Origin of the sequence: Natronorubrum thiooxidans (genome assembly GCF_900156475.1) — an archaeon.
Lineage (GTDB): Archaea > Halobacteriota > Halobacteria > Halobacteriales > Natrialbaceae > Natronorubrum > Natronorubrum thiooxidans.
On sequence record NZ_FTNR01000010.1, the window covers coordinates 110339 to 150789 of the forward strand.

Sequence of the window (40451 nt, forward strand, 5' to 3'; positions counted from 1 at the left end):
TCGAGGCTCGCCGTGACGTGGACAAACCGGACGTCCTCGAGGGTGTCAAACTGGGTCTGCCATCGGCGCTTGTAGAAGGTGCCGTCGACGAGAGTGAGCACGTCTTCGGGATCTTCGCGCGCCCGTTCGTACAGTTGTTCGTAGGTCCGCCTCGAGAACGCGTCGGAGTGATAGAGCCGAACAAGTTCGCCACGGGCCTCGAGTCGCTCGGCGAGCGTCGTGGCGATCGTGGTCTTGCCCGCACCGGGTGGCCCGCAGATGACGAGGATCACGCGCCGATCACGACTGTCGGTAGGGGCCCGAGGCAAAACAGTCGTCGGATTCGGCGACAGGCTGGGCCGTGCCGGTTCCCGTACGGATTTGCCTGTCGGGCTCGAGGACTGGCATATGGGCTACGATACTGCAAGCAAGACCGATCCGGAGTCAGTCGTCCCCGACGAGTTCGGTGGCATGTGGTTTCTCAAAGACGAACTCGAGACCGACCACCTCGGTTTCTCGATCCTCGAACTCGAGCCCGGCGGCAAGGGCAAAGCACATGACGAGACCGAGAGCGGGCAGGAAGAGATCTACTACGTGGTCGCCGGGCTGGTCGACATCGAGGTAGGCGACAGCGACGAGACGGTGACACTCGAGGAAGACGATCTGATCCGACTGGATGCCGACGAGCGCCGACAGATAGTCAACCGTGGCGACGAGCACGCGAAACTCGTGTTGGTCGGCGCACCGCTTTAGACGGCCTCAGCCAAGGTCTTCGTCTCGTTCAGACTCGCGAAGAATAAACGGCCCCATCGCGAGGGTTCGCTTTGCGACGGTCGCGATTCGGAGGATGTACACGATGAAGACGACGAACGGCGAGAGTCCGACGACGAAGCCGGCGCTGGTTACCCAGACGAGGTTGTCGATGCCGAGTGTCGTGCCGAGAAGGCCGGTGCCGTCGATATACATGATCATGAGCCCCATTACAGTCAGCGCGGGCACCGAGATGTACAGCAGTGCCCGCGAGAGGTTGATCAGCTCCCACTGGAAGTACAGCGTCTTGAAATGCTCGCGGGCCGGTCCGAACAGCTTCAGCGTCTCGATCATGTGATCGAGCTTCTCGTTTGCCTCGTCGGAAAGCGAGCCCTCGTGGTCGGAGCGGATCCGGCGTGCGTCGTAGATCTTCCGCGAGTAATTGAAGTTGAGCGCGTTCCAGATCACCTCGAACGTTCCGAACTGTGCATCCTCGAGGTCGGCTTTGACGCTTCGGGCGTTTTCGGTCGTATCCTCGACGTAGTCGGCGATCTTCTGCCGGAGTGCTTCGTCCCGTTCGTCTTCCATGACGGCCTCGAGTTCGGTTGCACGCTCGTGGATGCCGTCGACGAGTTCATAGAGGAAGCCGGCGGGTTCGGGCGGACTCACATCCTCCTCGATCGTCGCTTCTACGTCCCGCCGGAACTCCATCGCTTTCTTCATTCGTTCGCGCTGATCGCCGACCGCGCCGAGCTCCTGTGAGAGCACCAGCTGATTGATCGTAACGACGATCGAGGTGCCGGTGATGATCGCGCCGATAAACGCCGAGAAGAGGAACCCAATACTGCCCTGATTGTCGACAATTACGCGCAACGGCGTGACGTCGATCAGACTAAACGCGACCAGGATGACGTACACGACCGCCAGGATCGCTCCCGTGAACACCCACCGGTTCAGTTGGAGGAGTATCCACAGTCGAGGACCACCGAGTCTCTCCTGACCGTCCGACTCGTCGGTTGACTCTCCATCGCTCATCGACTGTGACAGACGATGATGCCCGCGAATAAAATACCTCGGCCGGGAGACGTCGGCCGTTACCCGATCGGCGAGTCCAAGTCGGGTAATCGGGTTCTGCAGGAAACACGACGCGCACAGAACCGTCGTCGGGACGGCCGCTAATCGAGCCACCATTCGATCCGTGCATGGGACACGAGTCGATTGTGGTCGGCACCGTCGAACGGCTGCCGATCGGCCGACGGATCGGTGAAATCGAAGGCGGCAGTTTCGTCGGCGGAACCGTCGAACCGCTCGGGCGATCGCACTGCAACGACCACGGCCGCCACGACGACGGACATCAGTCCGAAGACGGCGAGTTGCAGGTCCAGTACTATAGCAGCGGGCTGTTCATACTTGTAACTTCGAAGCTTCGAAGTAACGGGTTCGAAAACGCGTCTCTCTCGAGGATTCGAGAAAACAATTTAGGGCACTCGAGCTAAAAAGATGGGTATGGACGACGATCAGCCGACTGCTCGAGACACCGAAGGGGCTCCCGAGGCGGCACGCGAACTCCGTCGCTCGCTAGACACAGCAGAGCGAGAGCGTGTCGAACGAACGGTCGCGGCGTTGCTCGATCTGCTCGGTCGAACACACACGATGGCAGTGCTTTCCGAGTTCGCGTTCGCAAGCGAGCCGTTGCGGTTCTCCGAACTCGAGGCAGCGCTCGAGGTCCCGGCGAACACGCTCTCGACGCGGTTAGGCGACCTGACCGAAGCCGGCCTGCTCGAGCGCACTGCGTACGACGAAGTCCCGCCTCGAGTCGAGTACGAGCCGACCGGTAAGGCCCGGGCGATCTTTCCGGTGTTTGGCCACCTACACAGGTGGGCAATGGAGTACGAGCTATAACTTCGATTATCGATGTAACGACATGCCCTCGAAGTTAGACGTACTTCCGTCCAGAACCCGTATCGGCTGTATGTCGAACGAACGAGCGATGACTGAGTCCGACAATCCACGCGAGCGCGCTCGAGAGACGGGGGCGGATCGAACGCCAATGTCGGAGCGACCGTCGATCGATATCGACGGCCTCGAACTGACCTACGGAGACGGGACGACGGCCGTCGACGGCGTCGATCTAACGGTCGCCGACGGCGAGTTCTTCGGGTTTCTGGGGCCAAACGGCGCGGGCAAAACGACGACGATCAAAGTCCTCGCGACGCTTTTGTCACCGACTGCCGGGTCGGTAGCAGTCAACGGGTTCGACGTTCGGACGGAGCCACGGAAGATCCGCGAATCGATCGGCTACATGGCCCAAGAGACGAGCATCGATCCCGAGTTGACCGCCGAGGAGAACATCCGATTTGCGTGTGAGGCCTACGGCGTCCCGCGTGGCGACCGCGACGAGCGAACCGCCGAACTGCTCGACCTCGTCGACCTCGTGGACGTCGCCGACAAGCGCTCAGAGGAGTTCTCCGGCGGGATGAAAAAGCGCCTCGACGCCGCAACAGCGCTCGTCCACCGGCCCGCACTGGTCTTTCTCGACGAGCCGACGACGGGACTCGATCCGAAGGCCCGAAATCGACTCTGGGAGTATTTCGAGCGGATTAACGACCGCGGGACGACGATCTTCCTGACGACGCAGTATCTCGAGGAGGCTGACAAACTCTGTGAGCGGCTGGCAGTGATCCTCGACGGTGAGATCGTCGCCGATGGCTCGCCGGCAGATCTGAAACGACAGGTCGGTGGCGACGTCCTCGACATCGAACTGGGTGGTGATGGCGAGGCCCGAACACGAGCCACAACGATCGCGCGGGAGTTCGACGCCTTCCGTGATGCGACCGTCGAGGAGACTGACACGGGGATCAGCGTCACCGCCGAATCGGCCCGCCAGTCCGGAACCGACCTGCTCGTCGCGTTGCGAGATGCAGGCCTGACCGTCACCGGATTCAACGTGCGAGCGCCGACGCTGGACGACGTGTTCCTCGCGATTACGGGCGAGCGTGTCGATACCAACGAGACGGAGGAGTCGGCGTGAGCACCCCAACCGACCAGCGGGCGACCGGCGAGGTTTCACGATCCGCGAACACGTTCGCCGGCGACGTCTGGGTCAACTTCAAGCGCTGGAATCTCAAAGCTGTCCGCAACCCCTTCGTGCTCGTCGTCTCGCTCGCACAGCCGGTGATTTTCCTCGTCCTGTTCACTGAGGTGTTTGGCAACGTCGCCGGCGGTGCCGTCAGTCAGGGACTTCCGGGCGTCGATTACACCTCGTTTCTCGTCCCGGCGATCGCGATTCAGGTCGCGCTCGCGTCGGCAGTCACTTCCGGGATCGGTCTGGTCAACGACATCGAGAACGGCATGTTCGAGAAGGTGCTCGTCTCGCCGATGAACCGGACCGCCGTCTTCGTCGGCAAAACCGCCGCCGAAGTGTTCCGGATTGCACTCCAGATCACGGTTATTCTCGGTCTCGGCGTCCTCCTCGGGGCGGAGATTGAAACCGGCATCGTCGGTGCCGCCGGGATCGTCGCCGTCGGGATCGTGTTCTCGCTGTGGTTTATCGCCTTCTCGAACACCCTCGCAGTGTTGACCCGCGATCAGGAGTCGACGATCATCGGCGCGAACCTGCTGCAGTTTCCACTCCTGTTCCTCTCGAGTGCCTTTCTCCCACTCGAGGTGCTGCCGACCTGGATCCAGACGTTCGCCCGGATCAACCCCGTTACCTACGGCGTCGACGCGGCACGGGCGATCATGCTCGACGAAAACGTGATGACCGTCCTGGAGGTGACGGCGTTCGACGGGGCGCTCAACACGATCGTTCCCGCCGTTGCCGTACTCGTCGGGCTGGGACTCGCCTTCGGTTCCGGTGCCGTCTACCTGCTCTCGCGGGCCTCGAGTTCGGACGTTCGGTGATCGACGCGTCCCGATTCAGCCCTCGCGTCAGGGCCCGTGCGGTCGAGACGCTGCTCGCCGCCGAGAGACGACTGAACTCACGCTGAAAACTCGTCGGCCTCGAGGTCGAGTGGCGTCGTCGCTGCCCAGTAGTCGTCGATCGTCTCCTGTGCCCACGCGCGGATGGCCGCATCGTCGGTGTCGATCGACGCTCGCAAGACGCCGTGTTCGTCCCGCAAGAGCAGGTAGACGACGTCGTCGAGGATCATGACCGCGAGCGGGACGTCACCATTGTGAACCCGGACGGACGCACCGTCGGTCTCGAGCAGCGTCTCGAGTCGGTCGCGAAGCGTCGTGTCGGCCGCCAGCGCCTCGATCGCACGCTGTGAGAAGACGCCGTTGAACGTCTGTGCACCCGTCGTCGTCCGTTCCTGGACGACCGTAAGCGTCTGTTCGTTGAACGCGTGTGAAACCGTCTGGACGTCTGTGGCATCCTCGAGCAACTCGAGCAGCCGGGAAAGCGGTGCGTTCGGCCGGGTCTGGCTCGGGGTCGTGATCGTCGCGTCGGCCAGTCGCTTCAGGTCGAACCCCATCGCCTCGGCGGGCAGATAGTCGACGACGTCACGGAGTCGTCGCTCGGTCTCGATGATATCCTGGAGGTCCGTAAACCCCGACGCAACGAGGTCTCCCGTCGCCGTCGCCGTATACTCGCTGCCCACCCGCCGGATCCACGAGCGGTCCTGAAAGTCACTGAGGATCCGGCCGAGCGTCGCCTGGGAAGCCCCCGTCTCGCTGGCCAGTTCGTTTCGCGTGCGTGCTCGCTCCGAAAGCAACCTGAGCACGTCGACGCGGTTCGCCGAGAGGGCAAGGAACTCGATCTCCTCAAGTGCAGACTCCATACGAGTGCTGGTCACTGTCGCATCATAGTGTTTTCGCACCATGAAATAGTTTCAACCTGTGACAGCATACGACACCGGTCAACTCTTTCCCGGCTGCAGGGGTGTTTCTCGCTGCAATACATTTTCTGAACGAAACTATAACCCCCGGACTCATAATTATTTCTAAGATGCAATACGGTTTCTCCATGCTGATCGGTCGTCGATCAGCAAAATTGTTGCACGAACGCCGAATCGAGGTGAGTCCGTGATCGACCGTCGCACGCTCGGCTTTTTCATCCTCTCGAGTTGCTTCTTCGGGGGGACGTTCGTCGCTGCGAAGGCCGGCCTCGAGTACTTCCCGCCGCTATTGTTCGTTGCGCTGCGATTCGATATCGCGGCGCTCGTCATGCTGGGATACGTCGCCGTGACCGCCTCGCGTGCGGAACTCCGCCCCGAGACGCGGGGTGACGTCGTCGGGATTCTCGCGACCGGCGTGCTCGTGATCGGACTGGCGAACGCGCTCATCTTCGTCGGCCAGCAGTACGCGACCAGCGCCGTCGGCGCGATTGTCTTCAGTCTCAATCCGATCCTGACGCCGGTGTTTGCGGCCGTCCTCCTCTCCGATGAACGCCTCTCGCCCCGTGGTGCGGTCGGGCTGGTTCTCGGCCTTCTCGGCGTCGCGCTCGTCGTCAGTCCCGACCCTGCAAATCTGCTCGGTGGTGACGCCGTCGGTCGGGCAATCTTGTTTGCCGGTGCGGTCAGTGCGGCACTCGGAGCCGTCCTCATTCGTCGAGTCAACTCGAGTGCGACGCTCTCGAGTACGGTCCGAATCGCGTGGGGATTGCCCATCGCTGCGGCGCTCTCTCACGGCTTTGCGCTGTCGGCTGGCGAGTCGATGACCGCGATCACGTGGACCTCGAGTGGACTCGTTGCACTCGCATACGTCAGTCTCGTCGCCGGCGTTCTCGCCTACATCGCCTACTTCGGACTGCTCGAGTCGACGGGCGCGATCCAGGCGAACCTGATCTTCTACGTCGTTCCGGTCGTCGCGACGCTTGGTGGCTGGGCGCTGCTCGGAGAGACCATCGCTCCGCTGGCGGTCGTCGGGTTCCTGACGATCTTCGCCGGCTTCGCCGTCCTCGGCAGCGAGTCCGTCGACGTTCGGTCGTGGCTCCCCGAGACGGTGGTCGAGACGCCGGTCACTGATGAGCCATCGTCGGTCACCGAAGAGCCTCGCGGGTTCCGGTCCGACTAGGCGGCAGGTGCAGGCACAACCGGCTTATTTTGTGAGCAGATACCGCAGTGCATGTGCGCAACGTTTTCCGAGGCGGATATCGGCAAACCCGTCGAACGGACCGACGGGAAGGTGATCGGGACCGTTGAGGAACTCGAGGCGGGGGCGGCTCGAGTCGAGCCAGCGCCCGACGTCGTCGATACGATCAAAGCCCGGTTCGGATGGGCCGAGATCGGCGGCCCGTTCTTGCTCTCGGAAGACGCAGTCCACGAAATCACCGACACCAGAGTCCACCTCAAGGAGGGGTTTTCCAGAGCCGACACGCGACTGGATACCGAAAGCGAACGCAAACGTCCACAGGCGGATCGATAACAGCGGTCTCGTTCTCTCCAGTCGTTGCCGGGACAACTATTCAGACGGTCTGCTGTCCGCCATTCCCGGCATGAGCGGGAGTCGTCCTGCGATCGCGCCGAGATATCGTTCCAGCAGAGCGTCCCAGAAAACTCGAATCGACCGGTCGACATATCAAATAGACCAAAAACCGAACGATGCCATCCATCGCACCGTCAGTTTTGTACTTGCGACCCATAGGTAGGGTATGAGCACGATCTTGCTGGCGGTCCTCGTCGGCATCCCCCTCGCGTGGCACCTCGGGCTCACGGTGGGTACGTACTACGACGCCGGAAACGTCGGCCTCGAGCCACCGAAGAAGTGGGCTGCAATCACCTTTTGCATCCCGATCTTTGGCTTCTTTATTTATCTCTTCGAGCGGAGCGAACTGTCCTACGACCCGGACACCGATCCCTACCGGGGCAACAACTTCAATATCCATCCCTCGCGGGCCGACGACACACCGCTGCCGTCTCGAGGCGACGATCGACTCCAGATCGACGACGACTGGGACGACGAGGACGACGGAAGCGAGCGGTGACCCGTTCGATAGCGACTACAGATCGTGTCGCTGCCGACAGTCATCACAGATCAGCCCCGCAAACCACTTCCGTTCGTTACAGCCATGGCAGAGTCGATACCACTCGAACTCCAGATCGATGGAGCGACGCTGTTCGGAATCGCACTGACGCTGTCGTTCGGTGGTCGATCCAGCCTGTTGTGGAATCGAATCCGGATCGACCCAGACCAGCGAACACTCCACCTCGTTCTCCTCCCCCCGCTCCCCTGACCCCGTAGCCATCTCAACCTGTCACTGTAGCTGAATCATTATAAGTATGGGAGACGTACCAAATCTGATCAGTACAGTAATCAGTCATTTACCCGGGCTATATCCGGGTACGCGTCAGGGATCGGTCGAAATCGGTACAGCAGACCGCCTCAGTCGTCTGCCGGTGTCTCAGTCGCGCCCGTCGCCTCGAGGCGCTCGGCGGGCACGGTGCCGTCGTCATCCCAGCCGCGTTCGTCGTAGTACGCCGCGAGGCCCTCCTCGAAGCCGGGGATCTCGTAGGGGAGTCGGTCGTCGGCGCGGTCGAAGCCACGCTGGTTGTTGAAGTGGCGCTCGAGCGAGACGACGGTGCCGCCGAGCTCGAGTAAGTCCTCGTAGTCGGCGTCGAGCAGCGTCTCGAGGCGCTCGGGGCTGACGAAGTCCCGCGAGAACTTACAGAGGACGCCGCTGTCTTTGATGACGTTGACGTTCTCGAGTTCGATGATTTTCGGTGGCTTGTCGTCGAGTCCCGTTTTGTCGAACGCCCGATCCGCGTCGACGAGCGGGTACTCGTAGGGGTAGAACTCGGCGTACATGTGGTCGGCTCCGCGGTTCGAGGTGGCAAAGGCGAGTCCCTGGCCGTTGAGCGTTCGGCCGTCGTGGGCGGGGAACTCCATGCCCTTTACCGTCCAGTTGTCGACGCCGAGTTCGTCGTGTGCGCGGTCGATCCCTTCTGCGAGCGTGTCGCCGACGCCCTCGCGGTAGGCGATTTTTTTGACGAGGTCGTGAATGAGTTCGACGTTGCCGAACTCGTCTTCGCTGGCGAGGTAGGCCGCGACGACGTCACCGGCCGAAATCGTGTCGATCCCGTACTCGTCACAGAGCTTGTTCGATTTCATCACGTCGACGATGTCGTCGACACCCGAGTTCGAGCCGAAGGCCATCACCGTCTCGTACTCCGGGCCTTCGGTCTCGAGGCCGGTTTCCTCGTCTCTGGTCGGCAGTTTGCAGGCAAACGCACAGGCCGAACAGGTGCCTTTCTTGTACTTTTTCTCCTCGACGCGGTCGCCGCTGATCCCCTCAGCACCCTCGAAGGAGAGTTCGGAGAAGTACCGCGTCGGCAGGGCCTCGACTTCGTTTGCGTACTCGGTCATCGAGGAGGTTCCCTGTCGTTTCATGATGTGGTCGGACTGGGCAGCCTCGCCGTGGATCTCCATCTGCAGCGGCGGGATCTCGACCTCGTGAGTCGAATCGCCGTCGAAGGTGATCGCCTTGACGTTTTTCGACCCGAGAACGGCACCGAGGCCGCCACGGCCGAACGCCCGCTCCTCGGAGGTCATGATCGAGGCGAAACGAACCTGATTCTCGCCACCCGGGCCGATGACGACGGTGTGTTCGGCCTCGAGACCGTGTTCGTCTTCGATGTACTCGCAGGTCTCGGGGACGGTTGCTTCCTCAAGCTCCGGCACGGCTTCGAACTCGACGCCGTCATCCGTGACGTGGACGATGACGAGATCGTCGCTCGCGCCGGTGATTTCGACGGCGCTGTAGCCCGTGCCAGTGAAGTTCCGCGAGAGGAAGCCGCCGGCGTTCGAGGAGAGCAAGCCGTCGGTCAGCGGCGAGACACTCGTCGCCGACATCCGGCCGGTAAAACTCATCGTCGAATGCTGGAGCGGCCCCGTCGCGAAAAACAGGCGATTTTCGGCACCCAGTGGGTCGGCGTCGAACGGCACCCGGTCGTACGCGAGTTTCGTACCGAGCGCACGCCCGCCGAGGAACGACTCGAGGACGTCGTCGATCGACTCTGTCTCGGCAGTTTGCTCGCCGACGTCGACCGTACACAGTGGTCCCTGGACGTGTTTCATATGCGATGTAGTGGCATCCGCGGCTGCAAAATGGTACCGGTTCCTGTCGTCTGAATGTCGGCTCAGCCCGACTGCCGCGGCGGTGTGGTCGATGTGTGACCCGTGGGGCCGACAATATATACGATCGGAGTGAGAGACCCGGCGTATGTCACGGTCGACCGATCCCCCCAACGAGGCGACGATGGACGACCTGTACGACCAACTCGAGACACTGGCAGAGACGGTCGACGATCCCGAGGAGCGAACGGAAGTCCGCCGAACGATGCGGCTGGCCGATCGACTCTCCCACAACGGGATGGTCAGTCGGGTGATCACCGAGTTCACGGGCAAGGACAAAGCGGAGGCGTTCGTCGGCAGCGTCGTCCTCGGACTGCCCTTACTCGTCGAAGATGGCGTCCTCGAGATCGGTGCGTTCCTCGCGGCGACTCCGGTGTTTTTCGTCGTGAATCTCGTCCTCGCCGCCACGCTCGTCGTCGGTATTCTCTACGTCGCTGACTTTCGAGACGTCCAGATCCACAACCCCTACTTCGGCGTGGTGCCCCGCCGTCCCGTCTGGGTGCTCGGAATCGCGTTCGCGACTGCAACGGTGATGATGACGCTGTGGGGACGCATCGTGTGGGACGAGCCTTGGATCAACCTCTGTCAAGTGTCAGTGGTCTTTACCGGAATGGCGATCGGTGGCTCGCTGGGCGATATCATCCCGGGCGAGGATTGATACGGTCTGCTGTACCGACGTACTGATCGGCCCGCAGAGCGGTCGCGGGTGCGCCGGTACTGACGTACAGGAGTCCGTATGACACTATGACCGTCAGTTACTCGAATCGCGATGCCATCGTCCGCCCAGAGCGCAATTCGCACGGTTGCCGTCGTCAGCGTCACCCTCATCCCGGTCGGTCACTCGTCCTCGAGCGCCGAGAGCGAGTCGACCAGTACCTGCTGGACACCCCGGCGAATCCGATCCGACATCGCCTGCTGGCTGATCTCGAGGTCGGCTGCGAGCTCGTCGAGGGTCACCTCACGAGGTGTCTCGAAGTAGCCACGATCGATCGCCAACACCAGCGCCTCCCGTTGCTCCGGCGAGCGGTCGAACACCGGCCCGCGGCGAGGGCGCTGTGTCAACGGAACCACCCGCTCGACGTGGATCCGAATCTCGTGGTCCGTACAGTAGGTATAAAACTGAGTGAGCAGCTCGTGTGCCGGAAACCGGATCCGAAAGAGCCAGCGCTCCCCGTGGTGGGCCTCGAGGAGCGTCGCGTTCGCCTCGACGAGACCATCGATCAGCTGGTTCGGCGGATCGATCGCCCACTCGATGCGATACAGCCCGTGCCGATCGATCACGCCGAACTGGTCGATCGACGCGACGGCCGACTGGGAGCGAACGCTCCGTTCGAACGTCTCGAAATCGTCGGCGATCACCCAGAGGAACGGAATGCTCTGGTCGCCAAGGGGGATGACACGCTCGAGTTCGATCAGTTCGACACCGCTTGCCTGCTCGAGTGTGCCACCAAGTAAGAACTCCGCCGCATCGACCGTAAATTCGAGGATCGCCACCATAGCTAGCGGAGGAGACGGATGGAGATATACTATTGGCGCGTCTCTCGCTGTGTCAGCTGGCGGTTGCGATCCCCGAGCGCGACCGTCGTCGTTCACGAACGCTTACCATGTCGGAGACGTATTTTGCGACAGATGGTTGGCCACGACTCCGCCGTCGACGTCTACAAGCAGGCGTTGCCGGTTATCCTCATCAGCCTCGTGGCAGGGCTGTTCGCGGGAACGTTACTCGGGACCGAAACCATGCGCGAGGGAATCGAGAGCGTCCCCGGGATCCTGTTGTTGCTTCCCGCGTTTCTCGCGACGCGCGGTGGCGTCTACGGCTCGCTGGGGGCTCGGCTTTCGAGTGGGCTCCACCAGGGGCTGATCGATCCCCACTTCGAGTGGAACGATCGCCTACGAAACGCGATCATCGCCTCGTTTCTCAACGGGATGATCGTCTCGGTGTTCATCGCGGTGCTCGCGTGGGGTGTCTTGCTCGTGCTCGGACGGGACGGCAGCCTGCTCGAGTTAGTGATCATCCTCTCGATCGCCGCGCTGTTGAGTGCGTTCGCGATGCTCGGGGTACTGCTCACGGTGATCTTCAAGGGGTATCGACGGGGGCTCGACCCGGACAACGTCATCGGCCCGGTCGTAACGACCGTCGGTGACGTCTTCGGCGTCGTGTTCTTGCTCATCGGCATCAGCGTTGCGGGGGCAGTCCTGTGAGTACCAGCAACGACGCCGGACACGACGAGGATCTGGAGGACGAACTAACGGAGTGGACCGTCCCGAACATCGTCACGACACTCGTCCCACTGCTCATTGGGCTCTCGATCCTGCAGATGGTCTCGGGTACCGTCCTCGAGACGTTCGAAGAACAGTTGCTCGAACACCCCGCACTGTTGATCATCGTTCCAGTGATGATCGGGACCGCCGGCAACCTTGGCTCAATCATGTGTTCGCGGCTCTCGACCCAGCTCCATCTGGGGACCCTCGAGTTCTCGCCGACGAACGCCAACATCCAGGCTAACGTCGCCGCGATCATGGGACTTGCAGCCACCGTGTTCGTCCTGCTTGGTTTCGCCTCGTGGGCCATCGGCCGTGCACTCGGCGGCACGCTGGGGCTCGCCCCACTCCTCGTTATCACGATCGTCAGCGGGATGTTGCTCGCCGTCTGGGTCGTCATCGTCAGCACCGTCTCGGTGTATGGCTCCTACCGACTCGGCTACGATCCCGACGATACGACGATCCCCGTCGTCACGAACATCTGTGACATCACGGGCGTCATCATCCTCTTTGCTGTGGTCTCGGTCGTCCTCTAAGACGGTCTGCTATCGCGGTGTCCCAGCACAGGACGGGTCGTGGGTGTGCCGGCACTGACTGATAGGCGAGCGGGAGTCCGGTCTCAGGAATCCGCGTAGATGCGATCGACGCGGTCTTCAAACGCCTCGAGGATGACGCGGCGCTTCTTTTTCATCGTCGGCGTCAGCATCTCGTTTTCTTCGGTGAACTCCCGCGGAACGAGTTCGAACCGTTTGATGGTCTCGTGTTTCTCGAAGTTCTCGTTGACGCGATCGACTTCTTGCTGGATGTACTCACGAACACGGTCGTCATCACACATCGCCTGGGGAGCATCGGGGAGGTCGATCCCCTCCGTCTCGGCCCACTCGTGGAGGTGATCCGAGTTTGGCACCAGCAACGCGCCGATGAACTTCTCGCCGTCGCCGACGACCAGACACTGCTCGATGATCTCGCTGGCCGCGAAGGCGTCCTCGATCGGGGCTGGGGCGACGTTTTTCCCCGTCGAAAGCACCATGATCTGCTTTGCGCGCTCGCGGAACTCAAGGTAGCCGTCGGGCCGCTGGTGGATGATGTCACCCGTTCGGAACCACCCATCGTCTGTGAACGCACCCGTGGTCGCACCGGGTTTATTCCAGTAGCCCTGTGTGACGTTTGGTCCCTTGACGAGGAGTTCGCCGACCTCGCCAGGATCGTCCGTAAACGCTGCTTGATCGGCAACGCTCTCGTCGATTGTCACGTCGACGCCGGGCAATGGCAGCCCGATGGTCCCGATCTTGACCGCCTCGGGTGGGTTCGTCGAAACGACCGGCGACGTCTCCGTGAGCCCATATCCTTCATAGATTGGCAGCCCCATCGCGTGATAGAGCTGGCAGAGGTCCGGCGAGAGACTGCCGCCGCCGCTGATCAGCAGTTCGATCTCCCCGCCGAGGGCCTCTCGAACGGTCGAGAAGACCAGTGTATCCGCGAGTTTCTGTTTGGCGTTCAGGACTGGGCCGGGCGAATCGGCTTGCTGGTACCTGACGCCGACGTCTGTGGCCCATTCGAAGATCCGTTTTTTGACCCCCGACTCGCTGGCCTGCTCGCGAATCGCGTCGTAGATCTTCTCGTACACTCGCGGCACGCTCGTCGCCGTCGTTGGCTGAACGGTGCCGAAATCCTCCTGCAGCGTGTCCGGGTTCTCCGCATAGGCGACGCACGCGCCGCTTGCAAACAGGACGAAGTGACCTGCCGTCCGCTCGAAGACGTGAGCCAGCGGGAGATACGACACTGCCAGCGACTCCTCGTCGAGTGACGGAACGTCGTCCGGTTTGTCCGGCCGGGGCGCGAACCGTTTTCGGATCGCGTTGACGTTCGACCGGAAGTTCCAGTGGGTGAGTTGGACGCCTTTCGGCTGGCCCGTCGTCCCACTCGTGTAGATCAGACTCGCTAGATCGTCCAGTTCCGGGGCGTCGACGCGCTCCTGGTAGGCCTCGAGGTCGAACACCGCCTCGCCGCGGTCGTAGACGTCGTCTAGCGTATAGATGTCCTCGCGGTTGTCGTACCCCGAAAGCTCGTCTATCGAGACGATGAACTCGAGGTCGAGGTCGTCTTCGACCTCGAGAACGGTCTCCAGAAGCGACTCGTTTTCGACGACGACAGCGGTTGCGTCGGGATCATCGAGCAGGTAGGCGACCTGACTGGGTGAGGAGCTGTCGTACACCGTCGTGACGACGGCCCCAGCACCGAGGAGGGCGAAATCACACTGTGCCCACTCCATCCGGGTGTTGGCGAAGATGCCGACGCGGTCACCCAGTTCGATACCGAGATCGTGAAAGCCCGCCGAGAGGTTGCGGACGATATCACGCATCTCGAGGTAGGAGATCGGTCGAAAGCTGCCGGGCGTCGCGGCCGGCAGAACCGACGGCGTCAGCGATCGATCGTAGACGCCACCCTTGTACTTCTGGGCCGGACGATTGGCGTTTCGCTCGGCCGTCTCCTCGAACAGCCGCCCGAGTGTCGTCTTCCCGATGACCTCGTCGTCGTACTCTCGTTCGGCATCCTGCCAGTCCATATATGCGTGACAGTACCTCTCGTGCGATAAATCATGATGAAACCGCAGACATCTGGGACTACGTTTATTCGCGGTGGCTCACCGGCTGCGACGACGGGATCGCACTCACTCGCGGTGGTCGAGATAGCCGAGGACGCCTCGCGTGTTCATTACGGCTTCGGCGCGTGCCTTGCGTTCGCCCCAGACGTCGGCTTTGTCAGTCGTCTCGGCGAAATACTCCATGACGGCCTCGTCGTCCTCGAGTTCGGCGCGTTTGGTTTCGACGGCCTCGACCCACTCGCTGAGGATGGCAGCGTACTCCTCGAGTGCCGCGGCGGCGTCGTCGCCCACCTCACGCGGCCCGAAGTGCGTGTACAACAATACGTCCGGATCGACCGATTTCAGCGTCTCGACGTCCTCGAGACAGCCCTCGAGGTTGAAGTCCGACGGCGGCGACGTCTCGGTGATGATCTCGGTCTCAGGGATCCAGATGCCCGCGGCGTCGCCGACGAAGACGGCGTCGTTCGCGGGGTCCTCGAAGATGACCTGATGGAACGCGTGGCCGGGAGCCCCGTGGACGCGGAGATCGTGCTCGCCGAGGCTGATCTGGTCGCCGTCTTCGATCTCGACGATTCGGTCCTCGGGAACGGGTTTTGGATCGACGTAGAACTCCCACTGGTCGCCAACGGCGTTTTTCGTGCCTTCGACCAGTCGCGTCGGATCGACGAGCAGCCCCGCGCCGGCGGCCGGGACGTAGACATCGGCGTTCGGACACGCTTCGGCAAGGAATCCAGCGCCACCGGCGTGATCGAGGTGGATGTGTGTCACGACGATCGCCGCGAGGTCGTCACGATCGATGCCGAGGTCGTCGAGTGCCTCGAGGATCAGTTCGTGATTGGTTCCGAGTCCGGTTTCGATGATCGCGGGCTGATCATCGTCGAGAATATAGACCGAACCGTACCCCTCTGTGTCGTACATATTCACGTCAAGATAATAACAGTCCGTACAGTCGCCGGCAGTGACTTCTTGCACCGCTCCGGTATCCGTCTCCATACCCGTAGGCCCGTTGGCAGATGGGATAAAATCTCCGTCACCGAACCGCACACCCGGCCCGACCCAGCCGTCGAGGCTCACTGCTCGTCCGGACACTCTTTCCACTCGCCGATCCCCGACGGATCGAGGTGGACGTGGGCGTCACCGACGTCCTCGAGGTTCCGAAGCCGGTCGACGAGTGTCGATTCGACGTCGTGGGCCTGCCGGAACGGCATGTCGCCATCGACTTCGACGTGGACTTCAACCTCGAGGACGGGTCCGTCGTAGAAGACGGTCAGATCGTGGACGCCCCGGACTTCAGGGTGGGCTCGCAACGTTTCGGTGACCTGCGTTCGCGTCTCCGGGTCGGGAGCCGCACCGATGAGGTAATCGACGTTCTCGCGGCTGATTTCGACGCCCTGGTAGACGACCAGCAGGCTGACGAGCGCACCGGCGATGGGGTCGAGCAACGGATAGCCGAGCAAGACGCCGAGGACACCGACGACGGCAGCGACGGAGGTGTAAATATCGTTCAAACAGTCCGCCGCCAGCGCTTTGAGTGCGGTCGAATCGAGTGTCTCGTTGATCCGCGTGGTGTACCAGTAGAGGAGGTACATATCGGCGATCGCAAACGCCAACGCGGCGAGCAACAGCGGACTGAAGCGGACGTCGACGCCGTAGAGCAGTCCCTGTGCGGATTCATACAGCAGGTTCAATCCGAGCAACGCGATGATACTCCCGACGAACAACGCCGTCAGTGGTTCGATCCGGTCGTGGCCGTGCGGGTGAGTGTCGTCGGGCCGATCGTACGAACTCCGCCCCCAGATCAACACGACGACGCTGGCAACGAGGTCGGCGACCGAGTGGGCTGCGTCGGCGAGCAAGGCGACGCTGCCGAAGGCAAGCCCTACCGCCCCTTCGACGACGATTTTCACCGCGTTGCCAAGGACGTTCACTCCCGCCGCTCGAGTGAACCCGCGTCGGTCGTCCTCGGCATCGGTCATGGCTTTGTTTAGAGGCAGTCTAAACTTGGGTCTTTTCCTTCTGGTTTCCCGATGTGACGCGCTGTCGTATCGCAATTCTCATGTCGATCCTGTCTCAATCACGCCCTATCCGGGCGATGGGGCCCGCCTGATCCAACTGCCTGACCACTCGTCGTCGGTGTGGGTCGTCCTCAGCGACGACCGACCGAACGCGAGGGGGGCTGACGGTCCCTGTCTGAGACCACCGCCATGACAGCCGATTCCCCCCTCGTTCGACTCGAGACACTCGTCCTGATCGGTATCGGTGCCTTCGCCGGTTCGAACCTTCGGTATTTTACGATGGGCCTGCTCTCGGACGTCCGGGCCGTCTTGCTGGTCAACGTTCTGGGCTGTTTTGCCCTCGGCTTTCTCGTCTACGAAGCCGAGTACACCGGACTCATTGGGCGGGAGTCACGGATCGTCCTGACGACTGGCTTTCTGTCGTCGCTGACGACCTACAGCACGTTCGCGGTCCAGACCGCACTGGCGACCGACCCCCTGGCACTCGTCGCCATCGTCGCCAGCAACTACGGACTCGGATTCGCGGGTGTCCTCACGAGTCGATCTCTCGCCCGTCGGCTTCGTGACTCGACGCTCACGGCCAGGGGTGAGACGGCGTGACCCTCGAGTCGATCGTGGCCAGCCACATCCTTGAGATCGTTCTCGTCGGCCTGGCGCTGGTCGGCAGCGACACTGTCGGCGTCGTCACGTTCGACCCCGAACCTGCTCATATCGTCGGCACCGGCGGTGCGATCGGTGCGATCGGCCGCCACTGGGTCTATCGTCGCTTCTCGAGCGAGCGGTTTCCGTGGCCGACACTGGCCGTCAACGTCGTCGGCAGTTTCGGCTTCGGACTCGCGGTGTTCGTGGGCATCGGCGAGTCGACGATCCAACTCGTCGGCACCGGTTTCTGTGGTTCATTGACGACGTTTTCGTCGTTTTCCGTCGAAACCGTCCAGCTGTACGAACGCGGCGATCGACTGCTCGCTGTCGCGAACGCGGGGGCCAATCTCGCGCTCTCGCTTGCAGCGATCGGCGCTGCCTGGGGGGCCGTCACACTGGGACTCGGATTGTAATCTCCAGCACGACGTTCGAACCTGCCGTCATCGCCGCGTCTGTCGGCTGTCTGACTGAGTTTCAAGTGTTGCCACGGTGGCGAACTGTATATGTCGTCTGAACCGGCCCACGACCGCAATCGACACCACCAGCCTGTGACACAAGCGAGGCGAGCGCACCCATGATCGAACTCCTTCGAACGAGACGGATCCAAGAACCCAAACACACGCTCCTGCCGCTCGCCCTCGCGATCATCGTTGTCGTCCTTGGGGCGTTCGTCTACCTCGAGCTCGTCGGTATCTTGCTCGAGTTCGCCGGCTAACCGATGCCAAGCCAAAACAGCGACCCGCGTCGGCGGCCGGTCAGGGCTGGGCTAGCTCTTCGAACGCTGCCGCAGCCGTCCGCGTCCCTTTCGAGATGAGCACGTCGCCGCCCCGAAGGTCGGCACTGGAGTCAGCAACCAGCAGCCAGCCCTCGTCGGGTCGGCGGATGGCGATCACCGACATCGTCGACTCGACGTCGGGGACACCGTTTATTATCGCAGTGCCGTCGAGTTCGCTCCCCGATTCAACCTCAACGCGCGTGATGATCTCGTCGCTTTCTTGCACCGCCAGCTGAACGACCGGGTGAACGTCGATATCCCGGAGTACACCCTCGCTGATGTCGATCGCCGCGTCGCTGATAACCTCCGTACTGGTGCCAAGCCGAATGAGTCCCCGGAGCGCCACTGGATCCTCCGCATCGGCGGCCGCTCGGAGCGTCCAGGCTTCGAAACGCGACTGCAACGCATCAACCTCGATTTCCAGATTCCGGACCTCTTCAGCCAACTTCGCGCTGTCGAACAGCACGCTGCTGTAGGCCAGATCGACCGCCAGCTCCGAGAGGTTCTTCATGTGGATGATCGTGTCCACTGCTCGCTCTAAATCCTCGATCCCGGGGTCCTCGACGGTCGGCGTCTCGTAGCTGTCGCCAGTCAGTTCCTCGAAGACCTCGCCGATTGCCATATCGGGCCCTCGGAGCAGTGCGACGTCGTCCGATTCGACAGTCGTTGTCGGACCGGGATTGAGCAGCCAGTCGTCACCACGCCGGAGTGCGATCACACGAACCCCCGTTTCGGACTCGAGGTCGATATCCGCGAGGGTTCGGTCCGCGTACGCCGAGTCCGAATCGACGACGCCCCGAACGAGCGTTTCGGCGGCTTCAGGCAGTGCCGCGCGCATAGCGTCCGGCAGCCCCATCTCCTCGAGCACGATTTTCGCGATATCGCCGGCGGCGTCGCTGATCTCGTCGGTCGCGGCGACGATCCCCAACACGGGGGCGAGTTCCTCGGCGTCGTCGGGCTTGCGAACGGCCATCATGAGGCTCATTCGCGCCCGAAGCTCGAGGACGTCCATCCGCTGTTCGAGCCGAAGCACCTCGTGTGCGAGGTCCGCGTTGCGGTGGAGCACTGCAGAATAGGAGAGGTCGATGAGCAACTCCGCCGTGTCTTTCATCTCGACGAGTACGTCCTTGACACTGACGGGCTCGTACTCGACCGATACCGACGACGCTTCGCCCTCGAGCGGGTCCATACGTCGAACACGGTTCCCTGTCGAAAAAACGTTTCCTGCGAGGGCAGGGATGAACAGCCGTTCGGGGCGTGATCGTGACCACCACAGTCGCCTCGAGGCAGCCTTCCGACACGGTTTTGGACGGGCACAAAGAAGACTTCAGCAATGCTCGACCGGACCTATCTGCGCGACAACGCCGAAACGGTGCGCGATGCACTCGACAATCGAGGTGCCGACGTTGACCTCGATGAACTCCTCGAGATCGACGACCGCTGGCGGGAGCTGAAAGCCCGCGGCGACGACCTGCGCCACGAGCGCAACCAGATCACCAAACAGATCGGCAAACTCGTCGCCGCAGGCAAAGACGAGGAACGCGAGGAGGCGATCGCCCGCTCGAAAGAGCTCAAAGCCGAGATCGACGACGTCGAGAGCGAGGCCGCCGACCTCAAAGCCGACCTCGAGCAGCGACTCCTCGAAGTGCCACAGATCCCCCACGAGAGCGTGCCGCTGGGACTCGACGAGCGCCACAACGTCGAGGACCGGCGCTGGGGGTTCGACGACTTGCGTGAGCTGCCCGCAGAGGTCACACCCCACTACGACCTCGGCGAGGAACTGGACATAATCGACGAGGAGCGCGCCGCGAAGACGACCGGCTCGGGCTATTACTTCCTCAAAGGAGCGGGCGCACAGCTGGAACACGCGCTGATCCAGTTCATGATGGACCTTCACCGCGAGCAGGGGTACGTCGACCTCTTCCCACCGATTCCCGTCAAGAGCGAGGCGATGCGCGGGACCGGACAGTTGCCGAAGTTCGCCGACGACGCCTACCGACTGGGCGGCACAAACGAAGCTGAGTACGACGACGACGACCTCTGGCTCTGTCCAACCGCGGAGGTGCCGGTCACCAACATGTACGCCGACGAGATCCTCCTGAAAGACGACCTCCCGCTCAAACACCAGGCGTACACGCCGAACTTCCGGCGTGAGGCCGGCGAGCACGGCACCGAGACGCGCGGCATCGTCCGCGTCCACCAGTTCAACAAGGTCGAACTCGTCAACTTCGTCGAACCCGAGGACAGCTACGACCGCCTCGAGAACCTGCTCTCGGAAGCCGAAGCCGTCCTCAGAGAGCTCGGCCTTCCCTACCGCATTCTCGAACTCTGTACCGGCGATCTGACCTTCGCGAGCGCAAAAACCTACGACATCGAGGTCTGGGCCCCCGGTGACGATCTCGAGGACGGCCCCGAGGAAGGCGGCCGCTGGCTCGAGGTCTCGAGCGCGTCGAACTTCGAGGACTTCCAGGCCCGCCGTGCCGGCCTGCGCTACCGACCCGAGCGCCACGAATCGGCCGAGTACCTCCACACCCTGAACGCCTCCGGGCTCGCGCTCCCGCGCGTGATGGTGGCGATCCTCGAGTACTACCAGAACGACGACGGCACGGTGACGATTCCCGAAGCCCTGCGGCCGTACATGGGCGGGAAAGAAGTCATCGAGGGCCACGAGAAAGTCGGCGAGGCGGCGCTGGGTGCCGGCGAACGAGAGTAACTCCCCCATCGACTCACCAGCTAGCGTTGGCTCCGTACGAAAGCGGTGTCCTCACAACTCTCTTCAAAATCTACAGCAACTGATCGGATTACCACCGCTCAGTGGGTGGCTGTCGTGTGTGGTCCGGTCACTGTTCTGACTATTTGAACAGGATCGCCTCCAGGACGCTGTCGCTCGCGTCTCGACGTCGAAAGAAAACGGCAACAACAGCATACTGACGGGCTCGAGCCCGTCGAATCGACTGATTAGATGTAGTCGATACTTGGCGGGAGCTCGAGCTTCATTCCCTTGCGCTCGCGGATCTCCATGATCTTATCGCGCTGGAGGGATTTGGACATGAACTCGAAGCCGGCGTTCTCAGTGTTCCAGGAGGCACGGCCCTCGGTCGCAGAGCGGATGTCGCTTGCGAACCCGATCATCTCGTCGACGGGTGCGATACCCTCGACGACCATGAGGTCACCTTCCTGGTACATGTCGTCGACGCGGCCACGTCGACCCTGAATCTCGCCGGAGGCGGCGCCCATGTGGTCGTTTGGTACGTCGATACGGACGTCCTGCATCGGCTCCATCATCTTGATCTGTCCGTCGATCAGCGACTTGTGGACGGCCTCACGCGTGGCCGGGATGACCTGTGCGGGACCACGGTGGATGGTGTCCTCGTGGAGTCGTGCGTCGTGCAGACGGACAAGTACACCCTGGACCGGCTCGTTCGCGAGCGGACCGTTGTCGAGGGCTTCCTCGAGTCCCTCGATGAACAGCTCCATCGTCTCGTTTAGGTGCTGGATACCCTTGGTCTGGTCGAGCAGGATGTTCGTCCCGTGGATGTGCTCGACGACCTGGGAGTCGTCCTTATCCATGCCGGCGTCCTGGAGCGCTTCACGGCGCTCGAGTTCGGGCATGTCCATCGATGCCTCGCCCATCCGAATCGTCTCGACGATCTCCTCGCCGAGTGGCTCGGCGGAGATGTAGAAGCGGTTGTGGCGGTTTGGCGAGATACCCTCGACCTCGTCGCTCGGACGGTCGATAGCCTCGCGGTAGACAACGATCGGCTCACCGGTGTTGACCGGGATGCCCTGGTTCTTTTCGATACGCTGGGTGATGACCTCGAGGTGAAGCTCACCCTGCCCGGAGATCAGGTGCTCACCGGTGTCCTCGTTGATCGTAATCTGGATCGTGGGGTCTTCTTTCGAGACCTGGCGCAGCGTTTCGATGAGCTTTGGCAGGTCGTCCATCGTCTGGGCCTCCACGCTCTTCGTGATGACCGGCTCCGAGATGTGTTCGATCGACTCGAACGGCGTCATCTCGACACTCGAGACGGTCGAACCGGCGATGGCGTCGCGCAGGCCGGTGACGGCTGCGATGTTCCCGGCCGGAACGTGATCGACTTCCTCGCGCTCGCCACCCATGTAGATCCCGACGGACTGGACGCGGTTTTTGCCCGCGGTGCCCGAAACGTACAGCTCCTGGCCCTTCTCGAGGGAGCCCGAGAAGACACGACCGGAGGCGACTTCGCCCGCGTGGGGGTCCATCGCGATGTCGGTGACCATGAAGACGACTTCGCCGTCTTCGTCGACGAGACGCATCTCCTCGGCGAGGTCGGACTCGGCGTCACCACGCCAGATGCGTGGCACACGACGAGGCTGTGCGTCGACAGGGTTCGGGAAGTGCTCACAGACCATGTCGAGGACGACGTCCGACAGGGGCGTCCGCTCGTGGAGTTCCTGGCGGTTGTCCGACTGCTCGAGTTCCATGATCTCACCGAAGTCCATGCCGGTGCGCTGCATCGACGGCATCGAAACACCCCACTTGTAGAGGGCAGATCCGAAGCCAACGGTTCCGTCTTCGACGGAGACCGTCCAGTCGTCGATGTCGTCCATCTCCTCGGTCATGCCACGGATCAGTTCGTTGACGTCGTGGATGACCGCAAGCAGTCGCTCCTGCATCTCTTGGGGCCCTTCCTGGAGCTCCGAGATCAGGCGGTCGACTTTGTTGATGAACAGCGTCGGCTTGACACCTTCGCGCAGTGCCTGTCGCAGCACCGTCTCGGTCTGGGGCATGGCCCCTTCGACGGCGTCGACGACGACGAGTGCGCCGTCCACAGCACGCATCGCACGCGTGACGTCGCCACCGAAGTCGACGTGGCCCGGCGTGTCGATGAGGTTGATGAGGTGGTTGGTTCCCTCGTACTCGTGGGTCATCGACACGTTTGCCGCGTCGATGGTGATCCCACGTTCCTGCTCGTCTTCTTCCGTGTCCATCGCAAGCTGTTCACCGGCAGTATCATCCGAGATCATGCCAGCACCAGCGAGGAGGTTGTCAGAAAGGGTTGTTTTACCGTGGTCGACGTGAGCGGCGATGGCGATGTTCCGGATGTTCTCCGGTTCGCCCATCAGCCGTTCACACTCTTGGACGATCTTCTTGCGTCGGCCCATATACTCCCTGTTACCGGTAGCGGGGTCAAAAGGGTAGTGTTTCGTCCTCGAGCGAATCCGTCGAATTTCCCGGTTTTCACGCCGGAATTTCCAACTTGCGTGAGTGAATGCCTCGCAATAGACCTCGGTGAACGACGACGCGAGTCGTGGCCACCGAACGCGGGCGTAACAGCCATACACTCACAGGACTTGGTATTGATACGCATGGATCTCCGAATACAGGGCCCCGGCCCCACGTCTCCGTTTCTCAGCGCACGAGATCTCTTCGAAACCGAACACGACCTGTCGCTGCCCGTCTACGTCCAGCTTCGGGACGACCCGGACGAACGGACCTGGGCCGGCCACCACGACGACCGCCACGTCCTCAACATCTCCCAGCAGGCCGCCTCGAGCGCGATGGCTCGCGAGCTCGCCCTCCACGAGTTCGCCCATATGGCCAGACACGAGCAAGAACACCCCTCACACATCCAGTCGACGGAAGAAGTCCTCTATCTCGCGCTGGCCGGCAAGCGCGTCGAACGGCGTAAGCTCTCACACTGCTACCAGATCGCCAATCACATGAAAGACATCTACGCCGACGACATCACGCTCGCCGTCGGCCCCGGTCAGAAACTCCTCTCCTTTCTCGAGTCCAGCCTCGCGATGGCGCTTGCCGACCGCCCAAATACACCCTCCCGATCAGGCCTCGAGCGTCTCTCCGCGAGTGCTGATCCCGAGATTACGGCGGTCAACGCAGCGTTCGCGCTGGCGCTGGCCGAACGCCACGATCTCGTCGAGGAGGATCATCGGCTCTACGACCTCGCACACGCGGCCGCGATGGACGCTCCCGACGTCGATTTCGAGGGATTCAAACGACGGTTCCGAGAACTCGCTTGTGACCCCGACTCGAGTACCTATCGACAGATCCTGGTCGATGCGACCCGCGCGTACGTCGGTGGCGAGGGTCCTGCGGCAGACTGACGATCAGCGAACTCCGTCTGAACACCTCGCTCCCGTTCGGCCCGAACATTTAATGTTTGACCCCTCTGTGTCAATAACATATAGTAATGCTTTCGCGAAAGGATCTGGGGGGCGAGTCGGACGAGGAGCGGTTCACCGAGGCACTCTCCCGACTGAAACAACAGGGAGCCAGCGTCCTCATCACCGGGTCTGTTCGGGCCGCTCAGCGTCGGGACATCTCCCGTCGACTGCTGGGACAGACAACCGCCCAGTCACGACGGCGTGTGCTGGTCTCGACGACCGGCAACGGCCACGACGTTTCCGATCTCCTCGGATCTGATTCCGGTCCCTCGGAGACACTGACACACGTTCGCTACGCGACGCAGGCTCGCAGTGTTGCCACGAGCGATGCCGACTCGAGCGCGATGGAGCCCATCACACCGTCGATCGACGAGTCGCCGATCACGACGACCACGCTCTCCGACCTCGGGATCGCTATCTCGCGTGCGATCGAGGAGTTCGAAGTGCAGGCAAACGGGCTTGCACCCGCAGAGCTCCGTATCGGTGTCGATTCGTTGGTCCCGTTACTCGAGGAGTACGGCACTGAACGCGTCTTCAAATTTCTCCACCTGACCAACGGTCGGGTCCACGATACTGGGGGGATGATCCACTACCATCTCCCCATGGACCGCGACTCGGACGTTGCCTCGATACTGGCACCACTGTTCGATATCGTCATCGAACTTCGAGAGCAAAACGATGTCTGTCAGGAACGGTGGTCGATCAACGACGGCGAACTCCGATCCGGGTGGGTTTCCGTCGACCGATTATAACGTCGCGTAGCTGCTCGAGTTACGACTGGCCCGTTCCCTGACGACCGCCTGCAACTGTCCCCAACCCTCCCCCCGACCCCATGAAACCAACGTTCGAGCCGACTCAGAACGGTCTAGAAATCGTCGACCCGATCGAGCGCCACCGGTATCACCTCACAACGTATGGGCCGGTCTCGCTCGAGCCAGCCGAAACAGATCGAATTCCGTATCCAGTGGATGCTGCCGTCGACCTCTCGGCAGAGATGCTTACGCTACCGACGAGCAACACCATCTACGTCCGCGAACACGACGGCTCGATGGTCGAAGAAGTACGCCCCAGCGAGCAGGCGTCATTTCCACGGGAGCAGTACGTACTCGACTTATCCGGCCCGCTCAAGGTGTATGCTCGCCTCGAAAGCTCGGTGCAAATCTACTCCGACGCTGACCGGACCTACGTCTCCCTCGATGGATCGACGGCCGTGCAACTCGGGGCCAGATCCTACCATCGGCGTCCAGCAGGGACGATCACGACGACAGCGGACCCGACCGACATGATGCAGGCGATCTCGGCGTTCGGGTCGGCGCTGAAGACCACGACTCCCGAACGGTCGTATCCGACACTTCGTGGCCACCCTCCCCAACTCGAGCTCGGTGATGCGTTGACGATTCCGTCGCGGTTCAATGCCCCAGCAACCGGGATTCGGATCGAAATCCCACAAACACTCCGCCACGTGTTCGTCGTCGCACCGCTTGCATACTATCTCGGTGCCGACGTCGTGCCCGGTTCGACGCCACGACTCGTTACTGAGACCGGCTTTACGTATCCGCTCGGCGAAAAGCCGTGTTTCGAGGACACCGTCGAGCGAGTGCTCAAACACATCTTCTTTCTCGATTGTATCGTCCGCACCGAAGGGACGACACCCCTGCCCTTACACGAGCGAGAAGCGATCGAACCGGCCCTCGAGTTCGATCTCGGGCGCGTGTACGAACTCTCCCTCCCCGACCAACTCGAGACGTATCTCCGCGACGTTCCGTTTCAAACCGTCAACCAGCATTTTCCAGACTGGAGTCTCGAAACGCGAGTACAACCGGATCCGAACGGCGTCGAGTTTCTCCCCTTCGTCGCCAACAGCCTCTCGAGCATCCGCATACAGGACACGGAGACCCAGTCTGCGGTGTCGACACGAGAACAGACACAGGCAATCGAGGAGTTTGTCCGAGGGGATTTCGTCCGAAATGCTAGTTCCGTCCGTGGCATGGAGACGACATCGAATCCGAACGAGCGGGCGTCGATACCAACGATAGAACAGTGCTGGGAGAGTAGTGAGTCAGCACAAATCACGAGTAAAACGCCGCTGTCAGCGTTTCACAATAACATCGGCCGCCAGCCCAGAGCAGACCCGATCGAAATCGAGGTCGTCTGTAATGACTCGGAGATGTGGGATGAACTCGAGGCGATAGACGGCGTCTATGGAACTCGCGAGGAACTCCCGTTCGACGTGTCGGTCCATTACGAACTGTCGACGGACGAACTCGAGGACGTGTTAGCGTCCGAAACCGACTTTCTCCACTTTATCGGACATATCGATGACGACGGACTGCAGTGTTCGGATGGAACGGTAGATGCATCGCTGCTCGAGACGTCCGGTGCGAAGGCGTTTCTACTCAACGGCTGTCAATCACACGATCAGGGTCTCCACCTCATCGAAGCCGGTAGCATTGGCGGGATCGTGACACTCGACGATGTCGTCAATAGCGGAGCAGTACGTGTTGGTGGCACGGTCGCACGGTTGTTGAATCGAGGGTATCCACTGTATGCAGCGGTGGAACTCGCTCGAAAGAAAAGCGTGGTCGGGCAACAGTATCACATCGTCGGGGACGGGATGATAACAATTGCACAGTCAAAAATGGGATCGCCAAACGTGTGTTCGGTCACAACCGATGAAGATCACATCTGGGTCAATATGTATGCGTATACTTCTGTTAATGCGGGGAAGGGTGGTGTATACACACCGGGGATAGACAGTATTGAAACATATTACGTAATACCCGGTAAAACCGAACGTATTCCGGTGACAAAGTCACAACTCCGAGAACTATTCAGCTTGGATAAAGTTTCGGTGCTTATTAATGGCGAAATCCGATGGAGCGACGATATCGATGTTGAAAAGTTAGCGTGAATTACGGCCCAGCGAAATTGTAATTAGTTGCCGCAGCAGTTCCTGCTTGTGACAGCACCAGCAGGATCGTAAACAGTGCGCCGATCATTCGTGGGTGGTTCTTCAGGTAGTCGGTTAGTTCGTCCATGGTCCATCTTAGACATACTGCCGCGATAATATAAATTTATTTTAATATAACATATAAATAGATAGTAGGCTTATGGTACAAAGAAACCGTTCGAAAGGGTAAGGAGACGTCTCCCCTCCACGAACGGACGAATAAAGGGTGTATCGTAGCCACTGGCCGTCAGGAAACGTCACATATTGAACGACGGTCCTGTGTTGGGTCTGCTACACGTTCAGCTGTTACGATAGCGGAACACTACTCGAGTTCTTTCTTACCTATCGAGCAACTGCCGTAGTGTCTGATCGAACCCATCACTCGAGAGTTCGTCGCGAATTGCGGCTGCTTGTTTTCGAGACTCATAGAGGTTGCAGACAATGGATTGGTACCGATCAGTAGCATCAACGCCGGACTGCAGTTCGCTCTCGAGCAGTGCTCGCTCGGTCGACAACCTGAAAAACTCGTTCATCGCCTCCTCGTAGGCTTGTTGCAGAAGGAGCCGTTCGATCGTCGAGGACAGCGTCTCCTCTGAGTGCGGTCCGACAAGGAGTTCATTGGCACCACGATCGGCGGGGTCGTCCGATGGAACGTCTTCGGAGAGGACGAGAATCTGCGTGTCTGGGGCGTTCTGTTCGAACGCATCGAGTACCCCACGAGCATCCGGTGTCTCGAGACCCCAGTCGAGAAGGAGTAGATCATACTTATTGTCGATCTGCTCGAGAATAGATCGATCAAAATCAGCCCAGTGAACATCAACCGTGACTCGAGACCTGTCGATATCCAGTTCACCTAGAGAGAGTGTTGGATGGACAACGAACAGGTGGGATGGAGAGTTCAGCAACACAGCTCGTACTACTATTCCTCTGGCAGGTACTATTAAATGTAGCCGGGAGCGGATTAAACGGGACAACTGGGATACATATACGGTAGTGATCGCAGTACGGCCACAACGTATATTTTATCGATACACAAATAATGCATAAGAAACGGGCTGACAACCATCAGCCTCTAGATCTACTTTCGCCGCCGATGAAACCAAAATTCAAGCCGACTCAGGACGGGTTAGTAATTATTGATCCGATCGAACGTCGACGGTATCGACTTGAAACAAATACGCCAGTTACCCCTACATCCGTTGCTGATGACCGAATACCGTACCCGATGGATACGACCGTGGAGATTACGACTGATAGCATTCAGTTGCTAAGCGACAACTCTGTATATGTTCGTAAGACAACTGGACCACTGCTCACCGAAGTTCAATCGAACGAGAGCGTGACTCTCCCACGAGCGAAATACATTCTCGACCTCTCTGGGCCAATAAAAGTGTACGTTTCTGTTGAAAGTGCAGTCCACGTTCATGCGGGCATTGGCCAAACAGAACTCACGTTTGGAGAAACGACTTCGGTAGTCATTAGCGCACGGTCGTATCATACATCACCAGCAGCAACGATTACAACAAGTTCGGATCCCGAAGACATGATGCAAGCGGTCTCAATGTTCGGGTCAGCATTGAAAACCACAGCAACTGAACGATCGTACCCGACACTTCGTGGTCATCCGCCAGCGATCGAATTGTCTGATGAACTGGATATTCCCCACACGTTGTCCCGTCCACAGACGGGCATTCGGATCGAAGTACCACCGACTCTCCAACATGTTTTCGTTGTCGCACCACTTGCGTACTATCTCGCAGTCGAGGTCGTTCCAGGGTCAACACCACAGCTTGTTACAGATACAGGATATACCGTTCTACTGGAAGGAACAGAAGGATTTGAGGTCACCGTTTCCCATCTCTTAAAACAGATTTTTCTGCTTGATTGTATCGTCCGAACGGAAGGGGAAACCCCTCTTCCACTGTATGAGCGACAGGCGCTCGAATCAGCGCTCAAGTTTGATATTGAGGACCTGTATGGACGAAGGCTAGTCGAACAGCTCGAGGCCTATCTCGAGGTTCCATTTGATACAATACGATCACAACTTCCGGAGTGGCAGTTCGAGACCCGGCTGAAGCCGCGTGCACAACAGATCGAATATCTCCCATTCCTTGCCGACAAACTCGCAACTGTTAGAATCCGTGAAGACGCGAGCAACCCGGTTCGATCATCACCGACACGTGTTCGAACAACTGGGAACCACCCCTATATAAAAACGAATCGTACAGATCAGAAGATAAGTACTCGAAACGATGAAATAACGGCCGAATATGACGGTGAGCAATCGAATATTCAGCAATTCTGGAAAGACGATAATAGAACTGAAATAGCAGGCACAGGAACGCTATCGGCGTTCCAAAACAGCGTTACACAATCACCACGGGATGGTGACCTCGAAATCGAAGTAATCTGTAATGATCCAGATATGAGCGAAGAGTTCGTGGCGGTCCATAGCGCATATCAGGATCGAAACGATCTCCCACTGGATGTCGCTGTTCATTATGACCTCACAACAGATGATTTCGAGGATGTTTTCGCTAGTGAAAGTGACTTCGTTCATTATATTGGCCATATCGATCCAGAGGGGTTTCGGTGTTCAGATGGGTGGATAGATGCGAGGGAACTCGAAACAGTTGGCACGAAAGCGTTCGTTCTCAACGCGTGTCAGTCCTACGAGCAGGGACTCGGTCTCATCGAAGCGGGTGCTATCGGTGGAATCGTAACGTTCAGCGAGGTGCAAAACGAGACCGCAGTCACTGCGGGGAGTGCAATTGCTTGCTTATTGAACCGTGGTTTTCCGCTCTACGGCGCGTTAGATACGCTTCAAAAAGTGGGTGAGAGTGACCAGCAGTACCACATTGTCGGTGATGGAGCATTATCAGTTGTACAGACGAACCAGGGGTTACCGACCGTAGGGACGATAATTCAAAATAGAGATAGTAGCGATATTATATTGACTGTATACACAACCTCCTCGCAAAAATTAGGAGGTGTGTATAATATAGCTGTAGAATCGGACGATTCGTACCGTTTAGCATTTGGAAACGTCTGTTTGCGTTCCGTGACAACAGCAGAACTCGTGAAATTTCTCAACACCGAGACGTTCCCAGTGTTGCTCGAGGGAGAACTCCGCTGGAGTACCGATATCAAGACACACGAACTATAACGTCCCTGACTCGAGTGGCCAGCGCTGGCGCTCTCGAGTCGCAAAAACCGAAAGAAAATCGAGAGCTTAGCGTGCAGCTGCCGCGACGCGCTCTTTTTCTTCTTTCTGACTGACCGCGTAGGTCTGGACGTCGTAGTTGGCCGCGCCGGTAAGCTGGCTGGCGATAGCCTCTGCGACGGGCGTTGGAGTCTTGAACGAATCGTTGTAGACGCCTTCGGCGAGGAACTTCAGGGCCTGGTCGACACGACGCTGGGGTGCGACGTCGACGGCCTTGGGGACCGAGATGCCACCGTATTTCAGGCGGACGGTCTCCTCGCGTGGTGCTGCGTTCTCGACGGCGGTGACGAGTACCTGAATCGGGTTCTCGTCGGTGCGCTCGTGGACGAGTTCGAACGCATCACGCACGTGGTTGAGCGTCTGCTGTTTCTTGCCCGTGTTCTCTTCGGTCTGCATGAGACGGTTGATGAACCGCTCGACGATCGAGATCTGGGACTTTTTGAACTGTTTGCTGGCGTGACGACCTGCCGTGTGGGCGACCGGCGTCACCGTAATGTAGCGTTCGGTGGAGGGATCGTTGTACGCGATCTCGTCGATCTCCCACGTGCCGAACAGCTTCGCGCCGACGTCCGTGCCACCTGCGGGGGCGTCCGGGTCGGGTTGGTCTTCTGCAGCCATAATTATCGCACCGGTTTCTCTGCGTTTCCGCGAACCAGTTCTTTCATTGCAACACCGTTGACCTTGTCAACCTTGTAGTTGACACCGGAGAGGTCACCCATCGCACGACCCTTCGCCCCACCGATTCCGGCGATGGTGACTTCGTCGTGTTCGTCGATGAACGAAATTGCGCCGTCACCGGGACAGAAGGCGGTGACCTGTTTCCCGTTTTTAATCAGCTGCACTCGGACACACTTCCGGATTGCCGAGTTAGGCTGTTTTGCCTCGATACCGACCTTTTCCAGTACAATCCCTCGAGCCTGTGGGGCTCCCTCGAGTGGGTCGGACTTCTCGCGAAGTCCACGGGCGCGGCGCGCGTAGTCAGAGTCGGACCACCGCTGATTCTGGCGGTCCTTCTTGAGCTTGCGCGCGGCATACTTGCCGTTTGCCATAGTATCCATCGCTATCCGACGAAGGCACTTAAGCATCCCTGTTTCGAGTCGCCGTTACGCCCCGAGAGTCCTCGAGGGACCCCGTTCGACGAATCTGAGCGCGTTTCGCTACTCGAGTTACGGACGGAGAACGGCGTAGCGCACCTCGGCGGGCGCGAGGAAGCCGAACTGCATGATCGGTGGAGTGAGAACTATCGAAGCGGCGTTCGGCTTCGAAAACAGAGCGCGGTCCCAATTGTGTGCGGAGTGTGCTCAAAAACGGCGTCGGAGCGATCAGAGCAGTTGCACGTCGTCGATCCCGAAGTGACGATCCACGAGGGTTCGTGCGGCCTCGATCGTCCGGCCGTTCGTCCCGATCGCGACGCCGCGGTCGGCGTTTGCGACTTCGACGTAGGCGACCGTATCGTCGTTTTCGCTGATCGTGACGTTGTACACTGCCGCTGGGGCGAGTGTGTTCGCGACGAACGCCTCGGGATCGTCGGCGTCTTCGATGAGCTTGACCGGCTTCCCGACTTCCTCCTCGTAGCGTCGCACAGTGCGTCCGCCGGGACCGATCGCTTCGCTCATCCGCCCGCTCGAGACGACGACGAGGAGTCGGTCGCCACCTGATTCGGACGTGGTGATCAGACAGTCCTGTCCGTTCACACCCGTGATCTCCTCGAACGCGGCGAGATACTGGCGGGCGTCGTCGTCGAGGGTAACGCCCATCGATCAGTCGGCCTGACTGCTGCCGGAGCCGGCGCTCGTCGATCCCATCCGGAGATCGACGTCACCGGTGCCGAGCTTGATCGGTTTGCCGACGATCACGTTCTCCGTGACGCCGTCCAGATCGTCGACTTCGCCATGGATCGCGGCGTTGAGCAGGTGGTTGACGGTCACCTCGAACGCCGCACGGGCCAGGACGGACTTCTTCGAGCCCGAGATGCCGTGGCGACCGATCGACTCGATCTCGCCGCGGTTGCTCATCATGTCCGCGACCAACATCAGGTGGCGAACGTTGACGTCGTCGAGTCCCTGCTCGGCGAGCGTGTTGTTCGTCTCCTCGATGATCGTCTCTCGAGCAGCCTCGATACCGAGGTTGCGGTGGATCTCGTGGATGTTGTTACACGTCGTTCGCGAGGCATCGACGCCCTCGATTTCGAGGGCGTCACCGAAGGCCGATCCTTCGGTATAGAGGACGAACTCCTCGCCGCTCTCGAGTTCCTCACGCCGGATAACGACACGGGAAATCTCTTCGATTCCTTTGAACGTGATGTCACGCAGCTCTTCGACGAGCTGGAGCAGATCACGGTAGGACGGCTCTTCGGGGCCGAACTGAATCTGGGTGCCCTGCTGGATCGTGCTCACGCCGAGGTTGTCCTCGATGATCGAGGCGACCTCTTCGGGCGTGATCATGCGCTCTTTGAGTGTGTCCTCGTTGAGCGAGATCTGGACCCGCATGTCCGCGACGTTCGTCGAGACGTCACCCAGCGCGAGGATCTTCGTCGCCTCGAGGTTCCAGACGACCTCGTGTGCGTGTTCGCGTTCGGTTGCGTACTCGTCCTCGAGATAGACGGTCATCATCGGCGTGTCTGGGGTCTTCCGGGCGTCGACCAGTTCGATCAGTCGGGGCAGCCCCTGGGTCACGTCGATCTCTGCGACACCCGCGTAGTGGAACGTGTTCATCGTCAGCTGCGTTCCGGGTTCGCCGATCGACTGGGCGGAGACGGTGCCGACGGGGTCAAGCGGATCGACTCGGGTATCGAGATATCGGTTCTCGACGGCCTTTGCGAGGTCGTCTGCGTCCTCGACGGTTGCGTCGCCGCGATCCTCGAGTGTCTCGTAGACGTTGTCCTTGAGTCGGCGGGGGAGATCGGTGTCCTCGACGACGGCGATCATGTCGTCGGTGACGTCGTAGTGGACCTCAGTCATCGGAGGTCACCTCCGTTCCATCGACAACGCGACTATCGGCATACTCGGAGAGGTTCGTCGGCTCCGGTTTTCTGCTGAAGAACGCCTCCTTTTCCTCTTCGGAGTCGAACTCCTCGTCGAGAACCTTCGTGGCGATTTCGTCGACGTTGATGTCGTTGTCCTCGCTGGAGGACACCTTGACTGGCGAGGTGCCGTCCTCACCGAACTCGAACTGGACGATGGTGTCCGAGGTGTCCCGGACCGTGCCGTCATACTGGGTTTCGAGTTCCGAGAGCGCGTTGATCAGCCGGCGCTGCAGGTAACCGGACTTGGAGGTTCGGACTGCCGTGTCGACCAGTCCTTCGCGGCCCCCCATCGCGTGGAAGAAGAACTCCCGTGGGGTGAGGCCACTGGTATAGGAGTTCTCGACGAAGCCGTGGGCTTCCGCCGAGAGGTCATTTGGCTCGTAGTGGCTGAGGGTTCGATCCTCGTAGCCACGGTTGATTCGCTCGCCCCGAACTGCCTGCTGGCCGACGGCCCCGGCCATCTGGGTCAGGTTGAGCATCGACCCACGCGCGCCGGAGTTTGCCATGACGACGGCGGGGTTGTCGTCTTCGAAGTGCTCGTCCGCGATGTTCCCCGCATTGTCACGGGCACGCGAAAGCGTCTGCATGATCTTCATTTCGAGGGTCTCGTCGATCGTCCGCCCCGGCAGGGACTCGAGTTCGCCCCGTTCGTAGGCCTCGATGAGTTCCTCGACGCGGTCGTTGGCGTCGTCGATCGTCTCGTCGATGCGGTCCTGGGCTTCTCCCGGGATGGTCTCGTCGTCGATCCCGATCGAGAATCCGAAGTGCATGATCGCCCGCATCGCGAGCGTCGAAACCTCGTTGACGAAGACCCGGGCGCGCGTGTTGCCGTAGACCTTCGTGATCGTGTCGACGATTTCGCCGCCGAACTCGCCGACCTCGTCCTCGGCGATAGTACCCTCGAGAAGCTGTCCGTCCTCGATGATGACGTCTTCGCCGATCGTCCCGGTGAACTCGAGATCGAGATCGTCGGGCAGCAGTTCGGAGAAGACGGCGTAACCGGTCCAGAACGGCTTGCCCTCGTCGTTGATTCCGCTCGGTTCGGGCAGTTCGTCGATCCGCGTCGCACGGAGCAAGTCGAGTGCCTGTGTCTCGTTGAACCGTGGGTTGTCGTGGGTAAGCAGGTACGTCCCCGAGATGTGGTCCTGAATGGCCCCGATGATGTTCTCCCCGAATCGCGGCGAGAGCATCTGTTCTTGGACACGCATGAGCACGCGCGCCTCGGCGCGGGCCTCCTCGTTCTGGAGGGCGTGCATGTTCATCTCGTCGCCGTCGAAGTCGGCGTTGTACGGCGGACAGACGACGGTGTTGAGTCGGAACGTCTTGTACGGCATGACCACGACCTCGTGGGCCATGATCGACATCCGGTGCAGCGACGGCTGCCGGTTGAAGATGATGATGTCGCCGTCGGTGAGGTGGCGGTTGACCTCCCAGCCAGCCTCGACTTTCTCGGCGAGTTGCTCGCAGTTCTTCTCGGTGACTTTGAGTCGTCGACCGTCCGGACGGCGGACGTAGTTTGCACCGGGATGGCCCTCCGGCCCGTTCGAGACGAACCGCCGAGCCTCCTCGACATTGCGCTCGGTGACGTTCATCGTCTGGGTCATCTCCTTTGCGACGCGGTCTGGAACACCGACCTCGTTGAGGCTCAGCGTCGGGTCCGGCGAGATGACGGTTCGGGCGGAGAAGTTGACACGCTTTCCGGACAGCGAGCCACGGAAGCGTCCTTCCTTACCCTTGAGTCGCTGGGAGAGTGTCTTGAGCGGCCGTCCCGAGCGGTGTCGGGCCGGTGGCGTCCCCGAAATCTCGTTGTCCATGAAGGTGGTGACGTGGTACTGGAGTAGTTCCCAGAGGTCCTCGATAATCAGCTGTGGGGCACCGGCCTCGCGGTTCTCCATGAACCGCTGGTTGATCCGGATGATGTCGACCAGTTTGTGAGTGAGGTCGTCTTCGGAGCGCTGGCCGTTATCGAGCGTGATCGACGGTCGAGCCGTGACGGGCGGAACCGGCAGTACCGTCAGGATCATCCACTCCGGTCGGGAGCGCTCGGGATTGATCCCGAGTACCTCGATGTCCTCGTCCGGAATGTTCTCGAACCAGTCCCGGATATCGGAGGGCATCAGCTTGTTCGTGTCCTCCTCGGTGAGGTCGATATCCAGCGCCTTCTCGATGGCTTTGCGCTGGCTCTCACGGGGGCGGAACGAGCCCGACAGGATTTCGTTGACCCGGGTGAGATCGATCTCGGTTGCCTCGGCGAGTTCGTCCGGCGACATCCGTGTGCCGTCTTCGCCACCCTGCATCGCCGCCGCGATGCGCTGGGAGTACTCGCTGGTGAGCACCTGCTGGACCTCGTAGTACGTCGTCGGCTTCTCGTGATCGATGTCGTACTGGATCTCACCACAGTGTGGACAGCGATCTTTTTTGCGAGCCTGCCGGATCGCGGCCTTGGTCACGTCGTTTAAGTCGCGGCTCAGCTTTCGCGATTCCGTGATGTCCGCACGGAACTCGTCGCGTTCGTCCTCCGTCAACAGGAGCTTCGAACACTCTCGGCAGGTCCCCCGCAGGAGCCGCCGAATGAGCTTTGTAAAGCCGACGTGGATGACGGGTGCGGCCAGCTCGATGTGGCCGAAGTGCCCGTTACACGAACCCGAGTGTTGCCCGCAGGTCTTACATTCGAGGCCGGGGTCGATCACGCCGAGCCGGGGGTCCATCAGTCCCATGTCGATGGGGAAGCCGTCGTCGTCGTAGGTGTCGGCGGTGATGATCTTCGTCGCGCTCATCTCCCGGTACTCCTCGGGCTCCATGAGCCCGAAGTTGATCGCTCCGATGTCTTTTGGTGTGCTGTGTTGCATGATTTAGACGGCGTCTGACAGTTCGAGTCGTGGTGCGATACCCAGCGCCTTCATTTCGTCCAACAGGAGCTTGAAGGCGTAGCTCATCTCGATCTCGTGGATATCGGTCTCCTCGTCGCAGTTCGGACAGTAGACACGCCGTTGTTCGACGTTTTCGACCGCGCTCATTCCACACTGTCCACAGACGTGGATGAACTCGCGGTCGGACTCGTCTAGCAGTCGTTCTTTCAGCGTCATCGCGGCTCCGTGGCCGATGAACACGTCCCGTTCCATCTCCCCGATACGGAGTCCGCCCTCGCGGGCACGTCCCTCCGTTGGCTGGCGGGTCAGCACCTGCACCGGCCCGCGCGAACGGGCGTGCAGTTTGTTCGAGACCATGTGGTAGAGCTTCTGGTAGAAAATGATCCCAACGAAGATCTCGGCCTCGATCTTCTCGCCGGAGATCCCGGAGTACATGACCTCCTTACCCGCGGAGTTGAAGCCGGCGTCCTCCAGACCGCCACGGAGTTCGGACTCGTCTTCGCCCAGGAACGGCGTCCCGTCGACACGACGGCCCTCCATCGCACCGAGTTTGCCGCCGATCATCTCGAGGATGTGGCCGACGGTCATCCGCGAGGGCAGTGCGTGTGGGTTCAGCACGAGGTCGGGCACGACGCCATCCTGCGTGAACGGCATGTCCTCCTGTGGTGCGAGGTGGCCGACGACCCCCTTCTGGCCGTGTCGGCTCGCGAACTTGTCCCCGAGTTCCGGGATCCGTTCGTCACGCACGGAGACCTTCGAGAGCTTCGAGCCGTCTTCGCCTTCCATCAGCGTGACGGTGTCGACGACGCCGGATTCGCCCGAGCGCATCGTCACCGACGTCTCGCGGCGTTTCTGTGGCGAGAGGCCACCCATGTCGTCGGGTTCTTCCAAGAATCGTGGCGGCGAGGTCTTCCCGAGCAAGACGGAATTCTCGTCGACTCGCGTTTCGGGGTTGACCAGGCCGTCCTCGTCCAGGTGTGCGTAGGCTTCCTCGCCGCGTGCACCACGAACGTCCTGGCTTGGGATTTCGAAGCGATCTTCCTGTCCACCGGGGTAGCGTCGTTCCTCGCCCTCGTAGGTCCGGAAGAAGTGCGAGCGAGCGAGTGCGCGCTCGACGCTGGCTTTGTTCATCACCAGCGCGTCCTCGATGTTGAACCCTTCATAGCTCATCACGGCGACGACGAAGTTCTGTGCGGCGGGTCGGTCGTCGAAGCCGATCTGTTCGGTCGTCTGGGTCTTGACCATCGAGAGCTGCGGGTAGTGCAGCAGGTGCTGGCGCGTGTCCGGCCGAATACGGTAGTTCGCACTCGGAAGGCCGAGCGACTGTTTGACCATCCCTGCACCCATCGTAATACGCGGACTGGCGTTGTGCTCTGGGTACGGAATCATCCCCGCACCGATCCCGAAGATCAGGGAGGGGTCGATCTCGAGGTGTGTATGTCGCTCGTTGAGGTCGTCCTCGTCGACGGCGACGTAGATGTCCTCTTCCTCTTCGGCGTCGATAAACTCGATATAGCCGTGATTGACGAGGTCCTCGAACTCGAGGTCACCCTGTCGAAGCGCCTCGATCTCCTGGTCGGAGATGCGGGGTTCGCCGTCCTCGACGACCAGTAGTGGTCGCCGTGCACGGCCAGCGTCGGCGTTGACGATCACTTCGCGGGTGCGATCTTTGACCGAGACGTTGACCATATCGCTGACGTCGCCGATGCGTCGTGCTTCGCGGATCTGTTCGGCTAGCTCGTGCGGGTCGGGATGTGTTCCCACCAGCGACCCGTTGACGTAGACCTTGGCTTCTCGTTGTTGGCTGCTCATTGTATTAGTCGTCTGCCGTCGATGTCGATCGTTCGATGCCCTCGAGGCCCGGAATGCCCTCGACGCCCATCGATGCCAGTTCGCGTTTGAGTTCCTGTTCGTCTTCGACGTTCTGGGAGAGCTCCATCGCCTGTGCGAAGTTCTTCACCAGCCCACAGTTCGGTCCTTCAGGCGTCTCGGAGGGACAAATGCGACCCCACTGGGTCGCGTGTAAGTCCCGTGCCTCGAAGTGAGGCTGACTGCGCGAGAGCGGACTGCGCAGTCGTCGAAGGTGGGAGAGAACCCCCATGAAGTCCGTCCGGTCGACCAGCTGGCTCACGCCGGAGCGGCCACCGACCCAGTTCCCCGTCGCGATCGGGTGCTCGAGTCGCTCCGTCAGCACGTCCGAGCGCACGACCGTCGACACCGATAGATTTCGGTTCCGCATGTTTGCTCGCTCGAGCTGGTATTTCACGTCCCGTGCGAGTTTGTTCAGCGCGGTCCGGAACAGGTCTTTCATCAGGTCGCCGCTGACCTTCAGACGCTTGTTGGCGTAGTGGTCCTTGTCGTCGGATTCCCGTCGGTTGAGTGCGAGTTCGAAACAGGCCTCGGCCATCCGACAGAGGTAGTGAGCCTTGTTGATTCGGACGTCTTCCTCCTCGACACCGTCCTCGTGGAGGTGGGGCAGGAGATAGCGGTCGATGACGTAGTTTGCGCGCTTGAGCTGGTAGTTTTTCCCCTGTCCCGAGGCGACGCGTTTCCCGAGCGTCTCGATCGCTTCTTCCTCGGTCTGGACCTCTGCTTCCTCCAGATTCTCGAGCATGTACTTGACGACCTCGGGGTCGTTCGAGACCTTGTGGACGATCTCCTCGTCGCTCTCGAGGCCAAGCGCACGCACGAGCGTCACGAAGTCGATCGAACCCGACACCGAGGGGAACGAAACCTCGAGGAGGCCGTCACGAGTCCGCTCACACAGCACCAGAGCACGGTAGCCACGACGCTGGGAGAAGGTTTTGGCGACCTGAATCTCGTCGCCGTACTTGGTGTCGTACTCGGCGAGGATCTTGTTCGGGGCGAGGTCCTCGCTGGTCATCAGGACTCGCTCGGAGCCGTTGACGATGAAGTAGCCGCCAGGGTCGGCGGGGTCTTCGCCGATTTCGATCAGTTCTTCATCGGAGAAGCCGGCGATATTACACTTGTCCGAGCCGACCATGATCGGCATCCGACCGATCTTCGTCTCGGTCGAGTCGACGACCCGCTGGTCGCCCTCCTCGCCTTTGACGATGGACATCTCCATGAAGACGGGTGCGGAGTAGGTGATGTTACGAAGTCGCGCTTCCTGCGGGTAGAGGAGTTCCTCCGATCCGTCGGCTTCGCGCACACGCGGTGTAACAACGCGAACGTCGCCGAGCTCGACGTGAACCGGCTCTTCGCCTTCTTTGTCACCGATGTCGGTGTCGATCGTCTCCTTCTCGTCGACGACCTCCTGCATCCCCCGGTTGAGGAAGGCGTTGAACGAGCGATAGTGGTGTTCGGCGAGGCGTTCCTTCGAGAAGTATTCGCGCGAAATGTCGCGTCGTTTGGATCTGTCGAGTTCTATTGCCATTTATTCCACCACAAGTCGATAAATAACGGCCTGATCGGTTGTCCGTGAGTTCCGAACGATCTTGATGACGTCACCGACCTCCGCGTCGTCCGGGAGTGCGGCATCGGTATGCTTGATTTTGGGCAGGTCTGTACGGTCGATGTCGTACTCGGAAAGGACCTCCTCGAGGACGTCTTCCTCGAGGACGGTGTGTTCCGGCACGAGTTCGTGTTGGCTTACGTCTACCATGTGTTGGGATTGATGTGCGTGTGGGCTATCGGGAAAGAAGCGGCTGTCACGAGATACTACAGGCAGATACCGGCGGGACGCATTTAACGGTTACTAACTCGATCGGGAGCAACAGCTACCCGGCCGGGCAAACCTGACCGGAGGTGCCGATCACACTCGACAATAGCCCAGTATCAGTTAAATTCCTTGTGGAGCACGTTAGTGTATGACATAAGTGTGCTCGAGAGCCCTGCCGTGTCCCGATTCACCGTACCACGGAGCCCTCGATTGGAAAGCCTTAAGAAGTTCACCGGGAAAGGAAGAGTTGCAGGAAGCCCGGGTGGTGTAGTGGCCCATCATACAACCCTGTCACGGTTGTGACGCGGGTTCAAATCCCGCCTCGGGCGCTTTCTCAAAATCTCAGCTTTGCACGTTGAAGTAGGAGCATGACGTAGGCGGTGGCAAGGACGGATGATGCCGATTACGGATTTCTTGTCGTGTACGCGAGTGTTCG

At 60.5% G+C, this 40451-nt stretch carries 40 protein-coding genes and 1 tRNA gene (1 of these 41 cut by a window edge); 21 read left to right on the forward strand and 20 right to left on the reverse strand.

The window, feature by feature from the left end:
* On the reverse strand, positions 1 to 308 hold the 5' portion of the coding sequence (locus BW940_RS14110) for an AAA family ATPase (RefSeq protein WP_076609859.1). The gene continues 190 nt to the left of window position 1, outside the view; 308 of the gene's 498 nt are visible here — the first part of the coding sequence; it begins with the start codon at positions 306 to 308; its stop codon lies beyond the left edge, outside the window.
* 79 nt (positions 309 to 387) lie between these two features.
* Here BW940_RS14110 and BW940_RS14115 point away from each other — a divergent pair, with 79 nt between their 5' ends.
* Positions 388 to 732, forward strand: coding sequence for a cupin domain-containing protein (locus BW940_RS14115; protein ID WP_076609860.1), 345 nt, complete (start codon positions 388 to 390; stop codon positions 730 to 732).
* A 6-nt stretch (positions 733 to 738) separates the two neighbouring features.
* Here BW940_RS14115 and BW940_RS14120 read toward each other — a convergent pair whose 3' ends face one another.
* Positions 739 to 1764 (reverse strand): hypothetical protein, encoded by a 1026-nt coding sequence (locus tag BW940_RS14120; protein ID WP_076609861.1) that lies wholly within the window; start codon positions 1762 to 1764, stop codon positions 739 to 741.
* A 167-nt stretch (positions 1765 to 1931) separates the two neighbouring features.
* Here BW940_RS14120 and BW940_RS14125 point away from each other — a divergent pair, with 167 nt between their 5' ends.
* From BW940_RS14125 to BW940_RS14140, 4 genes are all read left to right on the forward strand, one after another.
* Positions 1932 to 2225: a hypothetical protein gene (locus tag BW940_RS14125; RefSeq protein WP_076609862.1), complete on the forward strand. Its 294-nt coding sequence runs from the start codon at positions 1932 to 1934 to the stop codon at positions 2223 to 2225.
* Positions 2226 to 2235: 10 nt separating this feature from the next.
* On the forward strand, positions 2236 to 2631 hold the full coding sequence (locus BW940_RS14130; RefSeq protein WP_235847810.1) for a winged helix-turn-helix transcriptional regulator: 396 nt from the start codon (positions 2236 to 2238) through the stop codon (positions 2629 to 2631).
* A 148-nt stretch (positions 2632 to 2779) separates the two neighbouring features.
* Positions 2780 to 3760: an ABC transporter ATP-binding protein gene (locus BW940_RS14135; RefSeq protein WP_394329403.1), complete on the forward strand. Its 981-nt coding sequence runs from the start codon at positions 2780 to 2782 to the stop codon at positions 3758 to 3760.
* Complete coding sequence (locus BW940_RS14140) at positions 3757 to 4632, forward strand: ABC transporter permease (RefSeq protein WP_076609865.1); 876 nt, start codon at positions 3757 to 3759, stop codon at positions 4630 to 4632. The genes BW940_RS14135 and BW940_RS14140 overlap by 4 nt, the downstream gene beginning before the upstream one ends.
* A 77-nt stretch (positions 4633 to 4709) precedes the next feature.
* On the opposite strand, the gene BW940_RS14145 is transcribed toward BW940_RS14140, so the two are convergent.
* Entirely contained in the window at positions 4710 to 5510 is an 801-nt protein-coding gene (locus BW940_RS14145) for a helix-turn-helix transcriptional regulator (protein ID WP_076609866.1), read from the reverse strand.
* A 244-nt stretch (positions 5511 to 5754) separates the two neighbouring features.
* On the opposite strand from BW940_RS14145, the gene BW940_RS14150 reads away from it, so the two are divergent.
* From BW940_RS14150 to BW940_RS21515, 4 genes are all read left to right on the forward strand, one after another.
* Positions 5755 to 6744 (forward strand): DMT family transporter, encoded by a 990-nt coding sequence (locus BW940_RS14150; RefSeq protein WP_076609867.1) that lies wholly within the window; start codon positions 5755 to 5757, stop codon positions 6742 to 6744.
* Between the two features lie 51 nt (positions 6745 to 6795).
* Positions 6796 to 7095 carry a hypothetical protein gene (locus BW940_RS14155; RefSeq protein ID WP_076609868.1) on the forward strand — a complete coding sequence of 100 codons (300 nt, stop codon included), beginning with the start codon at positions 6796 to 6798 and terminating at the stop codon, positions 7093 to 7095.
* A gap of 226 nt (positions 7096 to 7321) precedes the next feature.
* Positions 7322 to 7654, forward strand: coding sequence for a hypothetical protein (locus BW940_RS14160; protein WP_076609869.1), 333 nt, complete (start codon positions 7322 to 7324; stop codon positions 7652 to 7654).
* Positions 7655 to 7738: 84 nt separating this feature from the next.
* Entirely contained in the window at positions 7739 to 7903 is a 165-nt protein-coding gene (locus tag BW940_RS21515; RefSeq protein ID WP_159440170.1) for a hypothetical protein, read from the forward strand.
* A 149-nt stretch (positions 7904 to 8052) separates the two neighbouring features.
* Here the strand turns inward: BW940_RS21515 and BW940_RS14170 are convergent, their stop codons facing one another.
* Positions 8053 to 9744, reverse strand: a complete 1692-nt coding sequence (locus BW940_RS14170; RefSeq protein WP_076609871.1) for an aldehyde ferredoxin oxidoreductase family protein — start codon at positions 9742 to 9744, stop codon at positions 8053 to 8055.
* Between the two features lie 145 nt (positions 9745 to 9889).
* Here BW940_RS14170 and BW940_RS14175 point away from each other — a divergent pair, with 145 nt between their 5' ends.
* Complete coding sequence (locus BW940_RS14175; RefSeq protein ID WP_076609872.1) at positions 9890 to 10459, forward strand: DUF2391 family protein; 570 nt, start codon at positions 9890 to 9892, stop codon at positions 10457 to 10459.
* Positions 10460 to 10638: 179 nt separating this feature from the next.
* On the opposite strand, the gene BW940_RS14180 is transcribed toward BW940_RS14175, so the two are convergent.
* The gene (locus tag BW940_RS14180) at positions 10639 to 11298 is read right to left on the reverse strand and encodes a helix-turn-helix domain-containing protein (protein ID WP_076609873.1); all 660 of its coding nucleotides are present in this window, start codon (positions 11296 to 11298) and stop codon (positions 10639 to 10641) included.
* A gap of 132 nt (positions 11299 to 11430) precedes the next feature.
* On the opposite strand from BW940_RS14180, the gene BW940_RS14185 reads away from it, so the two are divergent.
* Both BW940_RS14185 and BW940_RS14190 read left to right on the forward strand, forming a co-directional pair.
* Positions 11431 to 12003, forward strand: a complete 573-nt coding sequence (locus BW940_RS14185; RefSeq protein WP_076609874.1) for a magnesium transporter — start codon at positions 11431 to 11433, stop codon at positions 12001 to 12003.
* Entirely contained in the window at positions 12000 to 12599 is a 600-nt protein-coding gene (locus tag BW940_RS14190; protein WP_076609875.1) for a magnesium transporter, read from the forward strand. The genes BW940_RS14185 and BW940_RS14190 overlap by 4 nt, the downstream gene beginning before the upstream one ends.
* A gap of 83 nt (positions 12600 to 12682) precedes the next feature.
* Here BW940_RS14190 and BW940_RS14195 read toward each other — a convergent pair whose 3' ends face one another.
* From BW940_RS14195 to BW940_RS14205, 3 genes are all read right to left on the reverse strand, one after another.
* The gene (locus BW940_RS14195) at positions 12683 to 14629 is read right to left on the reverse strand and encodes an AMP-dependent synthetase/ligase (protein ID WP_076609876.1); all 1947 of its coding nucleotides are present in this window, start codon (positions 14627 to 14629) and stop codon (positions 12683 to 12685) included.
* A 105-nt stretch (positions 14630 to 14734) separates the two neighbouring features.
* Positions 14735 to 15661, reverse strand: coding sequence for an MBL fold metallo-hydrolase (locus tag BW940_RS14200; protein ID WP_076609877.1), 927 nt, complete (start codon positions 15659 to 15661; stop codon positions 14735 to 14737).
* 77 nt (positions 15662 to 15738) lie between these two features.
* Positions 15739 to 16644: a cation diffusion facilitator family transporter gene (locus BW940_RS14205; RefSeq protein WP_076609878.1), complete on the reverse strand. Its 906-nt coding sequence runs from the start codon at positions 16642 to 16644 to the stop codon at positions 15739 to 15741.
* A gap of 228 nt (positions 16645 to 16872) precedes the next feature.
* Between BW940_RS14205 and BW940_RS14210 the strand changes: the two genes are divergently transcribed.
* From BW940_RS14210 to BW940_RS21850, 3 genes are all read left to right on the forward strand, one after another.
* Positions 16873 to 17283, forward strand: coding sequence for a fluoride efflux transporter FluC (locus tag BW940_RS14210; RefSeq protein ID WP_076609879.1), 411 nt, complete (start codon positions 16873 to 16875; stop codon positions 17281 to 17283).
* A gap of 35 nt (positions 17284 to 17318) precedes the next feature.
* Complete coding sequence (locus tag BW940_RS14215) at positions 17319 to 17738, forward strand: fluoride efflux transporter FluC (RefSeq protein WP_235847812.1); 420 nt, start codon at positions 17319 to 17321, stop codon at positions 17736 to 17738.
* A 161-nt stretch (positions 17739 to 17899) separates the two neighbouring features.
* Positions 17900 to 18040 carry a hypothetical protein gene (locus BW940_RS21850; RefSeq protein ID WP_173834894.1) on the forward strand — a complete coding sequence of 47 codons (141 nt, stop codon included), beginning with the start codon at positions 17900 to 17902 and terminating at the stop codon, positions 18038 to 18040.
* A 40-nt stretch (positions 18041 to 18080) separates the two neighbouring features.
* On the opposite strand, the gene BW940_RS14220 is transcribed toward BW940_RS21850, so the two are convergent.
* The gene (locus tag BW940_RS14220) at positions 18081 to 19289 is read right to left on the reverse strand and encodes a potassium channel family protein (RefSeq protein ID WP_076609880.1); all 1209 of its coding nucleotides are present in this window, start codon (positions 19287 to 19289) and stop codon (positions 18081 to 18083) included.
* 144 nt (positions 19290 to 19433) lie between these two features.
* On the opposite strand from BW940_RS14220, the gene serS reads away from it, so the two are divergent.
* Complete coding sequence (gene serS, locus BW940_RS14225) at positions 19434 to 20813, forward strand: serine--tRNA ligase (protein WP_076609881.1); 1380 nt, start codon at positions 19434 to 19436, stop codon at positions 20811 to 20813.
* Positions 20814 to 21058: 245 nt separating this feature from the next.
* Here serS and BW940_RS14230 read toward each other — a convergent pair whose 3' ends face one another.
* Positions 21059 to 23245 carry an elongation factor EF-2 gene (locus BW940_RS14230; RefSeq protein WP_076609882.1) on the reverse strand — a complete coding sequence of 729 codons (2187 nt, stop codon included), beginning with the start codon at positions 23243 to 23245 and terminating at the stop codon, positions 21059 to 21061.
* 204 nt (positions 23246 to 23449) lie between these two features.
* Between BW940_RS14230 and BW940_RS14235 the strand changes: the two genes are divergently transcribed.
* From BW940_RS14235 to BW940_RS14245, 3 genes are all read left to right on the forward strand, one after another.
* Positions 23450 to 24205, forward strand: coding sequence for a DUF5781 family protein (locus BW940_RS14235; RefSeq protein WP_076609883.1), 756 nt, complete (start codon positions 23450 to 23452; stop codon positions 24203 to 24205).
* Positions 24206 to 24291: 86 nt separating this feature from the next.
* Positions 24292 to 25017, forward strand: coding sequence for a DUF7504 family protein (locus BW940_RS14240; RefSeq protein ID WP_076609884.1), 726 nt, complete (start codon positions 24292 to 24294; stop codon positions 25015 to 25017).
* Between the two features lie 80 nt (positions 25018 to 25097).
* On the forward strand, positions 25098 to 27176 hold the full coding sequence (locus BW940_RS14245) for a hypothetical protein (protein ID WP_076609885.1): 2079 nt from the start codon (positions 25098 to 25100) through the stop codon (positions 27174 to 27176).
* Position 27177: 1 nt separating this feature from the next.
* On the opposite strand, the gene BW940_RS22370 is transcribed toward BW940_RS14245, so the two are convergent.
* Both BW940_RS22370 and BW940_RS14250 read right to left on the reverse strand, forming a co-directional pair.
* A complete protein-coding gene (locus tag BW940_RS22370; RefSeq protein ID WP_268875547.1) occupies positions 27178 to 27303 on the reverse strand; it encodes a DUF7503 family protein in 126 nt (41 codons plus the stop codon).
* A 250-nt stretch (positions 27304 to 27553) separates the two neighbouring features.
* Entirely contained in the window at positions 27554 to 28123 is a 570-nt protein-coding gene (locus tag BW940_RS14250; RefSeq protein ID WP_076609886.1) for a HalX domain-containing protein, read from the reverse strand.
* 317 nt (positions 28124 to 28440) lie between these two features.
* Here BW940_RS14250 and BW940_RS14255 point away from each other — a divergent pair, with 317 nt between their 5' ends.
* Positions 28441 to 30381, forward strand: a complete 1941-nt coding sequence (locus BW940_RS14255) for a hypothetical protein (protein WP_235847811.1) — start codon at positions 28441 to 28443, stop codon at positions 30379 to 30381.
* Positions 30382 to 30447: 66 nt separating this feature from the next.
* Here the strand turns inward: BW940_RS14255 and BW940_RS14260 are convergent, their stop codons facing one another.
* From BW940_RS14260 to BW940_RS14295, 8 genes are all read right to left on the reverse strand, one after another.
* Positions 30448 to 31056, reverse strand: a complete 609-nt coding sequence (locus BW940_RS14260) for a 30S ribosomal protein S7 (protein WP_076609887.1) — start codon at positions 31054 to 31056, stop codon at positions 30448 to 30450.
* A 2-nt stretch (positions 31057 to 31058) separates the two neighbouring features.
* Positions 31059 to 31487 (reverse strand): 30S ribosomal protein S12, encoded by a 429-nt coding sequence (locus tag BW940_RS14265; RefSeq protein WP_049951550.1) that lies wholly within the window; start codon positions 31485 to 31487, stop codon positions 31059 to 31061.
* A 273-nt stretch (positions 31488 to 31760) separates the two neighbouring features.
* Entirely contained in the window at positions 31761 to 32195 is a 435-nt protein-coding gene (locus BW940_RS14270; protein WP_076609888.1) for a NusA-like transcription termination signal-binding factor, read from the reverse strand.
* Positions 32196 to 32198: 3 nt separating this feature from the next.
* A complete protein-coding gene (rpoA2, locus tag BW940_RS14275) occupies positions 32199 to 33398 on the reverse strand; it encodes a DNA-directed RNA polymerase subunit A'' (RefSeq protein ID WP_076609889.1) in 1200 nt (399 codons plus the stop codon).
* Complete coding sequence (locus tag BW940_RS14280) at positions 33391 to 36312, reverse strand: DNA-directed RNA polymerase subunit A' (RefSeq protein ID WP_076609890.1); 2922 nt, start codon at positions 36310 to 36312, stop codon at positions 33391 to 33393. The genes rpoA2 and BW940_RS14280 overlap by 8 nt, the downstream gene beginning before the upstream one ends.
* A 3-nt stretch (positions 36313 to 36315) precedes the next feature.
* Complete coding sequence (rpoB, locus tag BW940_RS14285; RefSeq protein WP_076609891.1) at positions 36316 to 38145, reverse strand: DNA-directed RNA polymerase subunit B; 1830 nt, start codon at positions 38143 to 38145, stop codon at positions 36316 to 36318.
* A 4-nt stretch (positions 38146 to 38149) separates the two neighbouring features.
* Positions 38150 to 39730, reverse strand: coding sequence for a DNA-directed RNA polymerase subunit B'' (locus BW940_RS14290; RefSeq protein ID WP_076609892.1), 1581 nt, complete (start codon positions 39728 to 39730; stop codon positions 38150 to 38152).
* Positions 39731 to 39958, reverse strand: coding sequence for a DNA-directed RNA polymerase subunit H (locus BW940_RS14295; RefSeq protein WP_076609893.1), 228 nt, complete (start codon positions 39956 to 39958; stop codon positions 39731 to 39733).
* A gap of 313 nt (positions 39959 to 40271) precedes the next feature.
* Between BW940_RS14295 and BW940_RS14300 the strand changes: the two genes are divergently transcribed.
* Positions 40272 to 40344, forward strand: a tRNA-Asp gene (locus BW940_RS14300).
* Positions 40345 to 40451 lie beyond the last annotated feature (107 nt).

Excerpts from the sequence above, each read along its gene's own strand:
- BW940_RS14265 (WP_049951550.1), bottom strand. The coding sequence starts at position 31,487 with ATGGCAAACGGCAAGTATGCCGCGCGCAAGCTCAAGAAGGACCGCCAG.
- BW940_RS14160 (WP_076609869.1), top strand. The coding sequence starts at position 7,322 with ATGAGCACGATCTTGCTGGCGGTCCTCGTCGGCATCCCCCTCGCGTGG.
- BW940_RS14245 (WP_076609885.1), top strand. The coding sequence starts at position 25,098 with ATGAAACCAACGTTCGAGCCGACTCAGAACGGTCTAGAAATCGTCGAC.
- BW940_RS14230 (WP_076609882.1), bottom strand. The coding sequence starts at position 23,245 with ATGGGCCGACGCAAGAAGATCGTCCAAGAGTGTGAACGGCTGATGGGC.
- BW940_RS14130 (WP_235847810.1), top strand. The coding sequence starts at position 2,236 with ATGGACGACGATCAGCCGACTGCTCGAGACACCGAAGGGGCTCCCGAG.
- BW940_RS14270 (WP_076609888.1), bottom strand. The coding sequence starts at position 32,195 with ATGGGCGTTACCCTCGACGACGACGCCCGCCAGTATCTCGCCGCGTTC.
- BW940_RS14170 (WP_076609871.1), bottom strand. The coding sequence starts at position 9,744 with ATGAAACACGTCCAGGGACCACTGTGTACGGTCGACGTCGGCGAGCAA.
- BW940_RS14205 (WP_076609878.1), bottom strand. The coding sequence starts at position 16,644 with ATGACCGATGCCGAGGACGACCGACGCGGGTTCACTCGAGCGGCGGGA.
- BW940_RS14125 (WP_076609862.1), top strand. The coding sequence starts at position 1,932 with ATGGGACACGAGTCGATTGTGGTCGGCACCGTCGAACGGCTGCCGATC.
- BW940_RS14115 (WP_076609860.1), top strand. The coding sequence starts at position 388 with ATGGGCTACGATACTGCAAGCAAGACCGATCCGGAGTCAGTCGTCCCC.
- BW940_RS21515 (WP_159440170.1), top strand. The coding sequence starts at position 7,739 with ATGGCAGAGTCGATACCACTCGAACTCCAGATCGATGGAGCGACGCTG.
- BW940_RS14255 (WP_235847811.1), top strand. The coding sequence starts at position 28,441 with ATGGATACGACCGTGGAGATTACGACTGATAGCATTCAGTTGCTAAGC.
- BW940_RS14180 (WP_076609873.1), bottom strand. The coding sequence starts at position 11,298 with ATGGTGGCGATCCTCGAATTTACGGTCGATGCGGCGGAGTTCTTACTT.
- BW940_RS14120 (WP_076609861.1), bottom strand. The coding sequence starts at position 1,764 with ATGAGCGATGGAGAGTCAACCGACGAGTCGGACGGTCAGGAGAGACTC.
- BW940_RS14210 (WP_076609879.1), top strand. The coding sequence starts at position 16,873 with ATGACAGCCGATTCCCCCCTCGTTCGACTCGAGACACTCGTCCTGATC.
- BW940_RS21850 (WP_173834894.1), top strand. The coding sequence starts at position 17,900 with ATGATCGAACTCCTTCGAACGAGACGGATCCAAGAACCCAAACACACG.
- BW940_RS14295 (WP_076609893.1), bottom strand. The coding sequence starts at position 39,958 with ATGGTAGACGTAAGCCAACACGAACTCGTGCCGGAACACACCGTCCTC.
- BW940_RS14135 (WP_394329403.1), top strand. The coding sequence starts at position 2,780 with ATGTCGGAGCGACCGTCGATCGATATCGACGGCCTCGAACTGACCTAC.
- rpoA2 (WP_076609889.1), bottom strand. The coding sequence starts at position 33,398 with ATGACTGAGGTCCACTACGACGTCACCGACGACATGATCGCCGTCGTC.
- BW940_RS14195 (WP_076609876.1), bottom strand. The coding sequence starts at position 14,629 with ATGGACTGGCAGGATGCCGAACGAGAGTACGACGACGAGGTCATCGGG.
- BW940_RS14155 (WP_076609868.1), top strand. The coding sequence starts at position 6,796 with ATGTGCGCAACGTTTTCCGAGGCGGATATCGGCAAACCCGTCGAACGG.
- BW940_RS14200 (WP_076609877.1), bottom strand. The coding sequence starts at position 15,661 with ATGGAGACGGATACCGGAGCGGTGCAAGAAGTCACTGCCGGCGACTGT.
- BW940_RS14260 (WP_076609887.1), bottom strand. The coding sequence starts at position 31,056 with ATGGCTGCAGAAGACCAACCCGACCCGGACGCCCCCGCAGGTGGCACG.
- rpoB (WP_076609891.1), bottom strand. The coding sequence starts at position 38,145 with ATGAGCAGCCAACAACGAGAAGCCAAGGTCTACGTCAACGGGTCGCTG.
- serS (WP_076609881.1), top strand. The coding sequence starts at position 19,434 with ATGCTCGACCGGACCTATCTGCGCGACAACGCCGAAACGGTGCGCGAT.
- BW940_RS14145 (WP_076609866.1), bottom strand. The coding sequence starts at position 5,510 with ATGGAGTCTGCACTTGAGGAGATCGAGTTCCTTGCCCTCTCGGCGAAC.
- BW940_RS14220 (WP_076609880.1), bottom strand. The coding sequence starts at position 19,289 with ATGGACCCGCTCGAGGGCGAAGCGTCGTCGGTATCGGTCGAGTACGAG.
- BW940_RS14175 (WP_076609872.1), top strand. The coding sequence starts at position 9,890 with ATGTCACGGTCGACCGATCCCCCCAACGAGGCGACGATGGACGACCTG.
- BW940_RS14235 (WP_076609883.1), top strand. The coding sequence starts at position 23,450 with ATGGATCTCCGAATACAGGGCCCCGGCCCCACGTCTCCGTTTCTCAGC.
- BW940_RS22370 (WP_268875547.1), bottom strand. The coding sequence starts at position 27,303 with ATGGACGAACTAACCGACTACCTGAAGAACCACCCACGAATGATCGGC.
- BW940_RS14290 (WP_076609892.1), bottom strand. The coding sequence starts at position 39,730 with ATGGCAATAGAACTCGACAGATCCAAACGACGCGACATTTCGCGCGAA.
- BW940_RS14280 (WP_076609890.1), bottom strand. The coding sequence starts at position 36,312 with ATGCAACACAGCACACCAAAAGACATCGGAGCGATCAACTTCGGGCTC.
- BW940_RS14185 (WP_076609874.1), top strand. The coding sequence starts at position 11,431 with ATGGTTGGCCACGACTCCGCCGTCGACGTCTACAAGCAGGCGTTGCCG.
- BW940_RS14240 (WP_076609884.1), top strand. The coding sequence starts at position 24,292 with ATGCTTTCGCGAAAGGATCTGGGGGGCGAGTCGGACGAGGAGCGGTTC.